Source organism: Liquorilactobacillus ghanensis DSM 18630, from assembly GCF_001435235.1.
GTDB classification, from domain to species: Bacteria; Bacillota; Bacilli; order Lactobacillales; family Lactobacillaceae; genus Liquorilactobacillus; species Liquorilactobacillus ghanensis.
Genome location: NZ_AZGB01000001.1, coordinates 1 through 57,671, shown reverse-complemented (window position 1 = coordinate 57,671; position 57,671 = coordinate 1). Strand labels below are relative to the sequence as shown.

At 35.6% G+C, this 57,671-nt stretch carries 60 protein-coding genes and 1 pseudogene (1 of these 61 running past the window's edge); 42 read left to right on the top strand and 19 right to left on the bottom strand.

Features of this window, described 5'->3' with window-relative positions; all coding sequences use genetic code 11:
* From FC89_RS00295 to FC89_RS00255, 9 genes are all read left to right on the top strand, one after another.
* Nucleotides 1–487, top strand: the 3' portion of a protein-coding gene (locus tag FC89_RS00295) for an ECF transporter S component (RefSeq protein ID WP_083485367.1). 95 nt of this gene lie to the left of the window's left edge; 487 of the gene's 582 nt are visible here — the last part of the coding sequence; the start codon falls outside the window, past its left edge; the stop codon is at nucleotides 485–487.
* A gap of 143 nt (nucleotides 488–630) precedes the next feature.
* Nucleotides 631–1,692 (top strand): helix-turn-helix domain-containing protein, encoded by a 1,062-nt coding sequence (locus FC89_RS00290; protein ID WP_057870548.1) that lies wholly within the window; start codon nucleotides 631–633, stop codon nucleotides 1,690–1,692.
* Complete coding sequence (locus tag FC89_RS00285) at nucleotides 1,676–3,151, top strand: RecQ family ATP-dependent DNA helicase (RefSeq protein WP_057870547.1); 1,476 nt, start codon at nucleotides 1,676–1,678, stop codon at nucleotides 3,149–3,151. The genes FC89_RS00290 and FC89_RS00285 overlap by 17 nt, the downstream gene beginning before the upstream one ends.
* A gap of 66 nt (nucleotides 3,152–3,217) precedes the next feature.
* Nucleotides 3,218–3,871: a LysM peptidoglycan-binding domain-containing protein gene (locus tag FC89_RS00280; protein WP_057870546.1), complete on the top strand. Its 654-nt coding sequence runs from the start codon at nucleotides 3,218–3,220 to the stop codon at nucleotides 3,869–3,871.
* Between the two features lie 28 nt (nucleotides 3,872–3,899).
* Nucleotides 3,900–4,571, top strand: a complete 672-nt coding sequence (gene cmk / locus FC89_RS00275; RefSeq protein ID WP_057870545.1) for a (d)CMP kinase — start codon at nucleotides 3,900–3,902, stop codon at nucleotides 4,569–4,571.
* 91 nt (nucleotides 4,572–4,662) lie between these two features.
* The gene (rpsA, locus tag FC89_RS00270) at nucleotides 4,663–5,877 is read left to right on the top strand and encodes a 30S ribosomal protein S1 (RefSeq protein ID WP_057870544.1); all 1,215 of its coding nucleotides are present in this window, start codon (nucleotides 4,663–4,665) and stop codon (nucleotides 5,875–5,877) included.
* A 93-nt stretch (nucleotides 5,878–5,970) separates the two neighbouring features.
* The gene (gene der, locus FC89_RS00265; RefSeq protein ID WP_057870543.1) at nucleotides 5,971–7,281 is read left to right on the top strand and encodes a ribosome biogenesis GTPase Der; all 1,311 of its coding nucleotides are present in this window, start codon (nucleotides 5,971–5,973) and stop codon (nucleotides 7,279–7,281) included.
* Nucleotides 7,282–7,520: 239 nt separating this feature from the next.
* Nucleotides 7,521–7,796: an HU family DNA-binding protein gene (locus FC89_RS00260; protein WP_057870542.1), complete on the top strand. Its 276-nt coding sequence runs from the start codon at nucleotides 7,521–7,523 to the stop codon at nucleotides 7,794–7,796.
* A 97-nt stretch (nucleotides 7,797–7,893) separates the two neighbouring features.
* Complete coding sequence (locus FC89_RS00255) at nucleotides 7,894–9,156, top strand: tetratricopeptide repeat protein (protein ID WP_057870541.1); 1,263 nt, start codon at nucleotides 7,894–7,896, stop codon at nucleotides 9,154–9,156.
* On the opposite strand, the gene FC89_RS00250 is transcribed toward FC89_RS00255, so the two are convergent.
* Together FC89_RS00250 and FC89_RS00245 are read right to left on the bottom strand one after the other, a co-directional pair.
* On the bottom strand, nucleotides 9,153–9,974 hold the full coding sequence (locus FC89_RS00250) for a site-specific integrase (RefSeq protein WP_057870540.1): 822 nt from the start codon (nucleotides 9,972–9,974) through the stop codon (nucleotides 9,153–9,155). The genes FC89_RS00255 and FC89_RS00250 overlap by 4 nt on opposite strands.
* 98 nt (nucleotides 9,975–10,072) lie before the next feature.
* Nucleotides 10,073–10,405 carry a hypothetical protein gene (locus tag FC89_RS00245; RefSeq protein ID WP_057870539.1) on the bottom strand — a complete coding sequence of 111 codons (333 nt, stop codon included), beginning with the start codon at nucleotides 10,403–10,405 and terminating at the stop codon, nucleotides 10,073–10,075.
* A 171-nt stretch (nucleotides 10,406–10,576) separates the two neighbouring features.
* On the opposite strand from FC89_RS00245, the gene FC89_RS00240 reads away from it, so the two are divergent.
* The 21 genes from FC89_RS00240 (at nucleotide 10,577) to FC89_RS00140 (ending at nucleotide 31,034) form a co-directional block, all read left to right on the top strand.
* Complete coding sequence (locus FC89_RS00240) at nucleotides 10,577–10,972, top strand: hypothetical protein (protein WP_057870538.1); 396 nt, start codon at nucleotides 10,577–10,579, stop codon at nucleotides 10,970–10,972.
* A 136-nt stretch (nucleotides 10,973–11,108) separates the two neighbouring features.
* Nucleotides 11,109–11,378, top strand: a complete 270-nt coding sequence (locus FC89_RS00235; RefSeq protein WP_057870537.1) for a SemiSWEET family transporter — start codon at nucleotides 11,109–11,111, stop codon at nucleotides 11,376–11,378.
* Between the two features lie 75 nt (nucleotides 11,379–11,453).
* The gene (locus FC89_RS00230) at nucleotides 11,454–12,335 is read left to right on the top strand and encodes a YitT family protein (RefSeq protein ID WP_157060617.1); all 882 of its coding nucleotides are present in this window, start codon (nucleotides 11,454–11,456) and stop codon (nucleotides 12,333–12,335) included.
* A 284-nt stretch (nucleotides 12,336–12,619) separates the two neighbouring features.
* The gene (gene dapB / locus FC89_RS00225; RefSeq protein WP_057870536.1) at nucleotides 12,620–13,408 is read left to right on the top strand and encodes a 4-hydroxy-tetrahydrodipicolinate reductase; all 789 of its coding nucleotides are present in this window, start codon (nucleotides 12,620–12,622) and stop codon (nucleotides 13,406–13,408) included.
* The gene (locus tag FC89_RS00220) at nucleotides 13,405–14,613 is read left to right on the top strand and encodes a CCA tRNA nucleotidyltransferase (RefSeq protein ID WP_057870535.1); all 1,209 of its coding nucleotides are present in this window, start codon (nucleotides 13,405–13,407) and stop codon (nucleotides 14,611–14,613) included. Before dapB ends, FC89_RS00220 begins: the two co-directional genes overlap by 4 nt.
* A 37-nt stretch (nucleotides 14,614–14,650) precedes the next feature.
* Nucleotides 14,651–16,543: an ABC-F family ATP-binding cassette domain-containing protein gene (locus FC89_RS00215; protein ID WP_057870534.1), complete on the top strand. Its 1,893-nt coding sequence runs from the start codon at nucleotides 14,651–14,653 to the stop codon at nucleotides 16,541–16,543.
* A 24-nt stretch (nucleotides 16,544–16,567) separates the two neighbouring features.
* Nucleotides 16,568–17,524, top strand: a complete 957-nt coding sequence (locus FC89_RS00210; RefSeq protein WP_057870533.1) for a thymidylate synthase — start codon at nucleotides 16,568–16,570, stop codon at nucleotides 17,522–17,524.
* A 22-nt stretch (nucleotides 17,525–17,546) separates the two neighbouring features.
* Nucleotides 17,547–18,113 (top strand): dihydrofolate reductase, encoded by a 567-nt coding sequence (locus FC89_RS00205; protein WP_057870532.1) that lies wholly within the window; start codon nucleotides 17,547–17,549, stop codon nucleotides 18,111–18,113.
* Nucleotides 18,114–18,275: 162 nt separating this feature from the next.
* Nucleotides 18,276–19,229, top strand: a complete 954-nt coding sequence (locus FC89_RS00200; protein ID WP_057870531.1) for an SGNH/GDSL hydrolase family protein — start codon at nucleotides 18,276–18,278, stop codon at nucleotides 19,227–19,229.
* 11 nt (nucleotides 19,230–19,240) lie between these two features.
* Nucleotides 19,241–19,864 carry a YpmS family protein gene (locus FC89_RS00195; protein ID WP_235804353.1) on the top strand — a complete coding sequence of 208 codons (624 nt, stop codon included), beginning with the start codon at nucleotides 19,241–19,243 and terminating at the stop codon, nucleotides 19,862–19,864.
* An 18-nt stretch (nucleotides 19,865–19,882) separates the two neighbouring features.
* On the top strand, nucleotides 19,883–20,107 hold the full coding sequence (locus FC89_RS00190; protein ID WP_057870529.1) for a YozE family protein: 225 nt from the start codon (nucleotides 19,883–19,885) through the stop codon (nucleotides 20,105–20,107).
* A 28-nt stretch (nucleotides 20,108–20,135) separates the two neighbouring features.
* Entirely contained in the window at nucleotides 20,136–21,566 is a 1,431-nt protein-coding gene (locus FC89_RS00185) for a S41 family peptidase (RefSeq protein ID WP_057870528.1), read from the top strand.
* Between the two features lie 111 nt (nucleotides 21,567–21,677).
* Nucleotides 21,678–22,232: a signal peptidase I gene (gene lepB / locus FC89_RS00180; RefSeq protein ID WP_057870527.1), complete on the top strand. Its 555-nt coding sequence runs from the start codon at nucleotides 21,678–21,680 to the stop codon at nucleotides 22,230–22,232.
* 19 nt (nucleotides 22,233–22,251) lie between these two features.
* Nucleotides 22,252–23,124, top strand: a complete 873-nt coding sequence (ylqF, locus tag FC89_RS00175) for a ribosome biogenesis GTPase YlqF (protein ID WP_057870526.1) — start codon at nucleotides 22,252–22,254, stop codon at nucleotides 23,122–23,124.
* On the top strand, nucleotides 23,114–23,881 hold the full coding sequence (locus FC89_RS00170; RefSeq protein ID WP_057870525.1) for a ribonuclease HII: 768 nt from the start codon (nucleotides 23,114–23,116) through the stop codon (nucleotides 23,879–23,881). The genes ylqF and FC89_RS00170 overlap by 11 nt, the downstream gene beginning before the upstream one ends.
* 158 nt (nucleotides 23,882–24,039) lie before the next feature.
* Entirely contained in the window at nucleotides 24,040–24,870 is an 831-nt protein-coding gene (gene dprA / locus FC89_RS00165; RefSeq protein WP_235804352.1) for a DNA-processing protein DprA, read from the top strand.
* Between the two features lie 70 nt (nucleotides 24,871–24,940).
* Nucleotides 24,941–27,046: a type I DNA topoisomerase gene (gene topA / locus FC89_RS00160; RefSeq protein ID WP_057870523.1), complete on the top strand. Its 2,106-nt coding sequence runs from the start codon at nucleotides 24,941–24,943 to the stop codon at nucleotides 27,044–27,046.
* A 161-nt stretch (nucleotides 27,047–27,207) separates the two neighbouring features.
* Entirely contained in the window at nucleotides 27,208–28,107 is a 900-nt protein-coding gene (xerC, locus tag FC89_RS00155) for a tyrosine recombinase XerC (RefSeq protein WP_415588724.1), read from the top strand.
* Between the two features lie 41 nt (nucleotides 28,108–28,148).
* A complete protein-coding gene (gene hslV, locus FC89_RS00150; RefSeq protein WP_057870521.1) occupies nucleotides 28,149–28,694 on the top strand; it encodes an ATP-dependent protease subunit HslV in 546 nt (181 codons plus the stop codon).
* A gap of 24 nt (nucleotides 28,695–28,718) precedes the next feature.
* Nucleotides 28,719–30,137, top strand: coding sequence for an ATP-dependent protease ATPase subunit HslU (hslU, locus tag FC89_RS00145; protein ID WP_057870520.1), 1,419 nt, complete (start codon nucleotides 28,719–28,721; stop codon nucleotides 30,135–30,137).
* A 24-nt stretch (nucleotides 30,138–30,161) separates the two neighbouring features.
* Nucleotides 30,162–31,034, top strand: a complete 873-nt coding sequence (locus tag FC89_RS00140; RefSeq protein ID WP_057870519.1) for an aldose 1-epimerase family protein — start codon at nucleotides 30,162–30,164, stop codon at nucleotides 31,032–31,034.
* A gap of 87 nt (nucleotides 31,035–31,121) precedes the next feature.
* Here the strand turns inward: FC89_RS00140 and plsY are convergent, their stop codons facing one another.
* Nucleotides 31,122–31,718, bottom strand: a complete 597-nt coding sequence (plsY, locus tag FC89_RS00135) for a glycerol-3-phosphate 1-O-acyltransferase PlsY (protein WP_157060620.1) — start codon at nucleotides 31,716–31,718, stop codon at nucleotides 31,122–31,124.
* Nucleotides 31,719–31,972: 254 nt separating this feature from the next.
* Here plsY and parE point away from each other — a divergent pair, with 254 nt between their 5' ends.
* Nucleotides 31,973–33,973, top strand: a complete 2,001-nt coding sequence (gene parE / locus FC89_RS00130; protein WP_057870517.1) for a DNA topoisomerase IV subunit B — start codon at nucleotides 31,973–31,975, stop codon at nucleotides 33,971–33,973.
* Entirely contained in the window at nucleotides 33,970–36,435 is a 2,466-nt protein-coding gene (gene parC, locus FC89_RS00125) for a DNA topoisomerase IV subunit A (RefSeq protein ID WP_057870516.1), read from the top strand. Before parE ends, parC begins: the two co-directional genes overlap by 4 nt.
* Nucleotides 36,436–36,664: 229 nt before the next feature.
* Here the strand turns inward: parC and FC89_RS00120 are convergent, their stop codons facing one another.
* Entirely contained in the window at nucleotides 36,665–38,383 is a 1,719-nt protein-coding gene (locus tag FC89_RS00120; protein ID WP_057870515.1) for an NFACT RNA binding domain-containing protein, read from the bottom strand.
* 193 nt (nucleotides 38,384–38,576) lie between these two features.
* On the opposite strand from FC89_RS00120, the gene FC89_RS00115 reads away from it, so the two are divergent.
* The 5 genes from FC89_RS00115 (at nucleotide 38,577) to lepB (FC89_RS00095) (ending at nucleotide 42,190) form a co-directional block, all read left to right on the top strand.
* Nucleotides 38,577–39,005 (top strand): MarR family winged helix-turn-helix transcriptional regulator, encoded by a 429-nt coding sequence (locus tag FC89_RS00115; protein ID WP_057870514.1) that lies wholly within the window; start codon nucleotides 38,577–38,579, stop codon nucleotides 39,003–39,005.
* 80 nt (nucleotides 39,006–39,085) lie between these two features.
* Nucleotides 39,086–39,955 carry a DegV family protein gene (locus tag FC89_RS00110; protein ID WP_057870513.1) on the top strand — a complete coding sequence of 290 codons (870 nt, stop codon included), beginning with the start codon at nucleotides 39,086–39,088 and terminating at the stop codon, nucleotides 39,953–39,955.
* Nucleotides 39,956–40,057: 102 nt separating this feature from the next.
* Nucleotides 40,058–40,903, top strand: a complete 846-nt coding sequence (locus FC89_RS00105; RefSeq protein ID WP_057870512.1) for a sugar phosphate isomerase/epimerase family protein — start codon at nucleotides 40,058–40,060, stop codon at nucleotides 40,901–40,903.
* A 243-nt stretch (nucleotides 40,904–41,146) separates the two neighbouring features.
* Complete coding sequence (locus tag FC89_RS00100) at nucleotides 41,147–41,563, top strand: hypothetical protein (protein WP_235804351.1); 417 nt, start codon at nucleotides 41,147–41,149, stop codon at nucleotides 41,561–41,563.
* 36 nt (nucleotides 41,564–41,599) lie between these two features.
* The gene (lepB, locus tag FC89_RS00095) at nucleotides 41,600–42,190 is read left to right on the top strand and encodes a signal peptidase I (RefSeq protein ID WP_057870510.1); all 591 of its coding nucleotides are present in this window, start codon (nucleotides 41,600–41,602) and stop codon (nucleotides 42,188–42,190) included.
* Between the two features lie 1,105 nt (nucleotides 42,191–43,295).
* On the opposite strand, the gene FC89_RS00090 is transcribed toward lepB (FC89_RS00095), so the two are convergent.
* Nucleotides 43,296–44,156 (bottom strand): helix-turn-helix domain-containing protein, encoded by an 861-nt coding sequence (locus FC89_RS00090; protein WP_057870509.1) that lies wholly within the window; start codon nucleotides 44,154–44,156, stop codon nucleotides 43,296–43,298.
* A gap of 123 nt (nucleotides 44,157–44,279) precedes the next feature.
* Here FC89_RS00090 and gap point away from each other — a divergent pair, with 123 nt between their 5' ends.
* On the top strand, nucleotides 44,280–45,281 hold the full coding sequence (gene gap, locus FC89_RS00085) for a type I glyceraldehyde-3-phosphate dehydrogenase (RefSeq protein ID WP_057870508.1): 1,002 nt from the start codon (nucleotides 44,280–44,282) through the stop codon (nucleotides 45,279–45,281).
* A gap of 87 nt (nucleotides 45,282–45,368) precedes the next feature.
* On the opposite strand, the pseudogene FC89_RS12970 reads toward gap, so the two are convergent.
* The 4 genes and pseudogenes from FC89_RS12970 to FC89_RS00065 all read right to left on the bottom strand — a co-directional run.
* Nucleotides 45,369–45,560 (bottom strand): annotated as a pseudogene (locus FC89_RS12970) (protein NO VEIN domain-containing protein); the annotation flags it as partial.
* A gap of 63 nt (nucleotides 45,561–45,623) precedes the next feature.
* Nucleotides 45,624–45,956 carry a bacteriocin immunity family protein gene (locus FC89_RS00075; RefSeq protein WP_057870506.1) on the bottom strand — a complete coding sequence of 111 codons (333 nt, stop codon included), beginning with the start codon at nucleotides 45,954–45,956 and terminating at the stop codon, nucleotides 45,624–45,626.
* 335 nt (nucleotides 45,957–46,291) lie between these two features.
* Nucleotides 46,292–46,480, bottom strand: a complete 189-nt coding sequence (locus FC89_RS00070; protein WP_057870505.1) for a hypothetical protein — start codon at nucleotides 46,478–46,480, stop codon at nucleotides 46,292–46,294.
* Between the two features lie 406 nt (nucleotides 46,481–46,886).
* Nucleotides 46,887–47,261 carry a carboxymuconolactone decarboxylase family protein gene (locus tag FC89_RS00065; RefSeq protein ID WP_057870504.1) on the bottom strand — a complete coding sequence of 125 codons (375 nt, stop codon included), beginning with the start codon at nucleotides 47,259–47,261 and terminating at the stop codon, nucleotides 46,887–46,889.
* 70 nt (nucleotides 47,262–47,331) lie between these two features.
* On the opposite strand from FC89_RS00065, the gene FC89_RS00060 reads away from it, so the two are divergent.
* Complete coding sequence (locus FC89_RS00060) at nucleotides 47,332–47,706, top strand: MerR family transcriptional regulator (RefSeq protein ID WP_057870503.1); 375 nt, start codon at nucleotides 47,332–47,334, stop codon at nucleotides 47,704–47,706.
* A gap of 101 nt (nucleotides 47,707–47,807) precedes the next feature.
* Nucleotides 47,808–47,963 (top strand): putative holin-like toxin, encoded by a 156-nt coding sequence (locus FC89_RS12965; protein WP_083485366.1) that lies wholly within the window; start codon nucleotides 47,808–47,810, stop codon nucleotides 47,961–47,963.
* A gap of 23 nt (nucleotides 47,964–47,986) precedes the next feature.
* Here the strand turns inward: FC89_RS12965 and FC89_RS00055 are convergent, their stop codons facing one another.
* From FC89_RS00055 to FC89_RS00025, 8 genes are all read right to left on the bottom strand, one after another.
* A complete protein-coding gene (locus tag FC89_RS00055) occupies nucleotides 47,987–48,265 on the bottom strand; it encodes a helix-turn-helix domain-containing protein (protein ID WP_057870502.1) in 279 nt (92 codons plus the stop codon).
* A 465-nt stretch (nucleotides 48,266–48,730) separates the two neighbouring features.
* Nucleotides 48,731–48,973, bottom strand: coding sequence for an NUDIX domain-containing protein (locus FC89_RS00050; RefSeq protein WP_057870501.1), 243 nt, complete (start codon nucleotides 48,971–48,973; stop codon nucleotides 48,731–48,733).
* Nucleotides 48,974–49,105: 132 nt separating this feature from the next.
* Nucleotides 49,106–49,897: a metallophosphoesterase family protein gene (locus tag FC89_RS00045; RefSeq protein WP_057870500.1), complete on the bottom strand. Its 792-nt coding sequence runs from the start codon at nucleotides 49,895–49,897 to the stop codon at nucleotides 49,106–49,108.
* 377 nt (nucleotides 49,898–50,274) lie between these two features.
* Nucleotides 50,275–50,742, bottom strand: a complete 468-nt coding sequence (locus tag FC89_RS00040) for a GNAT family N-acetyltransferase (RefSeq protein ID WP_057870499.1) — start codon at nucleotides 50,740–50,742, stop codon at nucleotides 50,275–50,277.
* A 120-nt stretch (nucleotides 50,743–50,862) separates the two neighbouring features.
* Entirely contained in the window at nucleotides 50,863–51,054 is a 192-nt protein-coding gene (locus FC89_RS12960) for a GrpB family protein (RefSeq protein WP_201780759.1), read from the bottom strand.
* Nucleotides 51,032–51,373, bottom strand: a complete 342-nt coding sequence (locus FC89_RS00035) for a GrpB family protein (protein WP_201780758.1) — start codon at nucleotides 51,371–51,373, stop codon at nucleotides 51,032–51,034. Before FC89_RS00035 ends, FC89_RS12960 begins: the two co-directional genes overlap by 23 nt.
* Nucleotides 51,374–51,402: 29 nt before the next feature.
* Nucleotides 51,403–52,926: a ribosomal protection-like ABC-F family protein gene (gene abc-f / locus FC89_RS00030; RefSeq protein WP_057870498.1), complete on the bottom strand. Its 1,524-nt coding sequence runs from the start codon at nucleotides 52,924–52,926 to the stop codon at nucleotides 51,403–51,405.
* 435 nt (nucleotides 52,927–53,361) lie between these two features.
* A complete protein-coding gene (locus FC89_RS00025) occupies nucleotides 53,362–53,679 on the bottom strand; it encodes a winged helix-turn-helix transcriptional regulator (RefSeq protein WP_057870497.1) in 318 nt (105 codons plus the stop codon).
* A 95-nt stretch (nucleotides 53,680–53,774) separates the two neighbouring features.
* On the opposite strand from FC89_RS00025, the gene FC89_RS00020 reads away from it, so the two are divergent.
* Nucleotides 53,775–54,386: a nitroreductase family protein gene (locus tag FC89_RS00020; protein WP_057870496.1), complete on the top strand. Its 612-nt coding sequence runs from the start codon at nucleotides 53,775–53,777 to the stop codon at nucleotides 54,384–54,386.
* Nucleotides 54,387–54,754: 368 nt separating this feature from the next.
* Here the strand turns inward: FC89_RS00020 and FC89_RS00015 are convergent, their stop codons facing one another.
* Nucleotides 54,755–55,531, bottom strand: a complete 777-nt coding sequence (locus FC89_RS00015; protein ID WP_057870495.1) for an alpha/beta hydrolase — start codon at nucleotides 55,529–55,531, stop codon at nucleotides 54,755–54,757.
* A gap of 222 nt (nucleotides 55,532–55,753) precedes the next feature.
* On the opposite strand from FC89_RS00015, the gene FC89_RS00010 reads away from it, so the two are divergent.
* A complete protein-coding gene (locus FC89_RS00010; protein WP_057870494.1) occupies nucleotides 55,754–56,266 on the top strand; it encodes a GNAT family N-acetyltransferase in 513 nt (170 codons plus the stop codon).
* A gap of 41 nt (nucleotides 56,267–56,307) precedes the next feature.
* On the opposite strand, the gene FC89_RS00005 is transcribed toward FC89_RS00010, so the two are convergent.
* A partial coding sequence (locus tag FC89_RS00005; RefSeq protein ID WP_057870493.1) for an MFS transporter occupies nucleotides 56,308–57,671 on the bottom strand: 1,364 nt, incomplete at its 5' end.

Here is a 57,671-nt window from a genome sequence, read left to right as displayed (position 1 = left end):
TGTACCTTATATGAAAATTGATTTTTCGGATTTACCAATTTTATTTGGTATGTTTTTATTAGGACCGATTGGTGGAATTGAGATCGCTTTGATTCGATCGGTGTTGTATCTTTTGATTTCCGGTCCGTCAATTGCGCAATTAATTGGAGTTGCGACCAGCTTTTTAGCGACACTGCTTTTTTGCCTGCCAATTTATTATCTTTTGCGGCATGACCAAAGCTTGACCGTAAAACATGTTTTACTAACGATCACGGCTGCGACATTGTCATTGACGATCGTTTTATCTGTAGCTAATTGGTGGGTAATTACGCCACTTTACATGAGCGTTTTAGGAATGAAAATATCTTTGCCATTAAGCAAATTGGTTTTGTTTGGAGTAGTTCCGTTTAATTTAATTAAGGGGATTCTCGTTGGCTCCGTTTTTTGGCTGATTTTTTCCCGAATTCGCTTTTGGTTGCAGGATCATTCTTTATTAAGCAATCGTTAATAAAAACAAAATGTTATTTTAAGATGATATGCGCTGATTAGCAGTCGCAATCATCTTTTTTTGTTTGAAAATCGGTTTAAATAATTTGTGTTAATAACGTATAATTAAATTAGAAACTTTTTTTCAAGAAGGGAAGGGTAACGATGGCCGATCAACGATTATTGTATTTTTTTTCTGCTAAACAGCCTCGCCGACCGGCAGTTATTCGTCAAATTCTAATTAATAAGCGAACAGTTTCTAATTTGTTTTGGGGATTGAATTATCAATTATTATCTTGGCTGGCGGTTGCACCTAAATTGGAAGCGGCTTATTTTAATCAGCAGATTGAACTACTGTTGCAAACAAAAGCTTTACAGCAAACAACTGCTGGATTAGTATTGACAGCTGCTGGATCGCAGCAATGGCAGTTGTATCAAACAAGCGACTTACATTATTGGCGGCAGGCACCGCAGTTGGTCCAGCATTATCAGGTTGGAGCTTGGCAAGCAATGTTGGCCTTGCTGATCCAGGTTTTCTCAGAGATGTCATATCATAATGTTCATTATTATGTTAATGTTACCGATCCACAGTTGCAGTATTGGTTAAAACGCTGGTTGCAGCATAATCCACGCCAACAATTACAAGCACAGTTTGTTCGTACGTTAACAGAGTTCTTGACAACACAAGAGTCACCAGCAGCTAATATTTTTTTGAATATGTATTCGGGGCACCAGATCGCAGGAAGAACATTGCTGCAGCTTCAGCAGCAAACTGGTTGGACAGTGGCTGAATTAAATTGTTTACGCACAGATTTATCATTGCAATTAGCAGAAAAACTGCTGCGAGAAGGTCCAGCTTGGCAAGCTTTAATAGGTCTTTTTCGAAAGAACAGTCTGTTGTCTGCTAGTACAGCAATAACTTATCAAGCTTTTTTAAACCAGTATCCGTTGGCAAAAATTGCTCAAAAGCGGCAGCTTAAACTCAGTACGATTCAGGAACACTTATTAGAAGCAGCTATTTTTGCAACTGATTTTCCTTATTTGAAAATTTTACCAACCAAAATTCAGCAACAGCTGATAACCTTATTTAGGGGACAAACAATACCTGCTGAGTGGAACTATCAAGTAGCTCAGCAACAAGAAATTTCTTTTTTTTATTTTCGTTTGTTTCAAATTCAGCAACTGAAATTAAGACAAGGGAGGCTGAGTATTGCTAACCACAACTGAGCTGACAAGGGGATTAAAACACTATTTTGGTTATGATAAATTTAAGCCAGGTCAAATCGAAACACTGACGGCTTTAGCTCGGCAGCAGTCAACAGTTGCTGTTTTGCCCACTGGTACTGGTAAATCACTGTGCTATCAATTATATGGTTTACTAACTAAACAATTAGTATTGGTAGTTTCTCCGCTGATTTCATTGATGCAAGATCAGGTAAAAGAACTAAAATTTATTGGTGAACATCAAGCCGCTGCCTTAACATCTATGCTATCAGGGCGAGATAAAAGTTTTGTGCTACGTCATTTAAATGAATATCATTTTATTTTTATATCACCAGAAATGGCACTGCAGCCAGACATTATGCAGCGTTTTAAAGCTTTAAAATTGGGATTGTTAGTGATTGATGAAGCGCACTGTATCTCACAATGGGGTCCGGATTTTCGACCTGATTATCTTCAATTGGGAAAATTACGACAAGCACTGGGACAGCCGTTAACCTTAGCTTTGACTGCTACGGCTACTCCACAGATCAAAAAGGATATTTGTCAGCTGCTATTTACTGCTGCTCAACCGCAGCTGGTCCAACAATCAATTGATCGACCAAACATATTTCTAGCAGTTGAATCTACGGCAAATTCTTCCGAAAAAAATGCTGTTTTGTTGCGGTTAGTTCAACAATTAAAAACACCCGGCTTGATTTACTTTACCAGCCGTAAAGCAACTGAGAAGTTTGCCCGCTTGCTTACTGAAAAAACGGGGCTAAGTGCCGCTGCCTATCATGCAGACTTAAATCAGCAGGAACGTTTCGCAGTTCAGCAGCAATTTATGTTAGGAAACTTAGACGTAGTTTGTGCAACTAGCGCGTTTGGAATGGGAATCAATCAAAAAGATGTTCGGTATGTCATTCATTATCATCTGCCGACTGATTTGGAAAGTTATCTGCAAGAAATTGGCCGTGCTGGTCGTGACGGTCAACAAAGTATCGCAATTCTTTTATACTCTCCAGAAGATTTTGAGCGGCAGCGACAGCTGAGCTTTGCCAGTCTGCCGGCTTTAGCCGAATTGAAAAATTATCAAGCTGCGACTCGGCAGCAACGGCAGATATTGACTGAAAATGAGTTAACTTATCAGTTAATTGATTTTTATGCTCATCAAGGATTAAATATCAAACAACAACAGGAAATGTTTGCACAGCGTCATCAGCAAAAAGCCAGTCAACTGCGTACGCTGCAGACTTATTTAACCCTGACGACTTGTCGGCGGAAGTTTTTGTGTCAATACTTTGGCGAAACAACGGAACATTTAAAACATACTGCAGCTTGCTGTCAACCAGTTGGTCAAACCTTTGATTTACGTGATCTAAACTTACAATGTGAACATGTAGAGCGCAAGGCATCTGTTGTCTTGCCAAGTTATCAGCAGCTTTTGAAAAAATTATTTGCTGACCAATCAAATCAATTATGACTTATTTATGTGAGAATGGCATAATTATGGTAAAATAAAGTATCTTTGTTTTGGGAGGGAGTAACGATGAATCGCAAGGATGATGATCAACAATCAAAACCCTGGGATCGTACTTTTGCCGATGGCCGTGATGATAATGGAAATTATTCACGTACTGCCAGTCGAAAAAAGGTTAGAGCAAGTTCGGTGTTAACTACCTCGTTACTGGTAATTTTTATTGCAATTATTATTGGAACGGTCGCACTCTATTTTGTTTCGCAGAATAGTGCTAAGACCAGTAACAGCAGTAATAGTAACAACGTGGGAATTGTAGAATCTTCTAAGAAAAAAAAATTGAGCAGTTCCAGCAGTCAAGCGGCAGCTAAAAAAAGCAGTCACAAAAAATCAACTGCAAAAAGTCAGCAGTCAAGTGCGGCTTCGGCTGTTAGTTCAAGCGTGACGGCAGACACCACTGCTGAAGCTGACGATACTACTGCTGCCAGCAGCTCGACGACCGAGGCCAGTAGCTCATCAGTTGCTAGTTCCAGTTCAGCTGCAGCTTCGTCAGCTTCAACTAGTTCAGCCAGTGGTAAAGCGGAGTATGCTGAGGTTGGTTCCGGACAGGGGATTTATCGAGTTGCTGTTAATAATGGTTTAACAGTTTCCGAATTGTTGCAGTTGAATCCAGGATTAACTGCCAATACGGTTCTGTCGCCTGGACAACAGGTCAGAATTAAGTAGATTATAGCAAGCTAGGAGAGTTTTAGTTATGAAATCTAATTTACAAGTTGCAATTGATGGACCGGCATCCGCTGGTAAGAGCACCGTCGCAAAAAAAGTTGCGCACTTGTTAGACTATGTTTATTGTGATACCGGTGCGATGTATCGAGCGGTTACTTGGGCAGCTTTGCAGCAAAAAGTTCCACTGGATAATGATGCTGCATTGAAGGAATTGTTGACAAACCTAAAGATTGTTTTTAAACCGGCTGATGATGGCCAAAAGGTTTTTGTTGACGGAGAAGATGTTACGGCAGCAATTCGGATGCCTGAAATTAGTAAAAATGTTTCATTGGTAGCAGCTCAAATCAGTGTTCGTGAAGCACTAACCAAAAAACAACAAGAATTAGCTTTAGATGGTGGAATTGTGATGGATGGTCGGGATATCGGGACAACAGTATTGCCCGATGCAGAAGTCAAAATTTTCTTAGTAGCCAGTGTTAAGGAACGAGCTTTAAGACGTTTTCGTGAAGATCAGGCAAAAGGAATCAAGGTTGATTTATCTGAATTAGAAAAAGAAATCGCTTTAAGAGATAAAAAAGATTCGACGCGTTTGATTTCACCACTGGTTCAAGCGAAAGATGCCATTAAGGTGGATACTACAAGTTTAACGATTGAACAAGTAGTAGCCAAGATTATGGAAATTATAAAAAAAAACAACTAAATTGACTCAAAAAAAGTAATTTAACTGGAATTTACGTTTAATTTCAGCTAAAATGGTAATTAGAGTTAGTCGTTAAGGAGGACATGGTCCAATGAGTGAAGCAGATGCAAATAAGGATTTACTGGAAGCACTGAATAGTGTAAACGAAGTTAAAATCGGTGATGTGGTTAAAGGGGAAGTTTTAGCCCTTGATGACAACAAACAAGTGATTGTTGGTCTTGAAGGTACAGGTGTTGAAGGCGTTGTTCCTTTCAAGGAATTAAGCACTAAACCGGGTGAAGACATCGAAGAATCAATTAAGATTGGTGATGTTTTTGATTTAGTTGTTATTTCCAAGATTGGTTCCGATAAAGAAGGCGGCAGTTATTTGCTTTCACAACGTCGATTGGAAGCACGTAAAGTTTGGGACGAAATTGAGAAGAAATTCGAAGCTGGTGAAACAATTACAGCCCCTGTTACACAAGTTGTTAAGGGTGGTTTAGTTGTTGATGCTGGAGTTCGTGGCTTTATCCCAGCTTCAATGATTGAGGATCATTTTGTTGAAGATCTTAATCAGTACAAGGGTCAGACACTTGAATTGAAGATTGTTGAGATTGAACCAAGTGAAAATCGGTTGATTTTGTCTCATAAAGAAATTGTTAAAGCTCAGCGTGAAGCTAAGAAAGCTGAAACAATGGCTAAACTGACTGCTGGTGATGTAGTCGAAGGCAAAGTAGCTCGTTTAACAAGTTTCGGTGCTTTTGTAGACCTTGGTGGTGTTGATGGTTTGGTACACGTTTCAGAAATTGCTTTTGAACGTGTAGATAAACCAAGTGATGTGTTGAAAGTTGGACAAACCGTTAAAGTTAAGGTTTTAGCAGTTGATCCAGAAAAGGAACGTATTTCATTATCAATCAAACAAACTTTACCGCAGCCATGGGATCAGGTAGCTGAAAAGGTAGCTGAAGGTGATGTGATTGAAGGAACTGTTAAGCGCTTGACGAGTTTTGGTGCGTTTGTCGAAGTCTTCCCTGGAGTTGAAGGGTTGGTTCACATTTCACAAATTTCACATAAACATATTGCTACGCCAAATGAAGTTTTGACTTCTGGTGAAAAAATCAAAGTCAAAGTTTTAAGTGTCCGTCCTGAAGAACATCGTTTGGGATTATCAATCAAAGCTTTGGAAGAAAAACCAGCAGCTGGTGTTAGCGAAAATAAGAAACGTCGTCCGGCAGCTAAACCAACAATTTCCAATGCACCTGAAGAAAGTACTGGTTTCACTTTAGGTGATTTAGTTGGTGACGAATTAAAGAAAAACGATAAGTAAGTAAAATTACTAATTAATTTTAGCTGGTGCAAAAGACAGTGTTCTTTTGGACCGGCTTTTTTTGAGAATAAATATTTAAGAGGAGGAGATCAAGTGAGTGATCCGGTTGTGGCAATTGTTGGCCGACCAAATGTTGGCAAATCAACAATTTTTAATCGTATTGCAGGTGAGAGAATCTCAATTGTCGAAGATACTCCCGGAGTAACCCGTGATCGCATCTATGCTCATAGTGAATGGTTAGGTCAGCGATTTAGTTTAATTGATACTGGCGGAATCGACATTAGTGATGAACCATTTGTTACACAAATTCAAGAACAAGCTGAAATTGCAATTGATGAAGCCGATGTTATTATCTTGATTGTTAGTATTAAAGAGGGAATTACCGATGCAGATGAAAAGGTAGCTCGAATCCTTTATCAAACAGACAAACCGGTAATTGTTGCCGTTAATAAAGTTGATAATCCAGAGCTGCGAGGAGAAATTTATGATTTCTATTCATTAGGCTTGGGAGACCCTCTACCAATTTCTGGTTCTCATGGAATTGGCATAGGTGATCTGCTTGAAAAAGTTTGCCATTATTTTCCTAAAGAAACAGAGCAGACTGATAATGATACTATCAATTTCAGTTTTATTGGTCGACCAAATGTTGGCAAATCATCTTTGGTTAATGCAATTTTGGGAGAAAACCGTGTGATTGTTTCTAATATTGAGGGAACGACCCGCGATGCAGTTGATACCCCATTTGAAACAAAGGCGGGAGATCAATTTACGGTAATTGATACCGCTGGGATTCGTAAACGCGGCAAAGTTTATGAGAACACGGAAAAATATTCGGTTCTGCGCGCATTGCGAGCAATTGATCGTTCCGATGTAGTGTTAGTTGTTTTAGATGCTGGAACTGGGATTCGTGAGCAAGATAAGAAAGTGGCAGGCTATGCTCATGAGGCCGGTCGGGGAATAATAATTGTTGTTAACAAATGGGATTTAGTTAAAAAAGACAGTTATACGATGCAGGGATTTGAAAAAATGATTCGGGAGGAATTTCAATACCTTGATTATGCTCCGATTGTTTTTGTTTCCGCCCAAACTAAACAACGTTTAAACCAGTTACCTCAAGAGATTAAACGGGTTGCTGAAAACCAGCGGCGGCGAATCAGATCGGCAGTTTTAAATGAGGTATTAATGGATGCAATTGCTCGTAATCCAACCCCAACTGAAAATACTAAACGATTAAAAATCTATTATGGAACTCAAGTTGCTGTTAAGCCACCAACTTTTGTTATTTTTGTCAATGATCCTGAGTTAGTTCATTTTTCGTATGAACGCTATTTGCGTAATCGGTTGCGAGAATCCTTTGATTTTAGCGGCACACCGTTGCGTTTAATTGCTCGTAGAAGAAAGTAATTGATGATTATAGTGGAGATTTAATTAAAAAGAATTGTTTCTTATTTTGCGATCTCTTTATGAGATATTTTTAACCATCAATTATGCAAAAAACAGGATGAAAACCTTGTTATATTAGGCTTTATATGCTATCTTATTAACAGAGATGATGATTTGTTAGTCATTGTTTCGCTATTTCTTTTTGAAATGGCCCTTCGCAGCTTGCTGGCTGCGTTATTCTTCTATTGGGAGGTGAAACCATGGCAAACAAAGCACAATTGATCGATACTGTTGCAACTAAAACAGGTTTAACAAAGAAAGATGCAACATCAGCTGTTGATGCTGTTCTTGACACAATTCAAGATCTTTTGAAACAAGGCGAAAAAGTTCAATTAATCGGATTTGGTAACTTTGAGGTACGTGAACGTGCAGCCCGTAAAGGCCGTAACCCGCAGACCGGTAAAGAAATTCAGATTCCAGCAAGCAAAGTACCTGCATTCAAACCAGGCAAGGCTTTAAAGGAAGCTGTTAAATAAGACAGTTTGATACTTACTTGTTCGTCAGAGCCGGGACATATGTTATGTTCCGGCTTTTTTGGATATTGTAGTTTTTTAATAAAAAAGAGGATTTAATATGACACATTCTGAGCAGACGTTGGCATTAATTAAAATTGGAAAGCATACTCAAGCTGAAAAAGAATTTGAGCAAGCCTTAACTAAAGACACACCTGAAAATTTATTTGCATTAGCTGAAAGTCTGTCGGAATTGGGTTTTTCTGATTGGGCCGAACAAGTTTATCAGTTATTACTGAAAAAGTTTCCTGATGAGGATCAGTTAAAAACTAATCTAGCTGAGATTGCGATTAATAATGGCAAGGATGAGCAAGCCCTTGCCTATTTGAGCTCAATAAAAGCAGATTCTCCGGCTTATCTGACAGCTTTATTAGTTGCGGCCGATTTATATCAAACGCAAGGTTTATTTGAAGTTAGTGAACAAAAACTTTTGCAAGCCCATCAAATAGCTCCAACAGAAACGGCTGTTGTCTTCGGGTTAGCAGAATTATATTATAATATGAAAAATTATCGCTCAGCCTTGGCTTATTATCTGGAATTGCTCAAATCAGGTCAAGTGGTTGTTGCTCAAGTAAATTTAGTCCAGCGGATAGGGGCTTGCTACGCTGAAAGTGGTAAGTTTGAACAAGCATTGGGATATTTGGAGCAAATTCATACGGAAGATTTATCGCCGGATAGTTTATTCCAATTGAGTTTTACACAATTTGAATTAAAACATTATGAAGATGCCATTAAGAGTTTTAATAAATTAAAAGCCAGTGCACCAGATTATACGACACTTTATCCGGTTTTAGCAGCCGCATATGAACAAGTCGGCCAATTGAAAGAAGCGCTTTTAACAGCACAAGAAGGTTTGCGAGTTGATCAATATAACAGTAAATTGTATTTACAGGCTAGTCGTATAGCCTTAAAACTGCAACAAGCAAAGTTAGCAGAGAAGTACTTGCGCCAGGCGTTAACCTTTGATGAAGATAATTTGCAACTGATTACGGAATTGAGTAATTTATTGCAACAGCAGAAACGCTTTTCTGAAAATATTACTTTTTTAAAACAAGCTAATCAGGCTTTAAATGATCCGCAATTAATTTGGAATTTGGGTCGGGCTTACGCAGCCGTCGAAAAAGACCAAGCTGCGCTTGAATGCTACCAAGGTATTCAAAAGGATTTTGATGATAATGCTACGTATTGGCAAGAATTGACTTTATTAGCCCGGCGAGCTGGAAACTTGGATCTAGCTAAAAAAGCCGTTAAACATTATTTAACGTTAGTACCAAATGATCTGGAAATGCTCGATTTGCAAGATGAATTAGCAGCAGATTTTTAATACTTGCTGACGGAATCTGAAGAAAAACTCAGTAGGCGATAATAATTAAGCGAGTTTAAATCTAAATGCAAGCGGCGGCAACAGACCTGAGTTGCTAGTTGACGATTTTTTTGAAGAAAATTGCAGATAGCAGCTGTCCGCAGTTTTTGCGGAGATAACGAGAAATCCAGCTGTGTTTGATCACGCTGAAGATACTTATGTAAAGCTGGTAGGGTTAAGTATGGTTCACTATTAGTATGTCGCTGTTTTAAAAAGAGGTCCAGACTGTTATGTCGTTGACTTAATGGTTGGTGAAATTGGTGAAATTCATTCATAAAATGCTGCTCAGTTGCTGTTAATGGCTCACTTTGCCAAATTAAATAAAAGCCCGGCTGTAAAAATTCAGCCGCAGCATAGAAATGGGCTGTCAAGAGTAATGTTAGTCGAGTATAAAATGAAAGTTCTGTATTAGTTAAAAGTTTGGGTAATTGTTCTGACCAAGTTGTGGGAATTGTGTTAGCATGTTTGAGCATAGTTCCTTTTAGGCTAAGGGTTGGCAAAGAACTGATGAGTTTGGCTTGGAATAAAAAAATAAAATATTGATTTAAGTGAGATAAAATTTTGTTGTAAGTCGTGTCCGTAATGGTTGCGGCTTTTTTCATTTGTAGTAAATACTCCTGTAAATCAGCAGCAGTGATCTGTGCAGGTGAAGTGACTTGTGGATTAGACTGCAATGCGTGAAATAAATTGATCAGATCATGGCGATAGCTCAAAATAGTGGTGCTTGCTAGTTGTTGCTGGAATAAATGATTTTCAAAAATTGTTTGGTATGGATACATAGGTTATGCTCCTTTGTTAATAGTACTTTGTTACCTTAACTTATTTTATAACAAAAAAAGCAGCGCTGCAAACTTCGCAGCGCCAACCCAGTAATCAACTATTTCGTCCCGGTTAAATGCTTATTAGTCATAGCAAAATATTTAGCATCGATTTTTATTAGCTGAAATTTCAAATCATTGGTTAATTTTAACTGGTAAAAGGCAATTGCAAAGGTAGCTGCAAAGGCTAAAAATGTTAGTAAATTTAACAGTGGATGGAATTTACTGATGAATGGATAATAGATAATTAAAATTACTGCTATTAAGAAAATAAACCAGAATTTAGCCGCATACTTTTTTGCAGCTTTCTTTTGTTGCAGTAATTGCCGATATAATTCTGCTAAATATTTAGTTTCAACTTTTATTGAATTTTCCGTGTCCGTAAGCCTCACTCTTTTCGATTAAGTATCCTTAGTATAGTATCCAGTTTATAAGAAACATTTAAACCAATGGAAAAAAAGCAGAAAGTTGCTTAAGTTTTTTGTAAAGCTTGAAAAAGTAATAATTATTTTACTTTACTTAGCAAACAAGTGTTCGTATAATTTTCTTGAGGTGAGAATTTAGTGGGTAAAAACAAATTATCACAAAATCGACTGGGGCGAGTCTCAGAACAACAAGCTGAATTTTTTTTAAAGAATTACTATCATGATCGCGGCATGTTAAAATGGCAAGGTTTCTTTTTAAGTGATCATACTACCGCATTGACTAAAAATAAGCAGACTGAAACACCAATTTACCGCAAACAACAATCGTTAACTTCAATTACCAGCTTATTAATTATTAGTTGGCAAAAAAGTCAAGCGTTAAAAATTCAACTTAATCGAATTGATACTGATCAAAATGTTGAAGAGTATCAGGGAGTTGTTCATGGGTTTAACGAAAAATATGTTTTTTTAGGCAATTCACAGGGAATTCTTAAACTTGATATTGCTGAAATTAGAAATTGCTACATTGATTAGTCATTAATTTGAGTAAGACTGTTTTAATTATCATTTAAAAGCAAAAACTTTTAATAAACGCTTGCAATCAAGTTTATTAATCACTAAAATTGCAATTATGTGTTATTACTATTTTCAGGCATGAGGAGGAGAATTTTTGAAGGAAGAAAATAAATTTATTTTGATTGTCGGCCGAACAGCAACCATTTTAGCGGTGTTAATGTATGTTTCTTATATTCCGCAGATTATAAATAATCTGCAAGGAGATTACAGCAATCCAATTCAACCGTTAGTCGCCGCTATAAATTGTACATTTTGGTCAATTTATGCTTATTTTAAAATGGATCGAGATTGGCTAATTTTTTGGGCGAACATCCCAGGAGTTTTCTTTGGTTTGGCGGCGTTTGTTACGGCATTACATGCTTAATAGCAATCCAGCTGGTGTTTTTAAATTAAACTGTGTTATTATCTGAGAAGAAACCAATTAGCAAGGAGTGAAATAGTGACTGAACGAGTAGAAAAGATTAATTTGCTTAATTTTATAATGATCGCATTGGGATCAAGTCTGTATGCTTTTGGATTAGTAATGATCAACATTGCAAACAATTTAGCTGAAGGCGGGATCACTGGGGTTACCTTGATTTTACGCTACTGGTTTCAGATCGATCCAGCAATTTCAACAGTTTTATTGAACATTCCACTGGTTATTATCGGGTATCGCTATTTAGGCAAAACGGCTTTAACTTACACAATTTTTGGAATTGGCAGCTTATCGTTTTTTATTTGGTTGTGGCAGCAAGTACCAGTGACGGTCAATATTGATCATGACTTATTTTTAGCTGGAATTTTGGCCGGCTTGATTGGCGGTTCGGGATCTGGATTAGTTTATCGTTTTGGTGGAACAACTGGCGGGACCGATATTGTAGCCCGAATTTTTGAGCGCAAGCGCGGGGTCGCCATGGGAAAAACTTTACTTAGCATTGATTGTGTAGTTTTGTTGCTATCTTTAAGTTATGTCAGTTTACGGAAAATGATGTACACATTGTTAGCATCATATGTTTTTTCTAAAATTGTTAACTTTACACTTGAAGGAGCATATGCCGCTCGCGGAGTAATCATTATCAGTGGACAACATCGAATGATTGCTGAAGATATCATTAATAACTTAAATCGTGGTGTCAGTTATCTGCAGGCAACAGGTGCTTATTCGAATGAACCGCGGCAAGCAATTTATTGTGTTATCAGTCCAAATGAATTAATGGAGCTTAAACATATTATTGCCCGACACGATGAACATGCTTTTGTTTCAATTTTAAGTGTTAATGAAGTTATTGGTGAGGGCTTTTCATATGACACGGCCAAAAAAAAAATTTTGCATCGTTAATTAATTAAGGATGAATGTCCTCATACTAAAATTAAGCAGAGAAATTATTGATTAGACCTGATCGGGTCTATTTTTTTGGTTAATTAAATCCAGCGTTTATTTTCTTAATTCAAAAAATATTGCTTACTTTGATTTCAATTATTGATAAAAAATAATTCAAATTAGTTTTGCTGGGTTAAGATTTTATTTGATATATTAAGTTTGAAAGTAATCTGTCAAGATGCAAGGCTGCTGACAATCTGTTAGAATAAAGAAAACAGAATGAAAAAAGAGGTTGATTTTTTATGGTAAAGATTCTGGTTGCCGGTTTTAAAGGACGGATGGGAAATACAACAGTAAAGATGGTCTTAGATCATCCAGGTTTTGAATTAGCAGCAGTTTATGATCCGCGTGCCAAAGAAAAAAATATCAATGAAATTGCAGAATTTTCTGATCTTGATGTACCAGTTTATCGGGAATTAACAGCGATTAGTTGCCATGATGTCGATGTTTGGATCGATTTCACTTCCCCAAAAGCAGTTTTTGCTAATGCTAAATTTGCATTGCAAAATAAAATTTCACCGGTTATCGGGACAACTGGATTGCAAGATGAACAGGTTGCAGAATTGAAAAAAGTTGCTCAGCAGACCCAAACAGGTGGTTTAATTGCGCCTAATTTTGGAATTTCGGCCGTTTTATTGATGCAATTTGCTCAACAGGCGGCAAAGTATCTGCCCGATGTTGAAATTATTGAGATGCATCATGATAACAAATTGGATGCTCCTAGTGGAACTGCCCTTAACACCGCTAAATTAATTGCAGAAGTTCGGCAGGAACATTATCAAGGAAATCCAGATGAAACCGAAGCCTTGCCGGGAGCAAGGGGAGCAAATTATCAGGGTATGCGAATCCACAGTGTCCGTTTGCCTGGGTATGTAGCTCATGAACAAGTTTTGTTCGGAGGACCAGGTGAAGCCTTAACAATTCGCCAAGATTCATTTGATCGTAGTTCTTTTATGTCGGGTGTAGCAGTAGCGGTTGAAAAAATAACTGATCAGCATGAATTATTAGTAGGGCTTGAGAATCTACTATGAGAGTTGCTAATTTACCTAAAATATTTCTTCAGGCCAGTCCCGTACTAAAAAAAATTCAGCAGGCTGGTTTTGAGGCTTATTTTGTTGGCGGTTGTGTTCGTGACTTGTTATTAGGCAAAGAGCCGCATGATGTTGATATTGCAACCAGTGCTTATCCGGCAGAAATAAAACAAATTTTCAAACGAACAATTGATACAGGAATCAAACATGGGACGGTTACGGTTTTGAATCAGCATCGGGCTTACGAAATTACAACATTTAGGACGGAAAGCAGTTATCAAGACTTTCGCCGCCCAGATCATGTAACATTTGTGCGCTCGTTAAATAATGACCTTCAACGGCGTGATTTGACAATTAACGCATTAGCGATGGATTTAAATGGGCAAATTATTGATTTATTCAATGGTTTGCAAGATCTTAAACAGGGAATTATTCGAGCAGTCGGCATCCCACATGAGAGATTTCATGAAGATGCACTGCGAATGATGCGGACAGTGCGTTTTGCCAGTCAATTGTCGTTTACTATAGAAACACAGACTTTAAACGCTATCACTGAAAATGCTCCGTTGCTTAAACATATTGCCGTTGAACGGATTCACGAGGAATGGCAGAAACTATTACTGGGTAGTTATCCACAAAAGGGACTAGCCCCGTTGTTGGAGACAAAACTTTATTGTTATTGTCCTAATTTTGCTGAACAAAAAGCTGTTTTAAAACAGTTGGTGAATTTACCACAGCTTAAATTTAATTCAGTTGCTGCCGGTTGGAGTTTGTTTGGTTATTTAGCACAGTTGTCAATTACTGAGATGATTAAGTTATTACGAGCTTGGAAAAGTTCGAATTCCTTAATTAAATCAACAACAGCTGCCATTCAAGCAACAAGGTCGGTAATGGATAACAAGTTAGATCAGTGGCAAATGTATTCATTGGGTTGGTCAGCTTTGCAAGTTGCGTGCGAAAATGTCAATCTTCTAGGTAAGAATTGTTCTCTTACAGCCATGCAGCAGCAATATCAAGCCTTACCGATAAAAAATGTTAAAGAATTAGCTGTTACGGGTGGTAGTTTGATAACCAGTTTGAATTTAAAACCGGGACCGCAAATCGGTGAATTGATTAATAATTTGGAAAAAGCAGTTGTCACCGGGCGTTTGCCTAACACGCCAGAACGCTTGCTGCAGCAAGCACAAAAACTTGTTTTAGAATAAGCGGGAAACAGCTAGTTTAGATGAAAGTGTGACCAAAGTGCAGACATTAAGAGTTGAAAATTTAAGTAAAACATATGGCGAAAAAGAACTATTTACAAAGCTTAATTTCTTAATTAATGAACATGATCGTTTAGGTTTAATTGGAGTTAATGGAACTGGGAAAAGCAGTCTGTTAAACGTCTTAGCAGGACTTGATCAAGCTGATCAAGGTGAATTGATCAAACCAAATGATTATCGAATTGCTTATTTACGCCAGCAACCACAACTAAATCCAACATCTTCGATTATGGAAGCAGTTTTTAGTGGGGCAGCTCCAATTTTTAAGATAACGCAAGAATATGAACGAATAGCGGCGGCATACGGGGAACAGCCTGATAATAAAAAAATTGAGCAAAAATATTTAACGATTGAAGCAAAAATGAATCAATTAGATGCCTGGGACGCCGAAAGTCAAGTCAAAACTATTCTGACGCAACTGCAAATTACTGATTTACAGCGAAAAATTTCTGAATTATCAGGTGGTCAGGTTAAACGTGTAGGATTAGCGCAAGTGCTGATTCAAGACCCGGATTTATTGATCCTAGATGAACCAACTAATCAGCTTGATTTTTCATCAATTAGCTGGTTAGAAGAGTATCTGAACAGTTTTAAAGGCGCTTTATTAGTTGTTACGCATGATCGTTACTTTTTAGATCGTGTAGCCAAAAAAATTATTGAATTGGATCATGGCCAACTCTACAGTTATTTAGGAAACTATCATGATTATGTTCGGCAAAAAGCAACTCGTCTGGAAAATGAGGCTGAGATTCAACATAAGCAAAAACAGCTTTACCAAAAAGAATTGGCGTGGATGCGGCATGGTGCTAAAGCTCGCAGTACTAAACAGCAAGCTCGCATCAATCGGTTTGAAACCCTAAAAGAAAACCTGCCAGCTGATCAGGCTGATGATCAGGTCGATTTGGCATTAGGGCAGCAGCGTTTAGGCAAAAAAGTAATCGAATTAAAAAAAGCTGATTTGCAACTAAGCGGGCAAAAAATAATTGATCAATTCAGTCTGTTAATTCAAGCTGGTCAACGAATTGGAATTACAGGGAAAAATGGAGCTGGTAAATCAAGTTTTTTAAATTTGCTGGCTGGAAGACTACCTTTGGCTGCAGGAGAGCTGATTATTGGTTCAACGGTTAAATTGGGGTACTATCAGCAGCAATTTGAAAAATTACCGCAAGATTTACGAGTAATTGATTATTTGAAAAAAATTGCACAACAAGTTACCGATCAGGCAGGAAATACTTTAAGTATTACGCAATTATTAGAACGTTTTTTATTTCCGCGTTACATGCATGGTATTTTAATCAGAAAATTATCTGGTGGTGAGCAACGACGACTGTATTTGTTGAAAATTTTAATGCAGCAGCCGAATGTTTTGTTGCTGGATGAACCGACTAACGATCTTGATATTCAAACTTTAACCATTTTAGAAGATTATTTAGCTGATTTTCAAGGAACGGTAATCACCGTGTCACATGATCGCTACTTTCTGGATAAAGTTGCTAAGAGATTGTTGATTTTTAATGGAAACGGTCAAATTAAATTATTTGATGGTAAATTGACCGATTATCTGCAACAAAAGCCAAAAGCAAAAAGTCATGTTTCCACTGCAAAAACAACTATCAAGAAGAACAGCTCAACTGAAAAGCAGCCGACAGCCAAGAAAACTAAACTAACATATGCTGAAAAAATTGAATTTAAACAGCTTGAGACTGATATTGATCAGTTGGAACACAAAAAAAGCACTATCAATCAACAGATGACCGAAATAGCTGCCAGTGATTACGGTAAATTGGCCGAATTACAACAACAATTAGATCAGTTAGATCAACAAATCGAGCAAAAGATGACACGCTGGGAAGAATTAAGTCAGTATGCTTAAGTTTACTTACAAAAGGAGAATAAAATGGCAATTGTAGAAACACCTTATCTCAACTTATTGCAAGATATTTTGCAAAAGGGACATGAAAAAAGTGATCGAACTGGAACTGGGACCCGTAGTTTGTTTGGTTATCAAATGCGTTTTAATCTCCAAGAGGGATTCCCATTACTAACAACAAAAAAAGTAGCGTTCGGCTTAATTAAAAGTGAGTTATTGTGGTTTTTACGAGGAGATACCAATATTCGCTTTTTGTTAAAACATAATAATCATATTTGGGACGAATGGGCTTTTAAAAATTGGGTTTCAAGTTCGGCTTATCAAGGACCAGATATGACAGACTTTGGTCAGCGCCGCTTGCAAGATCCCGATTTTAATCAAATTTATTTACAACAAAAAAAGAAATTTTGTAAGCTGATTTTGACAGATTCAACTTTTGCTGAGAAATTCGGTAACTTAGGTGATGTTTATGGTGCTCAGTGGCGTCACTGGCAAACACGCGATGGCCAATTCATTGACCAGATTCAAAATGTTATTGATGGGATCAAAAAAACGCCTGATTCACGTCGCTTAATTGTAACTGCCTGGAATCCAGAAGATGTGCCGCAAAGTGCACTACCTCCTTGTCATACGCTTTTTCAGTTTTATGTAAATCGAGGCAGATTAAGTTGTCAATTGTATCAGCGCAGCGCTGATGCTTTCTTAGGCGTTCCTTTTAATATTGCCAGTTATGCATTACTGACCTCACTGATCGCTCGAGAAACGGGTCTAGTACCTGGAGAATTCGTGCATACACTAGGTGATGCGCATTTGTACTTGAATCATTTGACACAAGCGCAAGAACAGCTAAGCAGAAAACCGCAAGCGGCACCACAGCTATGGTTAAACCCAGCCAAAAAGCACTTAGCTGATTTTGATGTTGCTGATATTAAAGTTATTGACTATCATCCAGCAGCGGCAATTAAAGCTCCAGTTGCTGTTTAAATTTAGAAGGGTGGAATTATGAATGCTGGCTTATATTTGGGCTGAAGACTTAAATCACCAAATCGGTTACCGCGGTCAGCTGCCGTGGCATTTGCCGGCAGATCTGGCACATTTTAAACGAATGACACAGGGGCATCCAATGATCATGGGACGTAAGACCTTTGCCAGCCTACCAGGAGTTCTTCCGGGACGTCCGCACTATGTGTTAACCAGATCAGCGAATTATGCGCAGAGTTATGCTGATGATCAACGAGTTAAAATTTTTCATACTAAGCAAGAGTTGGAAACCTTTATCGGAAACGATCAGCGGCTAAACTTTATCATTGGTGGAGCTAGTCTGTTTGCTAGTTTTGCGAATCAGGTCGACTTGTTGTATGTTACCAAAATTGCGGCAACCTTTGCCGGTGATGTAAAAATGCCACAATTGCCATGGTCGGAGTTTGATTTAGTGTGGGCAAAAAGAGGTAAAATGGATCAGCACAATCTTTATCCTTATCAATTTAAACTGTATTGTCGAAAAAATAGCAAACTACAGTTAAGCAGTTTAGAACCAGCATATAATTCTGCTAAAACCGTTATTTTAAAATAGAGTATTTTTAAAAATAATAAGCTTTTACTAAATTTTCTCATTTTTAAAATTCTAATGTGAATTTAATGACTATTTTTGCTATACTTTACTCATTATAGCCAATTCTAAATATTAGATATTATTCTAACGTAAAATCAATTGATTTTAGAAAGGAATCTTAGATTGAAGATTTTGAAAGCATGGCTGCAGTTTTTAGTAGTTTTGTTGGTTTTAACTTTAATCGTATTTGGTGCTTGGCATTTATTGGACCGAAACGAAAGTGCAACGCCAGCACAAACCAAAACCAGTAAAGCGATTTCCAAAAAGGCAGCTGTGTCAAGTAAAACAAAAAAAATAAAAACACAGCAATTGAAATTAGTAGCATTGGGTGATTCACTAACGCAGGGAGTTGGCGATACTACTAATCAAGGCGGATATGTTAATTTGATTCAGCAAAAACTGAATGCAATCCCTCATGTTAAAACGCAGACTTTTAATTACGGTAAAGCCGGTGATCGCAGTGACCAGATTTTACAACGGCTACAGGATTCGCAAACAATGCAGCAGCAGGTACGGCAGGCAAATGTAATTGTGATGACTGTTGGTGGGAATGATTTGATGCAGGTTTTTGAAAAACAATTTTCAAATTTAACCGATAGTCAATTAGCAACTGCCGTAACCGCTTCACGTAAAGTTTATCAAGACAAAGTTAATCAGTTACTTCAGCAAGTTCGGCAGTATAATTCAAATGCGCCGATTTTTGTTTACTCTGTCTATAATCCCTTTTATGTTTATTTTCCCAAAATTCAACAATTTCAAAAATACACTAAGCTTTGGAATACGACCACAAGTCAAGTTGTCGCACAAACAAAGCAAGCTTATTTTGTAAATATTGATCAACGAATGTCAGCTGGACAATATCATAAGAACACCAAAAAATTGCAGCAATCATCTACCACTGATATTACGACTTTAAACAAGACTAAAGTGGATCAGGTATTTAATGATAAAAAAGAAAAAAACAACTATTTGTCGCCAGCTGATCATTTTCATCCTAATTTAAAGGGATATCATTATATGACAGATCGATTGTATCAAGTTATGCTGCAACATAAAAAAACTTGGCGTAAATCGTAGGGGGTCAAATTTTGCAACGGACAAAGAATTCAGCAGCCAAGGCTGTAAAAAAACATAATTATTGGAAATGGGCTTTTATACTGTTATTGGCCATTGTTTTAGGAAGTGGCTTGTTTGTGATGCAGCAGGTAACTGCTCCTAATCAACAAGCAAGAGAAATAACGCAAAAAACAAGTTCACACCAACAGCATGCGACAATCAATGTTGAGATGAACAAACAGCAACTGAACACTACTATTAATTATTATTTGAAACGGCAACAAAAAAATAAAAAAATTAAATATCAATTTTATGTTGACCAAGCAGCAGTTTTGGTGGGAACTACTAAACTTTTAGGTCAACGAGTTTCGTTTTCACTTTATACCCAGCCGACAGTTACTAGTCAAGGTAATATTTTGTTGCATGCAAAGAGCGTTGCTATTGGCACTTTGAATGCTCCGCCTAAATTTATTCTAAGTTATATTCAAAAAAATTATAACTTGGGAAAATGGGTTACAATTGACAGTAAAAATGAAACTATTCGACTTAACTTGCGTCAAATCAAAGGCTTTCACGGTATCAGTGTGCGGGCACAGAAAATTGATTTGACTCAAAATCAATTTAAGTTTAAAGTTGATGTACCTTTTAAACAATAATTAATTTAGGAGGGGAAAATGTATCGCAAAAGCTTCTATCAGTACTTAATGACTGAACGTAACGACAATAGTTCAACTGCTTTGGCTCAATTCGCCAACAGTGCTTTCTTTGATCAGAGTTTTCCTAAGCAGTCACAAGATTATGATGAAATCTCGAACTATTTAGAATTGAATGCGGGATACTTGCCTTCCATGACCATTTTTGATCAAGCTTGGCAGCAATATTTAGAAAAAATGGAATAAAAATAATTAAGTTTGCGAGGAATTGATTATGTTTAAGCAAAAAAAGACCAAATCGGCAAAACGTTTTGGCTGGTTAGCAATTATTATCAGCAGTTTAACTTGTTTTATAGTCGGAGGAGGAATTGTCTTCTTGTTTATGAATCACCAACTGCAAGAAGCGGAAGCTACTAATCAGTCATTAGGCAAAATTAGCACAGTATACTCGGCTTTATATAATAACTATTATAAAAAAGTCAGCCGAACCAAATTAGTTAATGGTGCTTTGACTGGTATGGTTAATTCATTGGGAGATCCATTTTCAGAGTATATGTCAAAATCAGAGACAGAATCACTCAGCAATACTATTTCCAGCAGTTTTACCGGTATTGGTGCTGAAGTTCAAAAAAGTGGATCGCATATTGAAATAATATCGCCGATTAAGGGAACACCTGCCGAAAAAGCGGGATTGAAAGCTAGGGATATTATTGAAAAAATTAATAATAAATCAATAAACGGCTACTCCTTAAATAAAGCAGTTTCATTGATTCGCGGCAAAAAGGGAACTAATGTCACTTTAACTATTAAACGTGGCAGTGAAACATTCACCAAGACTATAAAACGTGACACTATTCCAGTTAAGACGGTTAATGGTAAAATTGTTAAGGGTCATCCAACAGTTGGTTATGTTCAAGTGTCAACTTTTTCTGAAAATACAGCTAAAGAATTTAAAGCTGAATTGAAGAATCTGCAAAAGAAGGGCGCCAAATCATTTATCATTGATATGCGTGATAATCCAGGTGGTTTAATGGATCAAGCATTGAAGATGTCTTCGATTTTTGTTAAAAACAATAAAGTTTTATTACGAGTTCAGCAACGGACGGGTGCTCAACAAGTTTACCGAGCTGGTAAAAAATTTGATGGTGGATATAAGATTAAGGGTAAGACAGTGGTTTTGATCAATAGTGGCAGTGCCAGTGCGGCAGAAATCTTTTCAGCAGCATTGCATCAATCAGCAGGTGATCAATTGATCGGTACGAAGTCATATGGTAAGGGTACAGTTCAAAATACAATGCCGTTTAACGATCAAACAGAACTTAAGATGACAATTGCTAAGTGGCTGACACCAAATGGTGATTGGATTAATCATAAGGGCTTGCAGCCGACAATTAAGGCAGATTATCCAAGTTACGCATATCAAACGGCAATTGATACTAAAAAAACTTATCAACAAGGGCAAGTTTCCGGTCAAATTAAAAAGTTGCAAATCTTATTAAATGCATTAAATTATAATTCTGGTCAAGCAAATGGTTACTTTAGCGATCAGACAGTCGCAGCTGTTAAGAAATTTCAACAGGCAAATGGTTTGAATGCAACTGGTCAAGCGGATGCACAAACAGTAAACAAGCTGGAAGAAAAAATAGCAGCACAAATTAGTCAACACGATGATGCTTATCAAACAGCAATCAAAGCTTTAAATTAAAGTTAGAAAAAAATGGAACGGTGACGTTCCATTTTTTTGAGTAAATTTCTGCTAAAATAACTTTAGACGGATAATCGATAGCGACTCTAGCAATCCTTTGGAGCGAAGTTAATGAAACTAAAATATAAATTAAAAATAAGTCATTTAAAATATTGGAGTGCCATTATCTTTTGGGCATTGTTAGCGGCAATTGCTGTTAAGTCTTTTTTGCTAGTGCCAATTCAAGTAGCCGGGAACTCAATGGAACCAACATTGCATTCAAAAGAAGAATTATTAATTATCCCACCGGGCAGAATTAAACGTTTTGATGTTGTGATAATTAAAACACCAAATAATGTTACTTATGTTAAACGGGTGATTGGTTTGCCTGGCGATACATTAAAATATCAAAATGATCATTTATATATTAATCATCGGCGCATTGCGGAACCGTTTATTAAAGATCAGGTAGCTGATAAATCAGAAAATTATACTTCTGATTTTACATTAAAAGAATTGACTGGATTAAAAAAAATTCCGCGTAATCAATATTTTGTTTTGGGTGATAATCGTCGAATAAGCAAAGATTCACGGACAATTGGAACAATTGAGGGAAGCTGGATAGTCGGTAAAGCGGTTTTGATTTATTGGCCGCTTAATCGCTGGCAGTGGTTGCATTATTATTGAGAGTACGGAGGAAGTAAATATGAATAAAATTCAATGGTATCCCGGACATATGGCAAAAGCAATCAGACAAATCAAAGAAAATTTGAAAATGGTTGACTTGGTTTTAGAGTTAGCTGATGCTCGTTTGCCAGAGTCATCAAGGAATCCCTTAGTGCAAGAATTACTAGTTAACAAGCCAAAGTTGTTGTTGTTAACTAAGAAAGATTTGGCTGATACATCTGAAACTCAAAAGTGGGTTAATCATTTTCAAGCACAACAACAAGCTGTTTTAGCAGTTAATAGCTTACATGAGCGAACCAGCGTGATTGAAAAAAAGATTCAACAAGTATTAGCTGACAAAACCGCGCGACAAAAACAACGCGGAATCAAGCAGCAGCGACTACGTGTGATGTGTTTGGGGATTCCCAATGTTGGCAAATCTACTCTATTAAATCAGCTGGTTGGGAAAAAAGCTGCCCAAACTGGTAATCGACCGGGAGTTACAAAGGCACAACAATGGCTTAAAGTAGGCAAAACACTAGATTTACTGGATACACCGGGGATTTTGTGGCCTAAATTTGAAGATCCTTTGGTTGGTCAAAAGCTGGCACTTACCGGCGCGATTAAAGATACTTTGTTTGCGGCGGATGATATTGCGTTGTTCGCACTGGAATTTTTTAAAAATAAACATCCCCAGCAGCTACTTGAACGTTATCATTTGACCGCAGCAGATCTACAACTTGAATTGCCGGATCTATTGTTGTTGATTACCAAGAAAATCGGTATGCGTGATGATTACGAACGCGCAAGTCAGCGAATTATTTTTGATTGTCGCCAAGGAAAACTTGGTCGCTATACATTGGACCAAGTACCAATATCTGCTAAAAAGTCGGCTGAAAAAAATGAAAAATGAGCTAACGATTAAAGATATTAAAAAAATATTAAATGGCCAGCCAGTTGAGCAACAATTGGAGCGGTTCAAAAATGATCCTCGTAAAGGAGTTCAACATTTACTCCAACAATTTTATCAAAAACAGCTTCGTCAGAAAGAAAAACAACAAGCTTTCGCATTACGATTTAAATATGAGAAATCTTTTTGGGACGCTGGTAAGTTGGTGGCTGGGATCGACGAAGTAGGTCGCGGTCCTTTAGCTGGTCCGGTAGTTGCAGCAGCGGTAATTTTACCGCAAGATTTTGCAATCTACCAGGTCAATGATTCAAAACAACTAAGCCGTAAATTACGTGAGGAATTGTATCCACAAATTTTACTGCAGGCTCAAGCTGTCGGAATTGGTGTAGCAGATAATCGTTTGATTGACAAGATCAATATCTATCAAGCAACACGAGTAGCAATGAAAAAAGCGGTTAATTCACTTAATTTAATGCCTCAGCAATTAATTATTGATGCAATGCAAATTGATTCTGATATTCCACAATTAAAACTAATCAAGGGTGATGCTCAGAGCAATAGTGTGGCAGCTGCCAGCATAGTTGCTAAGGTATGGCGTGATCATTTAATGGAATTTTACGATCATTTATATCCAGGTTATGACTTTGCAGCTAATGCTGGTTATGGGACAAAAGCCCATCTTGCTGGGTTAAAAGCCCGGGGTGTTACCCCCATTCACCGCCTGACATTTACGCCGGTAACAAATTCTTTTGAACATTAGTTTACTTTTGCGTAGTTTAATTATGTAGGAGGAAATTAACTGTTATTAAAAACGTAAGAAAAAAATTATCTTTCTTTTTTGAATGCGGGTATTTATCGCCGGTTCAGGTTTTATATAGCAATAAATCACTAATGAAGCAACAAGAGTTACTTTTAAGAATGCGGCTTTGTACAGCAATTTTACCAGCGACTTTAAAACGGATGGCAATGTTGCTGCAACAAAAAACGCAGATAAATAAAAAACAAATTTTTGAAGTCCTGCAGCAGCCAGGTACCCATCCCGAACAATTATGGCGACAACTATTTACGGATGAAATTGACCGTCTGCTGCGGCTTAACTTGCAAAATGGTTCAATTATCACAATTTTAGATGCTGCTTATCCAAGTCAATTACGGGAGATTTATGACCCACCGGCAGTCCTTTTTTATCGTGGAAATTGGGACTTGACACATTGCTCACATCTTTTAGGAGTTGTCGGGTCAAGAAAGCATTCAGCGTATGCACCGTTAGCAATAAAAAAATTACTGACACCGCTTTTAGCGCGTGGATTAATAACAGTTAGTGGACTGGCTGCCGGAGTCGATCAATTAGCTCATAGTAGCAGTCTGGCGGTTGCTAAACCAACAATTGCTGTGATTGGTAATGGCTTAAATATTTTTTATCCAAAAACTAATCAAAATTTGCAACAGCGAATCGAACAAAATGGTTTAGTTATTAGTGAATACGGAATCAATGAGCGACCATTACGCTACCATTTTCCTGCTCGTAATCGAATTATAGCTGGGTTGGTTCCTACCTTGCTAGTAGTGGAAGCGCGGCATCACAGTGGCAGTTTGATTACAGCCAATTCAGCTTTGCAAGAAAATCGTAATGTTTTGGCAGTTCCGGGTCCAATTAATTCTTTATTTTCTCAAGGAACTAATGAACTGATTGCAGCCGGTGCTAAGCCCGTTTTACAACCAGATGATATCTGGGAAGAATTTCTTTGAACTTGACAAAACACGGTAATGTAGCATAACATGATTAGCGATTTTGAAATTACGAAAAAGGAGTCTGGTTATGCCGACGGTTCAGAAAAAAACGAAGAGTAAAACAACTAAAAAAAGAAAAAAGAAACTCGTAATCGTTGAGTCACCTTCAAAGGCAAAAACAATTGAAAAATATTTAGGCTCGACTTATAAAGTAATGGCCAGTTTAGGGCATATTCGTGATCTTCCCAAAAGTACTATGGGAATTGATATGGAAAATAATTATGAACCGCATTATATTTCAATTCGCGGTAAAGGCGATATCATTAAGCAGTTGCGAAAAGAAGCTAAGAAAGCCAGCAAAGTTTATTTAGCAGCCGATCCTGATCGCGAAGGAGAGGCAATTGCATGGCATTTGTCTTATTTGTTGGGATTAAATCCTGAAGACAATAATCGTGTGGTATTTAATGAAATTACTAAAGATGCAGTAAAGAACGCCTTCAAACATCCGCGTTCAATTAATATGGATTTGGTTGATGCACAGCAAGCGCGAAGAGTTTTGGATCGCTTGGTCGGGTATTCAATTAGTCCATTATTATGGTCAAAAATTAAAAAAGGTTTAAGTGCCGGTCGGGTACAATCGATTGCTTTAAATTTGATCATCAAACGAGAACAAGAGATTCGCAACTTTAAACCCGAAGAGTATTGGACAATTGATGCTAAATTCAAAAGCGGCCAGCAACAGTTTGCAGCTAGTTATTTAGGAATTGACAGCAAGAAAAAGCCGCTTAAGAATAATGATGATGTTCAAAATATTTTACAGCGGATTGATTCCAAAAAGCCGTTTGTTATTAAGAAAGTTGATAAGAAAGAACGTCAACGATTCCCAGCTTTACCATTTACAACTAGTACGATGCAGCAAGCAGCTAACAATATTTTAAAGTTCCGTACGCAAAAAACAATGATGGTCGCACAACAGCTGTATGAAGGAATTAATTTAGGAAAGGGCGGTTCAGTTGGTTTAATTACTTACATGCGAACTGATTCAACCCGCGTTTCTAATATAGCGGTTCATGAAACGTCACAGTTTATTCATGAAAAATATGGTAGTGAATACGCAGCAGTTAAACCACGAAAAGGTAAGTTAGCTGAAGGAGCACAAGATGCGCATGAAGCTATCCGGCCTTCTTCAACAATGCGGACTCCAGAGTCAATTAAGGAATATCTAAACAAAGATCAATTTAAATTATATTCTTTAATTTGGTCACGCTTTGTTGCTAGTCAAATGACCCCAGCTGTTTTTGACACCATGACGGTTGATTTAGAACAAAATCAAGTAACATATCGGGCTCGCGGCTCAAAGATGAAGTTTCTCGGGTTTATGCTGGTTTATAAAGAAGCTAAGCATAAAGATAATACTTTACCGGATTTACAGGTTAATAAAACAGTTAAGTTAGTTTCTAATCAGCCGGATCAGCATTTTACGTTGCCACCAGCTCGTTATACCGAAGCAGCTTTAATTAAAACCTTGGAAGAAAACGGTGTTGGCCGTCCTTCAACATACGCACCAACTTTGGGAACGATTCAGAAACGTTACTATGTTAAAATGGCAGCGCGCAAATTTGAGCCAACTGAATTGGGTGAAATTGTCAATTCGATGATGGAAAAATGTTTTCCAGATATATTAAATGTTGATTTTACAGCTAATCTCGAAGATCAACTAGATGAAATTGAAGAAGGCAAACAAAAGTGGATTGAAGTTATTGATCAATTTTATCAACCATTTGCCAAAGAAGTCACATCAGCTGAAGATAAAATGGCTAAGGTTAAAATCAAGGATGAACCAGCTGGGATTAATTGCGATATTTGTGGAGCACCACTGGTAATCAAATTAGGCCGTTTCGGTAAATTTTACGCTTGCAGCCGTTTCCCAGATTGCCATAATACTAAACCAATTATTAAAAAAATCGGAGTAACTTGTCCTAAATGTCATAAAGGAGAAGTTGTGGAACGCAAATCGAAAAAGAATCGTGTTTTTTATGGCTGTTCTCGCTACCCTGATTGTGATTTTGTTTCTTGGGATAAACCAGTTGGACGAACTTGCCCTAAATGCCAACATTATTTGGTCGAAAAGAAGGGTAAAAACAGTAAAAAAATTAAGTGCAGCAACTGTGATTATGTCGAGGTACAAGATTAGGTTTAAATTAACGGCTGTTGATCTTAGCAGCCGCTTTTTTGCTAGGGATTAAACAAGCTATTCGGCAAAAAAGTTTTAAATGGAAGCATATGTTACAATAGTTACAATGACTTGGAATTTATTTTAAGACTTGGATGTTCGGCAGACGGGAGTTGATTAAAATTACACCCGATTTAATTAAAGAATTTCAGCAGTATTTACGAGTTGAGCGACAATACTCACCGGAAACTTTAAAAGCTTATACTGAGGATTTAAAATTGTTTGAGAATTTTTTAAATGAAAATGGTGGGATCAGTTCTTTAAAAGCTGTTAAAAGACTTGATGTTCATGTTTTTATGAGTTATTTATATGATCAAGCTTATCAATCAGCTTCAATTGCACGAATTATTTCAAGTTTGCGTTCGTTCTATCGCTTTTTGCAGAAAAATGGTCAGATTGACGATAACCCATTTTCCTATGTACAATTAAAACGACACCCACGAGCATTGCCGCGCTTTTTCTATGAGGATGAGATGAAGGCACTGTTTGAAGCAGTTGCTGGAGATAAACCAATGGACTTACGCGATCGGGCATTATTGGAAACGCTCTATGCAACGGGAATGCGTGTCAGTGAGTGTACAGGTTTAACACTTAAAGATGTTGATTTTGGATTGAAGGCAATGTTACTGCACGGAAAAGGTGGCAAGGATCGATATGTTCCCTTTGGCAAGTATTGTCAAAAAGCGCTTAAAAGTTATTTAAATCAGGTTCGTTTGCCGGTCATGGAAAAGTATCATACCGAACATGATTTTGTTTTTATTAATCACTATGGAGCACCACTGACGGCGGCCGGAGTGACTTATATCTTACAAAAAATTGTTAAGCGTAGTAGTTTGACAACTTCAATTCATCCCCATGAGCTGCGGCATACATTTGCAACCCATTTGTTAAATCGGGGAGCAGATTTACGAGCAGTTCAAGAGCTTCTGGGACATAGCAGTTTATCAACGACCCAAATCTATACTCATGTTACAAAGGAACATTTGCGACGAGATTATCAAAAATATTTTCCGAGATCTTAACTATAAATTCAGACTAATCAAATGATATTCAGGAGGACAATATGAGTAAAATTTCATTTCATGCAACAACAATTTGTGCTGTACGTCATCAAGGTCATACTGCTATGGCTGGCGATGGTCAAGTTACGATGGGTGAAAAAGTTATTATGAAAGGAACTGCCCGTAAAGTACGGCGCATTTATCATAATCAAGTTGTTGTTGGTTTTGCTGGCAGTGTGGCTGATGCTTTTAATCTTGAAGAAAGATTTGAAAAAAAGCTGGAAGAATACAGCGGTAATCTCCAGCGAGCAGCAGTTGAGTTGGCACAGGAATGGCGCAGTGATCAAGCATTGCAAAAACTGGAAGCTTTACTAATTGTGATGGATAAAAAAGATTTATTGTTGGTATCAGGCAGCGGAGAGGTAATTACCCCAGATGATGATATTTTAGCAATTGGTTCTGGTGGAAACTTTGCACTGGCTGCCGCTAAAGCGTTGAAACAACATGCGACAGAAATGTCAGCCTTGGAAATTGCTAAAAGTGCCATCAATATTGCTGGTGATATTGATATTTTTACAAATCATCACATTATCGGCGAAGAACTATAACTTAATTATGAAAGGATAGCGAAAATGAACCCAATAGATAAAACTCCTAAACAGATCGTTAAAGAACTGAATAACTATGTTATCGGTCAAAATGATGCCAAGAAGGCAATTGCTGTCGCTTTAAGGAATCGTTACCGTCGTTTACAATTAGATGCTGAAATGCAGGCGGAAATAACACCTAAGAATGTTTTGATGATTGGACCAACCGGTGTCGGCAAAACAGAAATTGCACGCCGCTTGGCCAAGATTGTTGCAGCACCTTTTATTAAAGTAGAAGCTACTAAGTTCACCGAAGTTGGTTATGTTGGCCGTGATGTTGAATCAATGATTCGCGATCTGGTCGAAGTAGCTTACAAAATGGAAAAAGAAGCAGAATATCAGCATGTACACTCACAAGCTGTTCAAGAAGCAGACAAACAACTGATTAAATTATTGGTACCAGCAGAGAAAAAACAAAAGCAAGCCGAATCACAACAAAACTTTATGCAAATGTTGCGTAATTTACAAGCTGGTAATTTTGATAATTTAATGCCTAATCAAGCACAAGAAGAAAATATTACAGATGAAGTTCGCGACCAAAGGTTATCTGTCAGCGAACAATTAAAAAAAGGCTTATTAGAAAATCGTTCGGTAACTATTCCGGTTGAAGATTCTAGCCGTAGCTTTCAAAATCAAGCAGGAATGCTAGGACAAATGGGAATTGACCTCGGCGATGCCTTGTCTGCTTTGACACCAACTAAGAAGGTCATGCGGACTATGGCAGTTTCTCAAGCTAGAGAAGTATTGGCACGACAAGCAGCTGAGAAATTGATCGATAGCGCTGAAGTTGCTGATCGGGCGATTAAAAGAGCCGAAGATACCGGGATTGTCTTTATTGATGAGATCGATAAAGTAACTTCTAAAAGTAAGACTAATAGTGGCGAGGTTTCTCGTGAAGGTGTGCAGCGGGATATTTTACCAATTGTTGAGGGTTCACAGGTTCAGACAAAGTATGGTTTATTAAATACTGATCATATTTTATTTATCGCATCGGGTGCTTTCCATGAGAGCAAACCAAGTGATTTAATTGCCGAATTGCAAGGTCGCTTTCCAATTAGAGTTGAATTGGACGATTTAAGTACTGAAGATTTTGTTAAAATTTTAACAGAACCTAGCAATGCATTGATTAAACAATATATGGCATTAATTGGAACTGATAACATAAAAGTAACTTTCACGATTGAAGCAATTCATCGAATCGCAGAAATTGCTTATCAAGTTAACCATGAGAATGAAAATATTGGCGCTCGACGGCTGCATACGATTTTAGAAAAACTACTAGAAGACTTGCTTTATGAAGGTCCTGATATGCAGATGGGTGATATTACAATTACTGAAGCTTACGTTGAACAAAAAATCGGTAACATTGCTAAAAACAAAGATCTCAGTCAGTATATTCTTTAGAATTGAAAGGAAGTCCGACCATTAATGGAATTGTGTTTAGAAAATGATCAAGTTAAAGCGGTTTTTTCTCGTCATGGTGCTGAACTCCAAAGTTTATTCAATAAAGCTACACAAACTGAATATTTATGGCAGGCAGATGCAAAATTTTGGGGACGTCATGCGCCAGTTCTATTCCCCTTTGTTGGACGTCTAAAAGATGATCAGTATCAATATGCCAATAAGACTTACGCTATGCATCAGCATGGTTTTGCTCGTGATCGTGATTTTGAGGTACGTGAACAACAACCGGATCATTTAATTTTTGAACTTAATTCTTCCGCAGCAACGAAACAGATTTATCCGTTTGATTTTAAATTGCAGATAAGTTATCGTTTGCGTGCTGCCTCGTTAGAAATAGCTTATCAAGTTCAAAATTTGACTGATAGTGAAATGTATTTTTCAATTGGTGGTCATCCAGCTTTTAATATTCCTTTGCAAAAGGATGAAGCATTTGATGATTATCTTGTAGAATTCCAACCAGTCGGAAATTATTTAAAAATTCCTTTAACTGGTAATTATACTGATAATGCAGCGGCTCAAGAAGACCGAATGGCTGGATTGCGTTTGACGCGGGCAGCATTTAAAAATGATGCTTTAATTTACCAATTACAGCGGCCGGTTTTGCTTGAATTGACTACGACTGCTCATCAACATGGAGTACGCTTGGATTTGCCTGACACTGAATATTTGGGTATCTGGTCACCATATCCAGCGGCTGCACCATTTGTGTGCTTGGAGCCTTGGTGGGGCTTAGCAGATGATATAAAGGCAACTGGTGAGCTGCAACAAAAACGTGGGATTCATAAATTAGCACAGCAACAATTATTCAAGGCAGGCTATACCATCAGCATTTTTTAATCAGACTAATAAAAACGACTGGATGCAGTACTTCTTAAGTACTAAATCCGGTCGTTTTAAACTATAAAGGGAAAGTAATGCTAAATCTTATTTTTTTGGATGATGATGCCAATAATATAGACCAAATGGAACGAGATTTTCATTTCCTTCACGAATCCGTTTTAAATTGCCCTTGTGCCGATAAAAAACAAATATAGTTAAAACCAAAGCGATAGTTGTTAAGATACTATCATGGAAAAAAAGTGATAGGATGGTTATTAAGGTCATTCCAACCATGCTGGCAATACTGACCATGCTTGATAAGTAAAGAGTTATCAAAAAAATAGCCCAGGCAACTAAGAAGAAACCTGGATTATAGGCTAATAGAATTCCAGCACTGGTTGCAACCGCTTTACCGCCCTTAAAATGTGCAAAAAGTGGAAAAACATGACCGAGGACTGCTGCACAGCCAATAATCAAGACATTAATTGACACATGAAATAGATAAGGTTGACATGCAGCTAAAGTACCCTTTAACATATCCAACAGTAGGACGATCAATCCAGCTTTTTTACCTAAGACTCGGAAAGTGTTGGTTGTCCCCATATTACCACTGCCATATTGGCGAATGTCCTTACCGTAAAAAAGTTTTCCAATCCAGACACCTGAGGGAATCGATCCAAGCAAATAGGCAATAACCAGCATTTCAAAAATTTTTAAGTTCAATTTGTATCCTCCTTGTAACTGGCTAATACTCATTTTAGCACGTATCAAACTATCCTCAAAATAGATTTTACGTAGATGATAAATAAATAATTGTAGCTGTGAAAATCTTAATTTTCATTTTGAATTCAGTAGCTGACCAGAGATTACTTTACATTTTGAGATTCAATAAGGTATGATAACTAGGTTAGCATTATTTCGTAAGTATAAATTTTAAACAGAAAGGAATTACATTCATGGGTAATGTCAGCTATAACGATGATTCGATTCAAGTGCTGAAGGGACTAGAAGCTGTTCGTAAGCGTCCTGGAATGTACATTGGATCGACCGACAGTAAAGGATTGCATCATTTAGTCTATGAAATTGTCGATAATGCAGTTGATGAGGCCTTGGGTGGCTTTGGCAAAGAAATCAAAGTAATTTTGCATCGTGACGGAAGTGTTTCGGTAATTGATCATGGACGTGGTCTTCCAACCGGTATGCATGCTTTAGGAATTCCAACAGTTGAAGTGATTTTCACTGTTTTACATGCAGGTGGTAAATTTGGTCAGGGCGGCTATAAAACTTCTGGCGGTTTACATGGAGTAGGCGCGAGTGTTGTTAATGCCTTATCCAGTTGGTTGACTGTTAAAACTGTTCGTGACGGAATTGCCTATCAGGAAGAATTTACAAATGGCGGTAAACCAAAGGGAACGCTCCGCAAGTTAGGGAAAACAAAAGAAAAAAACGGGACAGAAGTTACCTTTAAACCAGATCCAACTATTTTTTCAACAACGCATTATCATTATGATGTGCTAGCTGAACGTTTGCGCGAGTCAGCTTTTTTATTGAAAGGCGTAAAAATAATTTTAGACGATGAACGCAATAACCAGCAGGAAGAATTTATGTTTGCTGATGGAATTAAGGAGTTTGTTGCCTATTTAAACGAAGATAAAGACACTTTAGGTCCAGTCATGTATTTTGAAGGTACCCGGCAAAATATTGAAGTTGAGGTTGCTGCCCAGTACAATGATGGCTATTCGGAAAATGTTTTGTCATTTGTTAATAACGTTCGAACCAAGGATGGTGGAACGCATGAAGTTGGTATGCGTTCCGCTTGGACCAAAGCTTTTAATGACTATGCTCGCCAAGTCGGATTGCTGAAGGAGAAAGATAAGAACTTAGAAGGCTCAGACGTCCGTGAAGGGTTGGCGGCAGTTATTTCAATTCGTGTTCCGGAAGACTTATTACAGTTTGAAGGTCAAACCAAAGAAAAATTAGGAACTCCTGAAGCACGAGCGATTGTTGATGGAATTGTCAGTGAACAATTAGGCTTTTTCTTATTAGAAAACGGTGAATTTGCTCAAGACCTGGTTCGAAAGGCGCTTAAGGCACGTGAGGCTCGGCAAGCAGCTCGAAAAGCTCGCGACGAGTCACGTAATGGCAAGAAAAAGCATCATAAAGAACGGTTGCTTTCTGGTAAATTAACGCCAGCTCAGTCTAAAAACGCTAAACGAAATGAATTGTTTTTAGTTGAGGGTGATTCTGCTGGTGGTTCAGCCAAGCAAGGTCGAGATCGTAAATTTCAAGCGATTTTGCCGTTGCGTGGGAAGGTTTTAAATACAGAAAAAGCAAAATTACCAGAAATTTTAAAAAATGAAGAGATCAGTACAATGATCTATACAATTGGTGCAGGTGTTGGTGTTGACTTTAATTTGCCTGATGCAAATTATGATAAAGTTATTATTATGACTGATGCAGATACCGATGGTGCCCATATTCAAATTTTATTATTAACCTTCTTTTTCAAATACATGCGGCCGTTAATTGAAGCTGGAAAGGTCTATATTGCTTTGCCGCCACTGTACAAATTGCAGAAGAAAGTTAAAAAGAAATTATTGATTAAATACGCTTGGACTGATGAAGAATTGCAGTATGCAATTAAAGATATGAAACAAGGTTACACACTGCAAAGATTTAAAGGTTTGGGTGAAATGAATGCCGACCAATTATGGGAAACTACTATGAATCCAGAAACACGGACCTTAGTAAGAGTGAAAATTGATGATAATGCTGTAGCTGAAAAAAGAGTAACTACGCTGATGGGAGATAAAGTTGAACCCCGCCGTCGCTGGATTGAAAAAAACGTTGAATTTACACTTGAAGAAGACGGTAGTTTATTAGATACAGCAGTTGTCGAAGATGCACATGGGATTAAGCCAAACTCAGTTGATGAAGGAGGCCAAGATCAACAATGAAAGAAACGACAAGTGACCATAATGTTCAGGAACTCTCATTAGAATCCGTTATGGGAGAACGTTTTGGCCGTTACTCTAAGTATATTATTCAAGAACGTGCTCTGCCGGATATTCGCGATGGGCTTAAACCGGTCCAACGCCGTATTTTGTATGCAATGAATCAAGATGGTAATACGTATGACAAAGCATTTCGTAAATCGGCTAAATCAGTTGGAAACGTGATGGGAAATTTTCATCCCCATGGAGACAGTTCAATTTACGAGGCAATGGTTAGACTTAGCCAGAATTGGAAAGTTCGTGAACCATTAGTCGAAATGCACGGCAATAATGGTTCAATGGATGGAGATCCACCAGCTGCCATGCGTTACACAGAAGCACGCTTAAGCAAAATTTCTGGTGAAATGCTGCGTGATATTCAAAAAAAGACAGTCGATTTTGTCCCTAATTTTGATGATACTGAAGAAGAACCAACTGTTTTGCCTGCACGCTTCCCCAATTTATTAATTAACGGCGCAACGGGGATCTCCGCAGGTTACGCAACTGAAATTCCGCCGCATAATCTTCACGAAACAATTCAGGCGGTTATTTATTTACTGAACCATCCAGCAGCTGAATTAGCTGAATTAATGAAATTTGTTAAGGGTCCCGATTTTCCGACTGGTGGAATCGTTCAGGGTAAGGACGGAATTTTAAAAGCTTATCAAACCGGGCGCGGCCGAGTAATTGTACGAGCAAAAACTGAAACGGAAGAATTAAAAGGCGGTCGTTCGCAAATTCTTGTTAAAGAAATTCCGTACGAAGTTAATAAAGCTGTGCTTGTCAAACGGATTGATGAGATCCGGTTGTTAAAAAAGGTTGAAGGAATTGCTGAAGTACGTGATGAAAGTGATCGGCAGGGACTTCAAATAGCAATTGAATTAAAACGTAATGCTAATGCGCAAGGAATCCTAAATTATTTATTCAAAAATACTGACTTGCAAATTTCCTATCATTTTAACATGGTAGCGATTAACAATATGCGTCCAGAATTAGTTGGTTTGAAGACTATTTTGGAAGCTTATGTTAAATATCAGCGTGAAGTAGTAACGCGGCGGACACAATTTGATTTAGAAAAGGCTCAAGAACGGCAGCACATTGTTGCCGGCTTGATTAAAGCTCTTTCAATCCTTGACCAAGTTATCAAAACCATTCGTGGCAGCCAAAACAAACAAGACGCTAAAAAGAATTTAGTAGCTGAGTATGATTTTACTGAGAAACAAGCCGAAGCGATTGTTTCATTGCAATTGTATCGGTTAACAAATACTGATGTAACGGCTTTACAACAAGAAGCAGCCGAATTGGCTACTAAAATTAAACAGTATAAATTAATTTTAAGTGATGCTAATGAACTGGATCGGGTAATCAAGAGTGAATTAACAGCAATCGATCATCAATATGCAACTCCGCGCAAAACAAAGATTGAAGCTGAAGTCCAACAATTGAAAATAGAAACCGAAGTTATGGTTGCTCCTGAAGACGTGGTGGTTTTAGTAAGTCAAGCGGGATATTTAAAGCGCAGTTCGTTGCGTTCGTTTGGAGCGTCGGCTGAAACTGACAATGGTTTAAAACCCGATGATCAAATAATTTTACAGACCACAGCTAATACACTGGATCATTTACTGATTTTTACAGATCAGGGAAACTTGATTTATCGACCAGTTCATGAGATTCCGGATATTAAATGGAAAGATACCGGGCAGCATTTATCACAAACGGTTGGGTTAGCTGCCGATGAGAAAATTCTACAAGCTTTCGTGTTTAAGGATTTAAAGCAACCGGGAAATTTTGTTTTAGCTACTAGTCAAGGTGCTATTAAGCAAACAGCTTTAAGTGCCTTACAGCCGGGACGAACTTATCGAACAAGAGCAGCTGTTGCTATTAAATTAAAAAATGCAGCTGATCGGTTAATTAAAGTGGCTTATATCATGCCTAAAGCTGCCGAACAACTAGATGTAGTTGCTTGTTCTTGGGGTGGCTATGGATTACGTTATCAACTGGCAGATGTTCCAGTTAGTGGGCCACGCGCAGCTGGGGTCAAAGCTATGGACTTACGTGATGATCATTTAACAGCTGTTTTATTGGTTAAAGCTGAGAATACGATTGGATTACTAACTCAGCGTGGGGCCTTTAAACGGATGAAAGTTAGTGAAATTCCGGAAACTTCGCGTGCTCGGCGTGGAGTAAAAATATTACGAGATTTAAAACGCAAACCACATCGAATTGTATTTGCAGCTGATCTTAGTCAAAGTGAAAACTGGCAGATTATGACTACAAAACAACAAAAAATTGTTTTGCAAACTGCCGACCATCCGTTAGCAGATCGGTATTCTAACGGTTCATTCGTAGTAGATGTTGAAACTCAAGGTGAAATCAAACAAGTTAGACTAATACCGCTAACAGCAGATGCAGCAGATAAAGATTAATTTGTAACAGCATCGTTAGGAATGGATTTGCTTGTTTTGCAAGTAAAAAATAAAACCACAGCATTTGAATTGATAACAGCAGTGTTTCTCCAAGAATTAGCTTTTGGAGGACACTGTATTTTTGTTCAATGTGTTGTGGTTTATTTGGAATCTTTAATTAAACAAGTCTGAATTAAAAAAATTAGGTATTATGCAAATTGATAGCAGATTTATTTGAACAGTTAAACGCTCATTTATGATTTTTAGCGGCTAATTTTTTTACTAACTGTGATTCAGGAGTGACAAATAGTGTTTTTTGGCCTTCATAAATAACAAAACCAGGTCGAGCTCCATTTGGTTTTCGAATTTTTTTAACTGTTACGTAATCCACGGGAACAGTTGCTGATTGCCGAGATTTTGAAAAATAAGCTGCCAAATTCGCTGCTTCAAGCAAGGTTTGCTGGCTAGGATTGGGATCGTGAATAATAACATGTGATCCCGGAACGTTTTTTGCATGTAGCCAAATATCATTTTTGCTGGCAGTTTTCAATGTTAGACGATCGTTTTGTAAATTATTTTTTCCAACTGAAATTTTAGTTTGATCAGAACTATAAAAAACAGCAGGACGACTGGCTGATTGCCGTGGTTTATTTTTCTTTAAATTTTTTTGCTGCTGCAAATATCCTTGCTGCTGTAATTCTAATTTAATTTCCGGTAAATCTTCTGGGGCGGCCAACTCAATTTCTGATTGAATTTCTTCCAAATAAGCAACTTCTTCTTGGGCTTTAGCTAATTGTTCATTTACAAAAGTTACAGCTGTTTTTAATTTTTGGTATTTTTTAAAATACTTTTGAGCATTCTTAGATGGAGTCAAATTCGGCGATAAGGTAATTTGCAGCGGTTTTTGGTTATCGTAATAGTTTTCTAATTCGATACTAGTCATCCCACGTTTTACTTGATTTAAGTAGGTGGTTAGTAATTCGCCTTTGATCCGGTACTGGTCAGCGTGTTTACTGGCATTTAGTGTTTGCTGCAATTTTTTGATCTTCTTTTTATTTTTATGCAGATTATTTTGTACTATATTGATTAGCTGACTAGCGAGTTGTTGTACACGATCTCGATTAGCTTTTTGCTGATAGTAACTGTCTAAAATTTCACTAAGAGTAGCAGCTTGCTGAATAGTACTTGACGCTGAAAAAGGCAAGTACGTAAAAAATGGTTGCCGTGCATTTTCTGGCTTAACAATACAAGGAGTAGGCTGCTTAACTCGTTGTAATGTCTGTTGCCAGCTTTGAGTCACTGACTGGTCACTACGGTGAAGCTGATCAGCAAAATAAAGTGCGTGTTCTTTAGCAAAGCCTTGATAAGTCTGTTGCAATTGTTTGGCCAACACTTCACGATTGGGATAACGAACAACTAATTGTTGATATTGGTTATTGCTTGTGACAAACGGATCTAATTTATTTTGCTGCGGTGGCTGCACATAGTTTGCACCAGGCAATAAAGTACGATAACGATTTTGTAAGGGACCAATATGTTTAATTGTATCGATAATTTGCTGTTGTTTTTGATCAATTAATATAATATTGCTATAACGACCCATAATTTCGATACTTAACTGAATTGGCAATTCATCGCCTAATTCATTGCGGGTTGCAAAATTCAAATATAAAACACGATCGTTTGCTAATTGTTCAATTTTTAATAATTTAGCTCCTTCTAAATGTTTTCGCAATGACATTGTAAAATTTGTCGGAACTGCGGGATTTTTAAAAGGAATTTGCGTAATTTGAATACGTGCATAACTTGGATGGGCTGACAATAAGAGCGGGAAATTATGACGTTGAGCTCGAATAGTCAGGATTACTTCATTAGGGTACGGTTGTGAAATTTTGCCAACACGTCCATTGGCAAGCAGCTGGTTTAATTCAAACGTCATTGCGCGGGTAAAAAGACCATCGAAAGACAAAATTGTCAACTCACTTTCATTTAATAATTAGTTATTTATATTGTACAGTTTCTTTAAGAAAAGGGCAAAATTCACTAGAATACTCAAGTAGTAAAATTAATAAGTTGCTATTTGAAAAAATTTATTTCATAATGAAAATATAAATGCATTATGCAATTTATTATTTTGCTGTATAGAAATGGGGGACTGATTAATGCGGTCTTGTCTTGAAAGTTTATTAGCAGTTCAAAAACGGTATCATTCAATTTTAGAAAAAATTGTATCTGAACATAATTTAACGATAGCTGAATGGCAATTGTTACTGAAGGTAATTGATGGCAACCAAACGCAAGAAAAACTCGCAAAACTGACAAATTTGAATGTTTCAACTTTAAGTCGACAATTAAGCCGACTAGTTGCCAAAAAATTTATCAGTCGGTTTGCTGGAACAGAGGATAATCAGCGCGGAGGACGAAGAAAATATAATTATATTGAAACTAATCAGGGCAAGGCAGTCGTTAAGCAACTACAAGCAGATTTGAAAAAATTTGCTGATAATTTATTTCAACACTGGTCAGTTGACGAGCAAAATATGTTACAAATTTTGTTAAATCGGCTCGATCGAAGCATGGAGAGACTCTAGTATAAGGCTATTAGTGGTTGAAACAATAATTTTATGATATCCTTAGACGAGTATTAATTTTTAAAAGTGGGTGTAATTTTATGAAAATTGCTGTTGTCACTGACAGTACAGCGTATTTAACCAAACAGCAAATTGCTGAAAATAACATTCATGTGATTCCAATTCCGGTAATTCTTGATAATCAAGTTTATCAAGAAGGTATTGATATTGATTCACGTGAGTTTTATCAAAAATTAAAGAATTCTTCAACATTTCCCAGTACTTCACAACCTTCAATTGGCGAATTGATTGATTTTTATGAAAATCTTGGTAACCAAGGTTATGAAGCAGTCATCAGTATTCATCTAGCTAGTACAATTTCTGGATTTGTTCAAACACTTGAAACAGTTGCTAAGGAGGTTAAAAATACTAAAGTTATACCATTTGACTCCCAGATTACTGTTATGTTGATGGGAAACATGGTAATTGCAGCGACAAGGATGGTTAAAGCAGGATTAAATCCAGATCAAATTATTGATAAGCTAGAAGATTTACGAGCTACAACGAATGAATATTTTATTGTTGATGATTTGCAGAATTTAGTTCGTGGTGGACGATTATCTAATGCATCAGCATTTATCGGCAGTATGCTAAAGATTAAACCCTTATTGACGTTTGATCGCAAATCTCACAAAATTGTTGCTTTTGAAAAAGTTCGTTCTATGAAAAAAGCTATCCATCGAGTTGAAGAACTTTTTAAAATAGATCAAAAAGAAGTTGACTATCCTTTACGTTTAATTGTTATTCATGCCAATGATGAACCAGCTGCTGAAAAGTGGCGCGATTCACTAAGCAAAGAGTACCCACAATATCAAGTGGATTTGAGTTATTTCGGTCCAGTAATTGGAACACATTTGGGTGAAAAAGCTTTGGCCTTGGCTTGGATGAAAGATATTGATAAACTTGATTAAATTATTTGCAATTATTGATTATTAAATTATTAATTATTTTAAAAGGCTGAGAGTTTATTCTCAGCCTTTATTTATTTTTATCGAGGGGAGTAAGATTATCAAATGAGCAAGCTTACAATAAAACAACCAGAATTAGGTTTAAAGGCTAGCACAGCTAAAAGTCAGTTAAGTGACCGACTCAAATATCAACCAGCTGTTTTTGAATTTTTTACAGATGAAAATGATTTTACTGCAGACGGCCTAAAGCGTTTAGCAGCAGCAATTGAATTAGTCAAAGCAACGGCTACCAATAAAATTGTATTGCATCATCCAATGCGATTTAAGGGAGAATATACGGAATTAGCCGCACCTAAAGCAGTATTTCCGGAGCTAGTTAAATTCATTGATCAAAGCACCAATGATTTGCTGCAATTAGCCTTTGATCAAAAAATACAAGTTTTAGTTCATGGATCGTACTCGCGTCATACACAGCGGATGATTGATTTATATCCTTCATTTGAATTTGCTGAAGCTGCAGTTTTCAAAAAATTGGATTATTTTGCTCATTTAGGTCAACAACGAATAATGTTTGAAAATTCCCTGTCGCCGATATTTTATTTTGGTGATGAAAAGATGGATCAATTTATTCTGGATCGAAATTATCGTCTGGCATTTGATACCAGCCATTGTTTTATAAAAGTTAATGGCAGCAATCAGCAGCTAGTCGCTTCATTGAAGAGACTGGAACCGCAAATCGTTCATTATCATTTAGTAGATTCAATGGGCTTAAAACATGACAGCTTGCCATTGGGAAAAGGTAAAATCAATTGGCGGCAGGTATTACCAGCTTTAAATCCGCAGGCTACTAATATTTATGAAATTAACTTGAAAAATCAGGATGATTGCCAAGAACAATTGGCTAGTCATCGTTATTTAAGTAAAATTTATCAAAAATTAATTAATTCATAGTTTCGTTTCTTGAAGTTTTCTAAAGATGAGTTCAATCAGTAGTAGTGACGGCGTTTTCTAGTATATAATTTCATTGCTGATTAAATTATAAAGTTTTGATTGATTAAAATAATATAATTTATTGATGAATAATCATCAATGTAAATAAAATGAAAATTTTTAAAGTCGTTTATAATTTATGATAAGGAAAGGCTGATGAACTGATTGAACAGATTTTTTAACATCACAACTGGAGCAATTGGGGTGTTCTATGTAATTAATGATACACGCTACCGTTTAATGGTAAGCTTATACCGCCATCAAGGTTACTCACCGGATAAGGTTGAACGATTGGCAAATAGTTCAGACATATTCTCCTTAATCATTATCTTAGCAATCCTGATAACTATTTTTGGAGTAATGGCGATTGTTAGCAATATGATTTTATTTAGTCAGAAATACTTTTTTTTGAAGATTTTGTTAAATATAACAACTATGTTAATGCCGTTTATCTACGTGAATAATATTTGGTTTATTTTTTACGAAGCATTCTTTTGTTTGATATTTGTTATTTATTTGATAAGCTTGAAAAAGATGGATATTAGTCTAAAAAAAAATAACTTTCGTGGTAAAGTTGCAAATTCATCTGATAAAAACAATATTTCTGGTTATAATAAATAATAGTAGTTATAAAATATTTACAGATGAGGTGTAAAGTTGCAAACGGTGAAAAACATTTTTAGCTGGGTACTCCCAATTTTAATTGGCCTGCTAATTGCTTTAATTGTCCGTCAATTTCTTTTTGGTTTTGTTAAAGTTGATGGGACATCAATGTATCCGACTCTTCAAAATAACGAGCGGGTAATGCTTTTAAAACAGGCCAAGATCCGTCATAACACAGTAATTGTGTTTAATGCTGATGGAGTTGATCATAATTCACCTGGGGTTACAAAAAGCACAAAGTACGTTAAGCGAGTTATTGGCATGCCAGGAGATAAGGTTGAGTATGAAAATAATGGAACTGTTTTAATTAATGGCAAAAAGTTATCTCAGGCTTATATTACGAAGGCTCAGCGAACATCTGGAACATTAGATCTGTATTCAGGATATAAAGAAGCTAGTGGTGTGGTACTTGGTACAGGTAAAACATTCACAGTTCCTAAGGAAAGCTATTTTGTTTTGGGAGATAATCGAAAAGTATCAAACGATAGTCGCTATTATGGATTTGTTCCAAGAAGTAAAATTGATGGTGTTGTCAAAGTTCCGTTTTGGAATAGCAAAGAAAACTTAGTCAATTCATTCAATTAAATATAAATGACAGTTAAAAATCAGTAATTGCTTTGTAAATTACTGATTTTTTTGTTTTTAAATAAAGTAGATTGGATTTTCTTTTTAAACACTACTTTCGATAATATATATTATGTAAACTAGAATGAAATTTAAATTTATTAAGCACCGTCAAGTACGGATTTTAACTCAAGCCCCCTCTCATGTTTATTCAGCATTAAAATTGCTGTTAAAACAACGTTTTTAACGCATAAAGAAGGTGAAAATAAATTTGAAAAAGAGAATAAAAACCAGAAAAATCGAAAAAAAATCAGTAAAGAAATAGCCATCAGAATTTATAACAAGCAAAAATAATTCGATTTGCTAACTAAATTATGACGACTAATTTTTTATTCTATAGTAAAAATTAGCATTTTAATCAATTATTCAATGATTTTTTTGGACTTTACACGTAAAGCTTGCTATGATTTTGCTAATTAGTTTTGGTAGAATTTGCTTTAAAATCAGTGTTTATTAGATCTTTTAGAGTATCTTAAATATCGTTTATAACCAAACATTTGATCAATTTTATGCAATTTTTGGACTAAAAGTATCCCTAAGTTAAGAAAAAAATCTCGTATTGTTTGAATTGTACTCAGCTGAATTGGTGGATGTGCGTTGAATTTTATTAATTACGAAAAAATTGATGAAATTAAATTCGTTGTAGTTATAAATATAAAAAGTTAAATATATTTGTCCTATACGATTTTTAAACAGGCTTATAAATTAATTTAAGATTTTACAAACTATTTTCTGGATCGTAGAGCAGATAGATATTTTTTTGTTTCACCCTTTTTTCTCAGTTTTTGATCCAGCCACCCTCTTTTCTTTAGCACTCATTTCAGCCACACGTGCAGTTCTCCCAGCGATATTTATGGCGGTACCGTAAACTAGCTTCAGAAACGCCATGATAAACAAATGACTACCCTTTTTCTTTAAAAATTTGGAGAGCAAAATTGGTTATATAATTTTGTTTAATTGAATTTTGTAGATACACTCGATTATTATATCAATTACCTCGTGGAAATTTATTTGTATCTTCTTATAAAAAAAGCATCTGATTAATAGATTTGTCTATAGATAAAAATTATTGATATAAAGCTATTTTTCTAGTAGATTTTCTATACTCGCTTGGATTCTTTTGAACAATTTTTTTAAACTGCTTTATAAAATAAGTGTCATAAGAAAAACCTGTAGAATAAGCTATTTCATTCAAGCTAAGCCCGGTATGAGTCAATAACTCTTTCGATATTTTTATTCTATACAATAATAAATACTTCATTGCAGTGCAACCATATTTTTTTTTGAATTCTTTATTTAAGGATTCTCTATTTAAAAAAGAATGAGTTATCAAATCATTCAAGGTTATTTTTTTTGTGTAATTTGAATGAATATAGTTCAGTGCTTCATTGAAGGGTGTGTTTTTGCTTGCTTTTTCTAATTCATCTACCATTGATAATAACTCAATTAAATATTTTTTTATACGGCAAACCCAAAACTCGTCACTTTGAACTGCAATTTCACTTCCAGCAACAAAAAAGTCTTCGAGAATCTTTGGATAAATTTGGTCATTAAGTTGATAAAGGCCTGTTTTTGTTGAACACTTATTTCTTTCAAAAAGATTCATACCAGCTTTAATACTTGGGTTCTTCGAAGGTAAATATTTTTTTTCAGAAACCCTTAGTGTACGTAAAAAATCTGCATCAAACTTTATAGTTGGAGCAATCACATTTTGCTGCTTGATTGTAGTTAGTTGATCATGACTTGTAAGACACAATAGACAAGGTGCCTTAATTTTTAGAGAAATTCCATTTAACATTCCGTAGAAAAACCCGGAAGTAATCAATGTAAGTGTGTAAACATTTCTATACGGAAGATCTTCTAAGGAACTATTAGCGATAAAATCAATATTAACAATTCTGTCTTTAAAACGATCCTTTTGTGGCATTATCCACCTCTCCTACAAATAGTATAGTTAATATCTTCATATAACTCATTATATCACGCAAAAATATGAACTATACTTTTGGTGTAGTCAGTTAATATTTAAATATATTTGGAGGTAGTTAATATGACTGTTAAAGTAGCTATAAATGGTTTTGGAAGAATTGGTAGATTGGCTTTTCGGAGAATACAAGAGGTCGAAGGAATTGAAGTTACTGCAATTAATGATTTAACCGATGTTAAAATGTTAGCAAATTTATTAAAATTCGATACAACTCAAGGAAAATTTAACGGTAGTGTTTATGAAAAAGAGAATAAATTGGTTGTTAATGATCAAGTAGTTGATATTTTTTCAAATCCAGATCCTTCAAAATTACCATGGGGAAAATTAGGAATTGATATTGTTCTTGAATGTACAGGCTTTTTCACTTCTAAAGAAAAAGCAAAATCTCATATTGAAGCAGGAGCTAAAAAAGTTCTGATTTCTGCATTTGCTGGAAATAATGTTCCGACCATTGTATTCAATACTAATCACGACATACTAAATGGTGACGAAAATATTATTTCTGGTGCTTCTTGTACAACGAATTCTCTGGCACCTATGGCTCAAGTTTTGAATAATAATTTCGGTATCATCGAAGGCCTTATGACAACCATTCATGCCTATACAGGAGATCAAATGACTCTTGACGGCCCTCACCGTAAAGGTGATTATCGTCGAGCTCGTGCAGCTGCCGAAAATATTGTTCCTACTTCAACAGGAGCAGCAAAAGCAATCGGTCAGGTTATTCCAGAATTAAGTGGGAAATTAGATGGTGTATCTCAAAGGGTACCCGTTAAAGCAGGGTCACTTACAGAACTATATACAGTTCTTGAAAAGAATACATCTGTAGAAGAGGTTAATCATGCTATGCAGCTGGCAGCTAATGAATCTTTTGGATATAATACAGATCCAATAGTTTCTACGGATGTTATTGGAATGACTTATGGTTCATTATTCGATGAAACACAAACTAGAATTATGGAAGTAAACGGTAAACAACTAGTTAAAACCGTTGCATGGTACGATAATGAAATGTCGTATACTTCTCAATTAGTTAGAACACTCAAATATTTTGCTCAAGTATAAGATAAATACAGTATAATGAAAAAAACCAGAACATTAATCCTAGTGTTTTGGTTTTTTTGCTTTTAATACCCTACTTCTCAAATGATATTAAAAAATTGAATTGTCTGTTTTTGGTAACTTATATACACGATAAATGTTATATGTTTTATTTTTCTCACTAGCTAAAGAATCCAACACATTCTTTTCTTTAACTGACATATAAAACGATTGGTTTGAATCAGTGGTTGTTTTAACATCAATATAAGTTATCATTTTGCCATTTTTTAGCAAAATATCATAACCTGCAGCATCATTTCCCTTTTAAATTGTATAGCGAACTTTACAGGCGAAAATTATTTTTATTTAATTTCCTCCAAATCCACTCATACCAGCAAACACCATGGCTATTCCACCACCAGTTGAGGTATAGTGATAATTTCCTTTAAAAATTTCTAAATATATCTTTTTGGCAGTCGGCGACAATGCAGATTTTATTGCCAAAGGAGTTAAATCAGACTGTAGATCATTTAAAATTTTTGGGAAATATTGTTTTTTTAGTAATGCTTGAGCAGCTGTTTGCAAAATTGGCGTTTGCGGACTATTTGGAGCTTCAGTTAATGCTTTTTGTATATCGGCATATAATTTACTTTCTTCAACATTTTTTTTAGGCTGTTCTTTTTTTGAAAAAAAGCTCATATCTTTAACACCACCTTTCTTTTAGCACCAGCATTAACGGTCTTTGGCTTTAACTGTCACCTAATGCCCCCCTTCCCAGCCATATACAGCTACCACCGTAAGCAACCTGAAAAGAAGATTTAGTAAATTGATTTTCCTATACTGATATATATCCATTAGTAACATAATAACAATATTGGTTTACAAGCATTCCACGTGAATTTGAGTGAAACTTGGAATGCAGTGCTTGCTTAAAAATTAGTCGACTATTCTTTGGGCTACTTGAGCTTGTTGAGCAATCAGACTACTATTACTTGGAATATTCAACATCATTTTGCCATTTGTATATACTGGATTTATTTTTTTAGCTTAATCACAATGAAATTGATTATAGCAAAAACTACTGTAATTCCAATTGAATCAATAGCGTAATCAAGAAATGAGTATGTTCCAGTTTTTACAAAATCATAAAAACCAATAACTACAAATTTGTAAAATACAATAGATGCAAAAACAATTTGAATATTCTGCATAAATTTTTTCATAGGATATCCCGCTTAATCATAATATATTTTGAATTTAGATTATATAAATCTTTTAACATCATTAATCAATATTTCATACTTAAGAGTTTGTACTGAAATAGGATTTGATGATTCTGTTAAATCAACGGTTATGTTTACCAAGTCGAACAGTCAGTTTTGTTAAATTGTTAATGCAAGTGAACCCCGTCCAGCAGATTTAACTCCACCAAATATGTATATATTGCAATGCAAAATGAAAAAATAATATTATATATCATATTTTACAAAAGTTATCTAATTATCGCAAGCTTATTTTTGATAAGCGATGGGACTTTGGCAGCATTATTCTTGTCCTTTCAAATTTTGAGTAACAAAAAAGCAACTCTGGACTTTAGAGTTGCAAATACATCCTATATTATTGATTGGATTATTTTTTTGAATTAAGTACTTCCTTTGCAGTGTTTATGGCATTGAGTACTTTTGGGAACCCAACGTATGGAATACATTGAACAAAAATTTCAATAATTTCATTGGGAGTTAACCCAACATTTAAAGCACCATTAATATGAACTATTAATTGATTATGTGTATCCCCTTGTGTTACTAGACTGCTTAGGGTAATCATTTCTCGCTGCTTTAGGTTTAAGGTCTTTCTTTCGTAAATGTCACCAAAAGCAAATTCAATAATAAACTGTCCAGTTTCTGGAGAAATATCTTTTAGTGAATTAATAACCTTTTTGCCAGCAGTACCATCAATTTTTTCGAGGTTTCTAAGTCCTTTAGTGTAACGTATATTATCCATTAGTAAATTCTCCTTTGATTTGATAGTATAAATATAAACTATCAAGTTAACTTTATAGCAAGGAGAAATCATGTATAAAATTCAGCAATTTTCTAAATTAACGGGTCTTTCAATTCCAACTTTGAGATATTACGAAAATTTGGGGATTCTCAAACCAGCCAGATCAAAAAATAATTATCGTGAATTTACTGATTCTGATTTAAATTGGATGATGTTTATATTAAGACTAAAGCAAACTGGGATGCCTTTAGAGAACATTTGCAGATATTCCTTTTTAAGAGAACAAGGAGATCAAACAATTGAAGAACGGATCAAGCTTCTTGACGAACAAGAAAGATTATTGAATAAAGAGTTTTTGAAATTACAAAAGCAATTAGAATTTCTAAAAGAAAAGAAGGAAACTTACAATGATATGTTAGCTAAAAGAGACAATAGGATTAACTAATATTTTCAAATTTTGAGTAATAAAAAGCAACTCTGTTATGGAGTTGCAAAATTATTTCTTGTTGGTAACTTGTTAAAATTTATATAGAGAGGTTAAGGCGAGTGTCCATTGCGGACGCTTTACAACTGACGTTTGGTTTCAGTACATTTACCGTTACTTTAATTGCATTGGTTGTTGAGTTGATTAAAAATCAGCGAAAAAAAATAACCGCCCATAATTTTTACCAGTTAGCGGCTCTACAGGATAAGCTCTGCTAGTAATAGACACCATTAAGTATGATTTAGACAAACTCTATCTTAAGTTTCTTTCCAGTAGCAGCTGCGATTTGTTGTAAAGTTGATAGAGTTGGACTCATGTTTCCATTTTCAATTCTAGCAATAGTTGATTGTGGCCGATGAGCTAATTCAGCTAATTCCCGTTGAGATAATCCTAGTGTTTGTCGCAAATTATATAGAGCTACAGCAGCATCTAATTCACGCCCCGCCTTATCGTATTCTTCTTTAAATTCAGGGTCATTAAGTCGGCTTTTAATGTAAAAATCAAGTTTAGTTGTTCTCATGTTTATCCAACTCCTTTAGATAGTCTTCTTTGATTCGTTTTGCATGCTCAATTTCGCGTTGAGGTGTTTTTTGTGTCTATCCGTTGGTAATTAAATAATTTTCTTCCACAACATGAAAATAAAGCGCTCGCTGTATATTACTTGAAACCTTAGACCTGATTTCATAAAGGTTATTATCTAGCTTTTTAATTCACTGCATTTTTATAGCTGTTTGTAATCCTAAGTCCTCAATTTTATAAATTAATCTTAGTAACCTAGCCCCATCTTCTAAAATTGCTAAGTCATCACTCCCTAATCCCCTGGACCATCGCGTTTCGCATTCAGCTGTTGGCCATGTGTAGGTTGTTGATAAAATTAATTTTCATTAACTTTTATAATGGATTTGAGCTTCAATCATAAAAAACATCAACATTTTTTTATGTTATCTAGTATTCGTACATGCTGATCATTAAAAATTTGAGATAATTAATCAAATGGGAAAAATCTCAGTTCTAACGTTTCAGAATTGTTAGCAATTAGTTTTCCTGAAAGCAACTGCTGTACTTTAAAAAAGATACAAATTGATTTAGCTTGATCACCATTTGGATATTTTTGTTTTCCACTACTATTAACTCCTAAAAGTTTTGATACAGTCACACTTAACCCAGTTTCTTCTTTGAATTCCCTAATACAAGCTTTTAAGGCAGTTTCATAATATTCAATTGCCACCAATCAACCCCCATTTATTAAAATCATAACGTTTTTGTAAAAGAACTTCTCCCTTGTTTTGGTTTGTGCCCGATTAATTTTCTAATATATTTAATGTGTCTTTTATCAATTGAGTTCCTCTAATCTAAAAGTTTATAATTCAAAGTTATTAATGTATTGTTCTTTAAAGGGTAAGTCATTTTTAATAGCTTTTTCAAAAGTTGGAGAATTATTATATGAAATTCTTTTTAATCGTGGATAAACATCCCCTTCATCTCCAACTTCTAGCAAGAGGTATTCTGCACGGCATTCTTTGTATAAATGAGTAGGTTTATCAAAAGGCAATCCGATTGACCCGATATTCAGAACTAATCGTTCATCTGCAAGTGAATAATCGTAATTGGCAACCTGTTGATTTAAACAGTTTAAATCAACATAACGCATAGTCGGGTGATGAATATGTGCATATATTGCAATATCGATATTTTTTCGCTTTCCGGTAAATAATTCAGCTAGATTTTTACTGCTAGATCTAATTGAAAGAGAATCCCCTTGATTATCATATGGAAGGTTATGTGAAAGACCGATTTTTACGTCATTAATTGTTTTTTCAGTGCTTATCGGGTATTGCTCTATCTCTTGACAGATTTTATCAGGATCTTTTAAATGATTTATAATATATCGTTCAATAGTTTTGATGTTAGTCGGTACTTTTGAGTTCTGATGAAGTGAGTTAATAAAAAAATCTTCCCAATTGCCACGAATTAGAACACTTGGGTTAATTTCTTTCAATTTATTCCAAAGTTCTTCAACATCTGGTCCGGGGCCAAAAAGATCGCCTAAAAACCAATAATCAGTTGCACCACATTTTTTAGCATCATCAAAAAATGCATTCAAAGCACTTAAATTACCATGAACATCCGAAAAAATGGCTATTTTTTCCATTTTAGCATCTACTTTCTGCTAACGTTATAGTCTATTATTACCATTTATTGAAAAAAAGAATCATTAAACAATTGATGAATAATAATACTTAAACTTTAGCACCAGAATCATTTCTTGTATATAATCTTTCGCTTGGTAATATTTTCAAAAGTTTTTAAATCAACCCTTGCTGGGATTTGAACTTCAATTAATTCGGCTTGTTTCTCCGATAAGGGACTTTTGCAACAATTCAAAAACAAATACTAGTTTTCCTTCAAAGATTAATTTATCGAAAGTTGTGGAGATTGGAATAACATATTTTAAAGGGATATCTAATACCTTACTTTCAAATTTTGTGTAACAAAAAGGCAACTCTCAATGTAGAGTTGCGAATTATTTTATAAAATTGCTTTACTAAAAATAAGTTGTGGCCCTTTTTTCCCAGTATAAGTTTTTGGTTCTTTTTTGAAGCCGGCTTTTTCATAAAGCTTCTGAGCGGCTACGTTTCTCTTATTTACTCCCAAAGTGATTTCTTGGATGTTAGGATAATTTGTTTGAATATATCTAGGTAATGATCTTAAAGCTGCGAGAGCATATCCCTTTCGCAAAAAACGTTCATTGGTTGAAAAGCTTCTTAACAATAAGCTATTTATATTATTAGTATATTTAAATTTATCATCTCCATAATCTAATATGAAGAATGTACAAATTTCGTTTAATTCATTAACCAATAATACTGGATGATAATTTATATTTTCTTGAGAGATCTTGATAGCATTTTGTGGCAGTCCAGTAAAGACAAGATTTTTTACTTGATAAGTTTCTATCTGCTCTTTAAATTTGTCATTATATGCAATTAATTTCAATGGTTACCTCCGACTCACTTTTTTAAAACATTTCTTCCAAATAATTAAGCTAATTCATTAGCCGTTATCTTCTTTTTTGTTAGTGTAAGTAATCAACCTTCAAGCTAGGCTAAGGGATAATCACATATTTTTGTAAATTTCATCAATAAAACCAGATTTATACTCTATATATTTCGAAATATTGTCTGGATATAATTTAGCGCCCTTGCTTTTTATTTTGCAGTATTCCCTTCTTTCAATTTCATGGGCTGAGAGATAGTTTCTTAAAAAGATATGCTTTTTTAGTGCTTCAGAAAAAAACAGGACAGACATACAAATGATGACGGAAAAGTTTAGATTTACTTTCATCATAACAAAATGCAAAACGATCAGGAATCCCCAAATCACCTTCACATGTATATCCTAACTTTGAAAGTTTCCTTTTAATCAAATCAAAGTTAGAATAATCTTTAATTACAACATCAATATCTAAAATTGGTTTGGCACAGAGACCAACAACTGCTGTGCTTCCGACATGTTCAATATCCAAAACAAATCCATCCAATTTTGCTACTAAGATATTTTTTATTTTATTGAAATTAAATAACCATTTTGGATCATAATTCTCAATTTCTATATGTTTTGTATGCATCTCAAGATGTTCTCCTTCTTCTAATAATTTTACATATCTGACAAGTGATACTTTTTCAATTCGATTGGTGGTTCGGTCGCAATTGTTTTTACAAAGTCCCTATCATGGTCAATCAATAGCATGGTTGGCTGGACTCTTAAAATTAATGCTTGAATCTGTTGCCTAGTAATTACATCCAAATAATTTAAGGGTTCGTCCCAAATGTAAAAATTGGCAGGTTCACACAATGATCTGGCTAACGAAATTTTTCGTTTTTGTCCCATACTAAGCTCTGACAAATCTTCAGTGAAAGTCGAACGTTCAAACCCTAGCTTTCTTAACATATTCAGAAACATTGGTAATTCAACATTATATTGCATTGCATATGCTTCAAGCAGTCCTGAAATGTTTTCAAATTCTTGTGTTAAGTATGACACTTTAATTTCTTTACTAAAAGACAAGCTTCCACGAGCAATTAATTGTTTCTCTCCCAGAATTGCTTTAATCAATGTGGTCTTTCCCAATCCGTTTGGTCCTTCTAAAACCAAGCGCTGACCTTTGGTTAGGTCGAACGTAATGGGCTCATTTAGAATTGTCTGATTCCGCTGTACCTGAAAATCGTTCAGTATTAAAACATGATGCTGATAAGACTGTTTGTAATTCAATGTTAAAGGTGATACATCATCAATATTTTTCAATAATAACTTCTTTTCATCAATTGTAGCTTCCATTCGTTGAAGTGTTGATTTGGATCTTTTCATCACTTTAGCTGCCTTGTGACTCAAAAAGCCCTTATCAAGGTTAACATTGCTTTGACCCCGATAAGCTTTTTTTGATTTCTTTTTCTCGGCATTATCTGCCCAATGCTTAGCTTGATTAGCAGTGGTACTCAACCGTTTAATTTCATTTTGAAGATGAGTATTTTTATTCTTCTCAGTCTGATTTTCACGATCAAATTCACGCTGCCAGGTGTCATAATTACCATTGAACAATTGAATTTTTGCTCGATCGATGGATAACACATGATCGATAATTTGATCAATAAAATGATGATCATGACTAACGACAATAAATCCCCGCTTCGATTTTAAATAGTTGGCAACAACTTGACGACCGGTAATATCTAAATGATTAGTTGGTTCATCAATTAATTGAAAAGTTTCCTTATCGGCAAAAAGTGTTGCCAGTAATACCTTGGTTTGCTCGCCAGGGCTTAAAGTTGAAAATGTCCTAGTTAATAGATTATCAGCTAATCCCAAACGATCCATTTCCAGCTGAATTTTCCAAACTTCAGAATTATTTAATCCCAAAACATCCATTAAAACATCTACAACGCTTTTTGTTGGATTGCTAACTCGTTGAGGAAAGTAGTTAAAATGTAGATTAGATTGAATTTTGCCATAATAATGATACTTTCCCAATAATAAGTTTAGGAAAGTCGTCTTACCACGACCGTTTCGACCAATTAATCCTAATTTCCAGCTTTCGTCAATATTGAGACTAAACTGGTTAAAAATATTATTGACCATATCGTCATATCGAAATGACAGGTTCTTGATTTGAATAGTTCCCATAAATTAACACACTCCCTAAAAATGACGGCGTATGTCTGTTCAATTGTACAAAAAAGCCGTTGCGATAATCTGCAAGCGGCTTTTTGTACCTATTCAAGTCATGAATTAGTAATTAAATACTTAATTACCTAAATAATCCAGACATTGACCTTTATTACAAATCGCACAGACTTACCCCCTGTATAAAACAGTTGATTTTAATTCTGATTAACGATTTGCAAATTTCAATGTCTTGTCACATTCCTTTTTAATATAATTTGTTAAATTGTACTTTAATTTGTTTATCAAGTCAACGGTTAAACCCGTTAGTCGGATTAATTAAGAACCTCTTGGTAATTTAAAAGAAACCACAGCTCCTAAGTTATAAAGATACGCACGCTAGTTTGGTACGTTGTTAATATACTAAATCTCAACAAAGAAAAGGAATAAAAAAAGTTAATTTGAATTATTTTCCCAGTCATTAAGACGCAACAGCAGCGGTAATAGACTCTTAGCCTTGTCGGTTAAATAATATTCAGAATGAAATGGAGCCTTTTCTCCTGTAATTTTTTTAGAAATATAACCATCAGCTAACAAAGCATCAAGAGAACGGACCAACATAATATTAGTAATTCCGTTTGTATTTTTTCTTAATTGATTAAATCCAATTCCTTCATTTTTATGAATTATCCAGAGAATGTTTAACCGCCATTTTCCAGAGAAAGTATCCATAATTTTGGTAATTCCACATGACCATTGATTTGTTGATTGCATAGTTACAACCCCTAAGTTACAAAAATGTGCGTACTGGTTTGTCTTGTTGCTGTTAATTATACTAATCTTAACAACAAAGAAAAAGAGGTAAAATAATGAATTTTTTAAAAAGTCTAGATTCGCGCAGATCAATTCGTCATTTTGATGCTACTGCTTTGATTAGTAATGATGAAATTATGGAAATATTGAATCATGCTGCAAATGCTCCATCAGGAAATAATGCACAGCCTTGGAAGGTAGTTGTAATTAAAAATAAAAAACTGTTACAAAAACTACAAGCTTTTTCATTTAATCAAACACAAGTGGGACGAGCCGCAGCTGTTTTCTTAATTTTAGGAGATAAGAAGAACTATAATGTTGATCAATTAATTCAAAAACATCTTAAATACAAAATTATTAATGAGTCGCAAGTCAGTGATAAGAGAAATAGAATTCAAACATATTATTCTTTCCATCCAGAAGATAAAGAAGAAATTGGTCTTAGATTAGATATCGGATTATTTAGTATGAATCTAATGCATGTACTTAGATCATTTGGATATGACTCTGTTCCGATGAGAGGAGTTCAATTTGAAAAAATAATGCAACTTTTAGAACTTCCGACTGACTGGTCGCCTATCTTATTATTACCAGTAGGAAAAGCTACGACAAAAGGACATGAACATGTGCGTGAAAAAGCTGAAAACTTTACTACTATTATAAATTAATATAGTAAAAAATTAAAAACATATTTACAGGAGACCCATCATCTAAAGGTGACTCTTGTAAAATGCATTAAAAAAGTTCAAATGATACCTTTTGGGTAGTTCTGCACTATGACCGTGAATTATAAAAGACTTTGGATGTACACGTATGACTGCTTAATTATTTTAAGGGCATATGTAGTATCTTTTTTTCGAATTTTTAGCAATAAAAAAGCAACTCCACATAAGAGTTGCAAGTAAGTTTATTGATTTGAGTAATTTTCAGTATTTAAAAATTCTATTATCTGTTTAATTAACTCTGGTGCTAATGGTTTATCCGGTTGCTGATAACTGGCTAAGTTGGCTTTATTATCTGACTTAGGAATATTTTTTTAAACATGATTCATATGCGGGATGATTGCCAATTTGGCTGTTGGAACAGCCCGCTTTAACAGTTGTGCATCGGCTACGGAAATTTGTAAATCCTCATTTCCTTGGATTAATAATATTGGCAATGTTAGCTTAGTCAATTCCACAGCTGGATCAAGTTTTAGAATTGATTGTAAGTACGGCTGGACACTGGGGCGAAACAGTGCCTGCAGTTCAACGGGAACTTGTGGAACCAGCTCTCCGTTTTTCAGGGAGTCCAAAATTTTCAGACTTTTTTGTAACCATTCTGGTTGCCCCGCCAATTGTTGAGTTAACTGATCTTGTAAAATATTTGCTAAATTGCGACCAGGAGTTGCCAATAAAATTAATCCATCAGCTTTAAATTGCTGGCAGGCTTCAATTGCGATCAATCCGCCTTCACTATGTCCAAGGATAAAAATTTGGCTAAACTTAGCAGAGTCACGTAAATGTTTTGCCCAAGCGAGAGTATCAGTTACAAAAGTTTGTAATCTAAGTTGTTTTTCCGACACTACAGCAGCTTGACTTTTACCAACTCCCCTTTTATCAAAACGTAAACTAGCAACATTGTGTTCGGCTAATTGCTCAGCCAGTTGTTTTAAATTATTAGTTTTCCCAGATAAATGATTGTTACCATCACGATCTGTTGGACCTGAACCGGCAATAATTAAAACTATTGCCGGTTTTTTTGAATTATCTGGCACCCGTATAGTACCTGATAATGACCCACTTGAGTTTTCAATTTTAATTTCTTTTTCCATAGGCTGGTTTCCTCATTATAATTCAATGTTGTTATCAATAATTATTTGCCAATACCAATTGATATCGATTTAATAATTTATTATTGTATCAAATCGTTATAAAAATCAAAGATTTCGTATATAATCATTTGTTCATGGATTTCTTTGATTATTTTTTTTCGAAGCACCCGCCTATTGCTTATTTAGTGTTGTATAATTCTAATCAATTAACGAGGTGATTAAATGGTAAAAATTACACTTTTCGAAAAAAGTGATTCTGAAGAATTGTTGAAATATATTAATAAAGTTTCTTTGCAAACTAATAATTTAGGCATAGATCATCAAGAGATTCCTTCCATTTTTAATTTGGAAAAAATTAATCTTCTTAATGATAATTTAGAAGCAAGTGTTTCATTTGTTGCAAAGGACGACAAATCAACGAAAATTGTTGGGTTAGCACAGGTTTCTAGAAAACTAAGAATTAGATACAGAAATCAGGCAGAACTAGCTATTTCTGTTGATAAAAAGTATTGGAATCAGCATATCGGTAGTAAATTAATTGAAACCTGTCTTGATCAAGCTACTAATAAATGGCAAATTGACGGTATTTATTTAAAGGTACTTTCTGACAACTCAAGAGCTATAAATCTATATCAAAAATACGGATTTAAAACAATTGGTAATTTACCAATTTTATTGACTATTGATGGACATAATAAACCTGGTAAATTGATGTTTAAAAATCTGCAAAAATAAAATTACTTGATGTTATTTTTTGATTTGGAGATTTATTAGACCTAGTTTTTTCTTTTTTCAAAGATGAATGTTGTACACAATAATAACCAGACAAACGGTGTTGCAACTTGATATGGTTTGATAAATGCAGTTGTCGTTTTTTGCTTAACAATAGTAGAAATCTCTTGTTGATAGTTCTTAACTTGTAAATTTATTTTATTGACTTTATTTTTCACAATATTTGCAATTTGAAATTGAATTTTCTTTTTAGTAGCGAGTGGCAGTTGAGATCCATTATGATTTTCTAAGTATTGATGAGTCTTATTTTTAATAATGTTAGATTGCGTTTTATAGTTAATTACTGGCTCACTACTTAGCTTAGAATTTTCTGTAACAAATAAATTTCGATGAGTTGTTCTTAATATTTTATTTTTAATAATTTGACTGCTGTCTATCTTCTTTACTTTAATTTGTGCTGTTGACCAAACTTGATTTTGAGCTATTTTTAAATTTGATGAAAACGAAGAAACAAACACAGCAACAGCTAATACAGTACCAATTTGTCTAAATACTCCCGTTACACTTTGCGAAGCCGTAAGTAATTCGCCAGTAAAATCGCCTGCACTTAGAACCGTAAGCGGCCCGATAATAGTTCCATAACCAGTACCAATTAAAATGCAGGAAATTGCAAACTGCCAATAAATATCAGGGTTCATAATCGAAAGCCCAGTATAGCCCAAAGCCAAAAGTACAATCCCACTTGCAATTAAAGTTCTACTGCTTATTTTATTTAATAAAAAACTACTGACTGGAGAAAATAAAAATAGCATTACTGAAGCTGGAGTAATCATTAATGCAGCTTCTAGTTCTGTATGCCCCTGAACATTGGTAAAAAAGCTTGGCATTAGAACCATCATACCGACAAAAAACATTCCTGAAAGAACTGTTACAATTACTGATCCGGTAAAATCACGATATTTAAATAACTCTAGTCGAATCATCGGATCTGGAGCAATCGACTCGCGCCAAATAAACAATCCGAATGACAGAATAAAAATAAGTAGCAGATAAATAACCCGACTACTTGTCCAGCCCCAATCACTCCCCTTAACAAGTGCTAGAACCAATGAGAGCAAAGTAATAACTGCTAAAAACATTCCTAGTAAATCTAGCTTGGCATGCACTGTAGGTTCATTTTTCAGTGGCAATAAAATAACACATAAGCCTATTGCTATTAAAATTAATGGTACATTAATATAAAAAATTCCTTGCCAGCCAAAAAATTGTGTCACCAAACCACCAATTGTGGGACCAAAAGCTGCAGCCAATCCTTGAGTGGTTCCTAAGACAGCAATGGCTTGGTTTCTTTTGTAAGCACCTAATAATCGACCGTCTATAAAAGAGTATATTTCAGCGGTAAAATTAC

Coding starts and splice junctions, on each gene's coding strand:
- FC89_RS00255 (WP_057870541.1), top strand. CDS start 7,894: ATGACACATTCTGAGCAGACGTTGGCATTAATTAAAATTGGAAAGCAT.
- FC89_RS00140 (WP_057870519.1), top strand. CDS start 30,162: ATGGAATTGTGTTTAGAAAATGATCAAGTTAAAGCGGTTTTTTCTCGT.
- plsY (WP_157060620.1), bottom strand. CDS start 31,718: ATGCTGGTTATTGCCTATTTGCTTGGATCGATTCCCTCAGGTGTCTGG.
- FC89_RS00015 (WP_057870495.1), bottom strand. CDS start 55,531: ATGGAAAAAGAAATTAAAATTGAAAACTCAAGTGGGTCATTATCAGGT.
- FC89_RS00090 (WP_057870509.1), bottom strand. CDS start 44,156: ATGCCACAAAAGGATCGTTTTAAAGACAGAATTGTTAATATTGATTTT.
- FC89_RS00070 (WP_057870505.1), bottom strand. CDS start 46,480: ATGAAAAAATTTATGCAGAATATTCAAATTGTTTTTGCATCTATTGTA.
- FC89_RS00075 (WP_057870506.1), bottom strand. CDS start 45,956: ATGAGCTTTTTTTCAAAAAAAGAACAGCCTAAAAAAAATGTTGAAGAA.
- FC89_RS00170 (WP_057870525.1), top strand. CDS start 23,114: ATGAAAAATGAGCTAACGATTAAAGATATTAAAAAAATATTAAATGGC.
- FC89_RS00025 (WP_057870497.1), bottom strand. CDS start 53,679: ATGCAATCAACAAATCAATGGTCATGTGGAATTACCAAAATTATGGAT.
- FC89_RS12960 (WP_201780759.1), bottom strand. CDS start 51,054: ATGTCTGTCCTGTTTTTTTCTGAAGCACTAAAAAAGCATATCTTTTTA.
- lepB (WP_057870527.1), top strand. CDS start 21,678: ATGAAACTAAAATATAAATTAAAAATAAGTCATTTAAAATATTGGAGT.
- ylqF (WP_057870526.1), top strand. CDS start 22,252: ATGAATAAAATTCAATGGTATCCCGGACATATGGCAAAAGCAATCAGA.
- dprA (WP_235804352.1), top strand. CDS start 24,040: ATGCGGCTTTGTACAGCAATTTTACCAGCGACTTTAAAACGGATGGCA.
- FC89_RS00260 (WP_057870542.1), top strand. CDS start 7,521: ATGGCAAACAAAGCACAATTGATCGATACTGTTGCAACTAAAACAGGT.
- FC89_RS00110 (WP_057870513.1), top strand. CDS start 39,086: ATGAAAATTGCTGTTGTCACTGACAGTACAGCGTATTTAACCAAACAG.
- parC (WP_057870516.1), top strand. CDS start 33,970: ATGAAAGAAACGACAAGTGACCATAATGTTCAGGAACTCTCATTAGAA.
- FC89_RS00010 (WP_057870494.1), top strand. CDS start 55,754: ATGGTAAAAATTACACTTTTCGAAAAAAGTGATTCTGAAGAATTGTTG.
- parE (WP_057870517.1), top strand. CDS start 31,973: ATGGGTAATGTCAGCTATAACGATGATTCGATTCAAGTGCTGAAGGGA.
- FC89_RS00205 (WP_057870532.1), top strand. CDS start 17,547: ATGCTGGCTTATATTTGGGCTGAAGACTTAAATCACCAAATCGGTTAC.
- FC89_RS00065 (WP_057870504.1), bottom strand. CDS start 47,261: ATGGATAATATACGTTACACTAAAGGACTTAGAAACCTCGAAAAAATT.
- cmk (WP_057870545.1), top strand. CDS start 3,900: ATGAAATCTAATTTACAAGTTGCAATTGATGGACCGGCATCCGCTGGT.
- hslU (WP_057870520.1), top strand. CDS start 28,719: ATGAACCCAATAGATAAAACTCCTAAACAGATCGTTAAAGAACTGAAT.
- FC89_RS00045 (WP_057870500.1), bottom strand. CDS start 49,897: ATGGAAAAAATAGCCATTTTTTCGGATGTTCATGGTAATTTAAGTGCT.
- FC89_RS00250 (WP_057870540.1), bottom strand. CDS start 9,974: ATGTATCCATACCAAACAATTTTTGAAAATCATTTATTCCAGCAACAA.
- FC89_RS00020 (WP_057870496.1), top strand. CDS start 53,775: ATGAATTTTTTAAAAAGTCTAGATTCGCGCAGATCAATTCGTCATTTT.
- dapB (WP_057870536.1), top strand. CDS start 12,620: ATGGTAAAGATTCTGGTTGCCGGTTTTAAAGGACGGATGGGAAATACA.
- FC89_RS00115 (WP_057870514.1), top strand. CDS start 38,577: ATGCGGTCTTGTCTTGAAAGTTTATTAGCAGTTCAAAAACGGTATCAT.
- FC89_RS00190 (WP_057870529.1), top strand. CDS start 19,883: ATGTATCGCAAAAGCTTCTATCAGTACTTAATGACTGAACGTAACGAC.
- gap (WP_057870508.1), top strand. CDS start 44,280: ATGACTGTTAAAGTAGCTATAAATGGTTTTGGAAGAATTGGTAGATTG.
- FC89_RS00105 (WP_057870512.1), top strand. CDS start 40,058: ATGAGCAAGCTTACAATAAAACAACCAGAATTAGGTTTAAAGGCTAGC.
- FC89_RS00210 (WP_057870533.1), top strand. CDS start 16,568: ATGGCAATTGTAGAAACACCTTATCTCAACTTATTGCAAGATATTTTG.
- FC89_RS00060 (WP_057870503.1), top strand. CDS start 47,332: ATGTATAAAATTCAGCAATTTTCTAAATTAACGGGTCTTTCAATTCCA.
- rpsA (WP_057870544.1), top strand. CDS start 4,663: ATGAGTGAAGCAGATGCAAATAAGGATTTACTGGAAGCACTGAATAGT.
- FC89_RS00290 (WP_057870548.1), top strand. CDS start 631: ATGGCCGATCAACGATTATTGTATTTTTTTTCTGCTAAACAGCCTCGC.
- FC89_RS00055 (WP_057870502.1), bottom strand. CDS start 48,265: ATGAGAACAACTAAACTTGATTTTTACATTAAAAGCCGACTTAATGAC.
- FC89_RS00035 (WP_201780758.1), bottom strand. CDS start 51,373: ATGCATACAAAACATATAGAAATTGAGAATTATGATCCAAAATGGTTA.
- FC89_RS00220 (WP_057870535.1), top strand. CDS start 13,405: ATGAGAGTTGCTAATTTACCTAAAATATTTCTTCAGGCCAGTCCCGTA.
- hslV (WP_057870521.1), top strand. CDS start 28,149: ATGAGTAAAATTTCATTTCATGCAACAACAATTTGTGCTGTACGTCAT.
- abc-f (WP_057870498.1), bottom strand. CDS start 52,926: ATGGGAACTATTCAAATCAAGAACCTGTCATTTCGATATGACGATATG.
- FC89_RS00280 (WP_057870546.1), top strand. CDS start 3,218: ATGAATCGCAAGGATGATGATCAACAATCAAAACCCTGGGATCGTACT.
- FC89_RS00185 (WP_057870528.1), top strand. CDS start 20,136: ATGTTTAAGCAAAAAAAGACCAAATCGGCAAAACGTTTTGGCTGGTTA.
- topA (WP_057870523.1), top strand. CDS start 24,941: ATGCCGACGGTTCAGAAAAAAACGAAGAGTAAAACAACTAAAAAAAGA.